This window comes from Heliorestis convoluta, from assembly GCF_009649955.1.
Classification (GTDB): domain Bacteria; phylum Bacillota; class Desulfitobacteriia; order Heliobacteriales; family Heliobacteriaceae; genus Heliorestis; species Heliorestis convoluta.
On record NZ_CP045875.1, the window covers coordinates 1 to 57,671 of the forward strand.

Here is a 57,671-nt window from a genome sequence, read left to right on the forward strand (position 1 = left end):
CGATGTCGGCTCATCGCATCCTGGGGCGTGAAGTAGGTCCCAAGGGTTGGGCGTGTTCGCCCATTAAAGCGGTACGTGAGCTGGGTTCAGAACGTCGTGAGACAGTTCGGTCCCTATCCATCGCAGGCGAAGGAAGTTTGACGGGAGCTGCCCCTAGTACGAGAGGACCGGGGTGGACCGACCGCTGGTGTACCAGTTGTGTTGCCAAATGCAGCGCTGGGTAGCCAAGTCGGGACCGGATAAGCGCTGAAAGCATCTAAGCGCGAAGCCGACCCAAAGATGAGACTTCCCACTACGTAAGTAGGTAAGACCCCAGGAAGATGACCTGGTTGATCGGCTCGAGATGGAAGCGCTGTGAGGCGTGTAGTTGACGAGTACGAATCGGTCGAGGACTTAACCTACTCTTTACATCGCGAATATTTCTCTGTGTAGTTTTCAAGGTACAACAAAAGTATAACAAAAAAAGCCTGTTACACTCTTTCAAGTGTAACAGGCTTTTTTACTTTTTTTTGCAGTCCGATCAAAAGAATTGTGATTTTTTCTTTGCTCTTAGGGGTCAATTGTGTCTAGCCTTGCAAGTAAAAAATCTACGGCACATTGACCTTTTACCCGGGAAGCCACCGCTCAAAGACAGGGATAAGTTGCTCCAGTTTAATTGGCTTACTGATATAATCATCCATTCCCGCACGAAGGCACCTATCTTTATCTCCTTGCATTGCCAATGCGGTCATAGCAACAATTGGTGTCCGTTGATTCTTTTTGGATTCCCATTTTCGGATCGCTTCGGTAGCCTGAAAACCATCCATTTCTGGCATATGGCAATCCATGAGAATAAGGTCATATTCCTTTTTCTGTAGCGAATGAATAGCTTCTAAACCGTTATTGGCAATATCCACAGTCAAACCCATTTTGCTTAAAAGGTTCAGAGCTACTTTTTGATTTACTTGATTATCTTCAACAAGTAAGACTGGCTTTTCCAGCTCCCAAACTGGATAGGTTTTTGCAGGACCGTTGTCAAACGAATCAACTTGATTTTGATGTACAGGTTCGGCTACGGTTTGATAAGGAATCGAGAACCAGAAGAGGGAGCCCTCACCGATCTTACTAGTAACACCAATTTCTCCGCCCATGAGTTCAACCAATTGTTTTGAAATGCTCAAACCAAGCCCGGTACCACCATAGAGACGCGTTGTTGAAGAATCTGCCTGAATAAAAGGGTTGAAAATATTATGAATAACTTCTTCCTTAATTCCTATACCCGTGTCTTTTACTTCGAACTTTACTTTCATGATGTCATTATCTTTTGACTCTATAGTAATTTGAATTAATACTTCACCCTGAATGGTAAATTTGATCGCATTCGATACCAAATTGATTAAAATTTGACGCAACCTGTTTCGATCTCCGATAACCCAATCATCTACTTCGCTTGGCATTGCTAAGGATAGATTTAGACCATTTTTCCCTACCTTTTTCTTAAAAAGATTAATCACACTTATAGCAATTTGACGTAAATTGAAAACAGTGTCCTCAAGACGCATTTTAGCAGCTTCGAGCTTCGAAAAATCTAGTATATCATTGAGAACATGGAGAAGCACTTCAGCTGAGTCTGAAATGGCTTCTGTAAATTCTCGTTGCTCCTCAGTGAGAGAAGTTTCTGACAGTAAATGATTCATGCCTAGAATTCCATTCAAGGGGGTGCGAATCTCATGGCTCATTATAGCAAGAAAATCACTCTTTGCTCGAGTGGCTTCTTCTGCTTTTTTATAAGCCTGATCGAGTTGAATCATCTTTTCCTTTATTGTCTTGAATTGCTTAACATTTTGCGCAAGAAGGGTCGTTATTTTGAGATGACCCTCAATCATATCTCTCATTTTTTCCATCAATTCGATGATACTATTGGAATATAAATTCTCTTTATCATCTAACAAACATATGGTACCAAATACGCTACCGTTTGGCTTTCGGATGGGGAAACCAAGGTACGCTATTAGACCGTATTTAAGGTCTGGATTATTGTTCCACTCATCAGATTTCAAGGCATTGGGCACCAGCAACTTACTCTGTGTTTTTATTACTCTTTCACAGTATAATCCAGAATCATAAAGGGCTTCTTTATCTTTGATTTTATAAGGGTTACCTTGGCTATTGCTGGCAACAAAGACCTCAATTTCGCCTGAACAGATACGCATGATTAGCCCTACACGTGTGCCAGATAATCTTGTTACAAGATCAATAATACTTTGCCACTCTGATATAATATCGCATGATACGTTTTCACAAGATATTTTTATGTTATTGTTAATATCTTCAAACATTCAAACATCTCCTGACAAATAAAAACAGCCCTGACTTTTAAAACTGGACTGTGATTTTATGAAGGCTTTTATCGATTTCATAGACATCAGTATGTTTGGTTACTGTGAGTATTTCTTTCAGAACTTCTTTAACGTTAGTTAGGACTTTATTTCAACCTTTTGATGAGTATACTTATAAAGATTAATTAATAGACCAATATCTACACTATCGATGAAGAGACTTGATTGATCTCGATATTTAGCATATTGACGTCATTGTTAATGAAAGGGAAAAATGTAATCTCGTACATAACGAGCATCTTTAATTGTTAAATTAGAAGAAAAAATTAGAAGAAAGAATGAGCCGCGCCTTGTCGGCCTCCTATCCTATATGCCATGTTGATCATCATCTTATTTTAGGAAATTGTATTTAGGTAAACATTATATAATTATTCAACAAATTATTAGTAAGCCCTTCTATTTTATGCAAAAATGTTTAATTAGTAACAACCGCCCACTTATGCTTCTCCTGGACAAGGACGATGGCAAGATTGTGAAAAGCCAAATTTAGAAATAATTACATTTGACACAATACTAAGATATTGGTAATATATAAATCTCGTCCATGGACATGGGTATACCAACACTTACAGCACTTAGAATGGACGATTTGGTATGCTTTGTTTTAACGGCGAAGTTGCCAAAAAGAACCAGTAGACAAAACGATGACAAACATGATACTATGTATTTCCGCCCAACGAGAGGGCAAAACAAACCGGTCCTTGAAAATCAAACAGTTGTAAACAAGTCAAGCGTGCGAAATTGTCGAAGCTTTCGGGCTTACGACAAACCAATCAATTCTGAGAACTTTTGCAGATTCGGTGATGGTTTTTCGGAACCTTCATTATAAATGCAAAAGTTATCAAAAAGAAGTCAATTAAGAGCTTTATCAGGCTCACCCATATATAAGGAATGCAAAGGAAGTTCACTGCTGACGCCATTTATGGCGCAGCGAACTCCAAAACATCCTTTTTTGGAGAGTTTGATCCTGGCTCAGGACGAACGCTGGCGGCATGCCTAACACATGCAAGTCGAACGGAGTTAAGGGATAGCTTGCTATTCCAAGACTTAGTGGCGAACGGGTGAGTAACAAAAACACAGGTCTCTGCCAAACCGAAAGGTGAAGTATAGAGCTGACGCCTGCCCGGTGCTGGAAGGTTAAGGGGAAAGGTGAGAGCTTTGAACCGAAGCCCCAGTAAACGGCGGCCGTAACTATAACGGTCCTAAGGTAGCGAAATTCCTTGTCGGGTAAGTTCCGACCCGCACGAAAGGCGTAACGATCTGGCACTGTCTCAACGGACTCGGCGAAATTGAAATACCCGTGAAGATGCGGGTTACCTGCGATAGGACAGAAAGACCCCGTGGAGCTTTACTGTAGCCTGACACTGGATTTTGGTGGATTTTGTACAGGATAGGTGGGAGACGTAGAAGCGAGGCCGCTAGGTTTCGTGGAGTCGCTGTTGGGATACCACTCTGAATGCACTGAAGTTCTAACTTGGCACCCTTACCGGGTGTAAGGACCCTGTCAGGTGGGCAGTTTGACTGGGGCGGTCGCCTCCTAAAAAGTAACGGAGGCGTCCAAAGGTTCCCTCAGACTGGTTGGAAATCAGTCGACGAGTGTAAAGGCAGAAGGGAGCTTGACTGCGAGACTAACAAGTCGAGCAGGGACGAAAGTCGGGCTTAGTGATCCGGCGGCATTGAGTGGAAAGCCGTCGCTCAACGGATAAAAGCTACCCCGGGGATAACAGGCTAATCTCCCCCAAGAGTCCACATCGACGGGGAGGTTTGGCACCTCGATGTCGGCTCATCGCATCGCACTCCTGGGGCTGAAGTAGGTCCCAAGGGTTGGGCTGTTCGCCCATTAAAGCGGTACGTGAGCTGGGTTCAGAACGTCGTGAGACAGTTCGGTCCCTATCCATCGCAGGCGAAGGAAGTTTGACGGGAGCTGCCCCTAGTACGAGAGGACCGGGGTGGACCGACCGCTGGTGTACCAGTTGTGTTGCCAAATGCAGCGCTGGGTAGCCAAGTCGGGACCGGATAAGCGCTGAAAGCATCTAAGCGCGAAGCCGACCCAAAGATGAGACTTCCCACTACGTAAGTAGGTAAGACCCCAGGAAGATGACCTGGTTGATCGGCTCGAGATGGAAGCGTCGTGAGGCGTGTAGTTGACGAGTACGAATCGGTCGAGGACTTAACCTACTCTTATTACATCGCGAATATTTCTCTGTGTAGCTTTCAAGGTACAACGCTAAAAGCCTACTACATCTCAAGAATGTAGCAGGCTTTTTTTCGTATTACCTCCTCTTGGTTCCTGATCCTTCATAAGATCAACACATCTATTCGATATAATTCAATTACAACAAGTGAAGCAAGTTACGTACCATCACTGTAATCGGGGTAAAAAGGAGGGCTTTCAAATGAAAAAACTGATTGCTGTTGGATTGATTGGTATGGCTCTTGGTGCTGGTTTCTTTCAGATATCAACAGCCAGCGCAGAAACAGAGCAAGCACCTAGAGGTGCCGGTGCCATGCATGGCATGATGAGTGAAAAAGCAGGGTGGATGTCCGATATGATGGGACCGATGCATAACAAGATGATGACGATGCACCAAAAGATGATGGGAGATAGAATGGACACACCAGAAGGGCAAGCTATGATTGAAGCTTGCAACGCCTTCTGGGCTCGTCAAAATACACAGCAAGATCTGTAGCATATAGGTACAAAGATTGACTATATTTTTATAAGAACGTGATAAAAACCCTCTTGTGCAATGATTGCACCAAGAGGGTTTTTCCTATTGAAAAGCCCGGTAGCTTAGACCTACAGCAAGGTGTGATATCACAATTCCTTCAAAAGGTATGAAACGCCGATGGTTAGCAAGCTTCAAAGGTAACTTTCATAGTTGTGCCTTCTGATGTAGACTTTTCCACTTCTACGGTTCCTCCATGGCCTTGGGCCACAGCTTTTACAATGGCCAGACCGATACCAGAACCGCCTGTGAGTCGACGACGAGATTTGTCACCGCGATAAAAGCGTTCGAATATATAAGGGATATCAGTCGTGGCAATGCCGGGGCCTGTATCGGATATGCGTAAGACAATAACTTTTTTGAGGTTTGTGGTGCCATTTGGTGCTACTTCTTTCACTTTTTCCTGTTGCAATGATAGGCAAAGGGAACCACCTGGGTCTGTGTATTTAACGGCATTATCCAAAAGATTGCTTATCAATTGCATCAATCGGTAGCGATCCCCTAGGAGTATATAATCACTCTTTTGTGCTTTTTCAATTTGCAGTTGCAACTCAATCTTTTTTTCTAAAGCTCTAGATTGGTAGAACTCTAGGGTTTCCGACGCAAGCAGAGCCAGATTGATAGGCTCTTTCTGATAGGAGAGTTTTACTTCTGAAGAAGCGAGAACCTCCAGATCGTGGGTCAGCTTCTTCAATCGCTCGCACTCATGAAGGCAGATTCGTAGCTTTTTATCATCAGGTTCCCATAATCCATCTAGAAAAGCTTCAATATGACTTTGTAAAGTTGTGAGAGGTGTGCGTAGTTCATGAGCCACATCGGCCGTTAAGGTTTTGCGCAATTTTTCTTGTTCTTCTAAAGATTGGGCCAAATGATTGATGGAGTGGGCCAGTTGCACAAGTTCATCAATCGCCTCAGCTTCTGCCAAGCTTCCTTCTGGTTTTTTCATCTTCTGATTACTATCTGACATATCGAGATTTTCTGCAGTCAGATTTACCCGTTGTGAAAGATCGCCTTGTTGTAGTTTTTGGGTCACTTCAGTCATTACGATTAAAGGTCTGGCAAAATGGCGACCCAATAAATAGCTTACCAAGAGCGAAAGAAGGATCGTGACCAGTCCGGCAATCAATAAGTTTTGATTCAAGTGCTTGACAAAAGCGATATCAGGGTCAGCCCAGAAAAATTTGGCCGCTCTATAATGGATGTAAAGATGGGCTGTTACTTGATCCTGATAATACAAAGGAAAAGACTGTTCTTGCCACTGCTCTTGCGGCGCACCATGCTCGTGCTTAGGAATGGGACTTTGCCATAATATGCGTTTTTGCCTGTCTGTAATAACAATATGGTAGCCGTCCATAACAGCCATGTGAGCCAACCAGGTTCGAGAGGGCGGTGACAAGGTGCCTTGTTCTCGAAATTCCCTGATGACGGATTCTTTGATTAAGCCGATGTCTTGATCTTGTCGATTGCTTACGTAGTCTTGAAAGCTTTTTTGGACTGTCAGATTGCTCAGCAAAAGCGTCAAAAAGATGGCCAAGGCGGCCACAGAAAGAAATGAAAAGACAAAACGTCGGGTCAGTTTCATGAAAATCGCTCACTGGAAAACTTATAGCCTGCTCCAAAAACGGTGAGGATCCAAGAGGGCTTTTTGGAGTCATCTTCAATTTTTTGGCGTAAGTTTTTTATGTGACCATCTATGGTTCTTTCGTAGACATCGGCTGTATCGCCAAGCACTCTGTCGAGAAGCTCTGAACGGCTGTAAGTTCGGCCTGGATAGCGCGCCAAAGTAAGCAAGAGCTTAAATTCTGCCGGTGTTAGATTGACGGCCTGCCCTTTTTTAGAAACTTCATGCTTGGAAATATCGATTACCAAAGCACCATCGTGAAAGTTCAACTTGTCAGCCAAGGGTACAGTTGCGCTCATAGATCGCCTTAAGAGTGCCTTAACTCGTGCAATTACTTCTTTGGGACTAAAAGGCTTGATGACATAATCATCAGCACCCAAGCTCAAGCCTTCGATTATATCTTCTTGTTGTGACTTTGCTGTAAGCATCAAAATAGGAACATCACTTTCTTTGCGAATCATTTGACAAAGTTCTTCTCCTGAATAATCAGGTAGCATCAAATCAAGTAGAACTAGATCCGGTTTGAGCCTTTGAAAAGTTGACCAGCCTGCTGAACCAGTCAGTGCTGTGACGACTTTAAAACCTTCTTTCACCAAATAGGCTTCTAGAACATCGACAATCGTTTTTTCATCTTCAATGACAAGAATGGTTTGCTTGTTTGTAGATTCTATCAGAAGAAGCACCTTCCTTTTTTATGTAATCCGCTATTTCTGTTAAAAACTTTATGCTTGCCAGACACAGTGAGAGATGGAAACTCTGAACACAAAAAAGAACACAAGAATAAACACAAGAGACCCCTTATGTTTCATATTTTTTTCTATAAAAAGCCCTCTATACCTCCCAAAGAAGTGTATAGAGGGCGAGGGGATGTTAAGAAAAGAGATAGATAGATAAAAAGTTATACACGATGAGCCATGGGCAAGTTAAAGATATAAACGTTAATCAACAAGAAGATGAGGAGAAAAACTAGATGGGGGATCAGTGCTTTCAATCTGCTAGATTTGCCTGGATAGTGATATCCAGCAATGCGGTAGGCACTGTAGGCTGATCCGATGAAGCCTAAAACCAGCATGCCCATTTGCATCCAGTAGATGGTAGGGCCACTGCTGACAATGGCCAAAGAACCTTCGGGCATGGTTCCTGTAAAGAGAGCAATGAGAGAGTACCAGACCGCTTTAATTTCTGTAAGCAGATGGAAGAGGTTATGCCCCATATGAGCAGCTAGATCAAGAGGAATGATGGCATAGCCGAAAATGGTCATATTATAAACAATGCTTTCTGAGCCCTGTCTAGAGATAAGACTGGTTAGCCAAAGCGCTGCAAAAGGCAGTGCCATAAAGGTAGCAAAAATGGCGGTGAAAGCAATGTTAAAGCTATCGGTATGAAGCAAAGACTGGGTAAAAGCGAGCATAGATGGCCAGATATCAAGCATGGTTACGTTTTGTACAAGTACAATACCCATAATGATAATCGCTAAGGCAGCTTCAGCAAAGCGAGGCTTGCGGATATACCAGAGTTCTTTCGTTGGAACGCGCGGTGTCAGACGGAGAGAGTCATTGGGGCAATTCTTAATACAGTGACCGCACAAATTACATTTTGTATTATCTTCCATGGTCCGCGGAAACTCAAAAACAGGACAACCGGGCGCTTTATCGCCACCTTTATAGCAAGCTTGCGTTGTACAAACTTTACATTTTTCTGGTGTTGCCCGTAGCTCCAAAATACCGGAGCGGGCGTAGTTGCCTGAGAGACCGCCAATAAAGCAAATATAGCGACAAAAAGTTCGACGCTGCCAGAAAGCGGCGGCAAAAACGACCATGGCCACGATGATTAAGAGTAAATAACCAGAGCCACGCGGTGACTCTACGATGCCCCAGATATGGTCAGCCCAGGTAATTAAAATAAAGAAAGCATCAATAATCCAGATACCGTACTTGCGTAAAAAAACGGGTACAGGTTTACCAGCGCCAAAATACTTCTGCACAATATCGTTTAGCCAGGCAAAAGGGCAAATGGCGCACCAGAAACGACCAAGCAAGAAGAAGAAAAGGGGAATAATCGGCCACCAGAGAACCCAGGTTGCAGCGATACCAAAGTTATTGTGAGGCAACGTTGAGCCGAAAAGTGCCGCATAGATGATAATTGCAAAGACGACAAAGCCAGCCCATTGAAAGATTTTAGGGTATAAGGAGCTGTCAAAAATAGCTCGGATCCACTTGTTTTGCAACAAATTAATAGGCTTCGCATTTGGAGAAGTAGTTTTATCTTCAACATGAATTGAATTTGCTTTTAGATCCTCTTGTTGACAAGCGGCGTTGGGTTCTTTTTGATTCGTTGATGGATCAAGGCTGTTCTTTTCCACCTACTATGCCCCTCCTTTCTTCTGTTCTTGTCTTCGCATGAGCGTTGAGACTATCAATGTACCGATAATAAAAACACTAAAGCTGGTCAAAAAAATCTTACTCGGTGGCGATGCTTCCACCTCAACGGGTATAATTACTACATCTTCCCCGTAGAGGCCTGGAACCGTTGCAATAAAAGCAGCCTGACCTTCTTTCCCAGGCCGCACCGTTACTTCGTAATATCCATCGCCTTTTTCCTCTGCTTGCCACAGTGACTGGGGTTTTGGCTTGGCACCATGTCCGGCACTTTCTAATGAATGAAATTTCACAGTAACCTCGCTGTTCGTGACAGGATCACCTGTTGCCGATGTTACACGAAAAGAAAAGGTTGTTGTGGCATTGACGATAAGCATAGGCATTTCTAGATCTTCTATAGAATAGAGATTTTTGCTTTCCGGAAGTGGCTCATGCTCATGATCACCGTGACCACCACCGCCGTGACCACCATCGCCATGACCATCATCACCATGGTCGTCTGAAAGCGCTTCTTCAGTAGAGAGATCTGCGGAAGCAAGAGATGTAGTTGAGCTGGTATCCTCAGAGCTCTCTGATTCATGAGACCTGTGATTCTCTCGAAGTTGGTTTAGGAAAGAACGGAAAAAACCACTTCGATGATCATCGTGAGACGGTGTCACAGCCCAGACAGGCGCAACTGTTGCAAAAAGTAGAAAAAAAGAAAGAACGACTGGATACAATAATTTTTGCATAGAACAAACCTCCCCAAGGCCAAGCATGGCCAAGCTTTCTTAAACGTCTTAGCTTGAAGTATTGAAACTTTGAAAATATGAAGCAAGTGAACCTAAAATCTTAAATAGTAACCACATAAGATCTTCAATAGATATAAAAGTAAACTATAAATGTGTTGAACTTATGAGGAAATAAAAAAAAGCCCTCGACCTATTCGATCAAGGGCTTTTGCTAACGCCTCTATAGTTTTTCCCAATAAAAAAAGCTCACCGATTAAGGTGAGCTTTTTGTTCTTTTTATTACCAGCGGTTGTTGCGAGGCTGGGGCTGGAAGCAGTCACGGCAGTAAACAGGCTTATCGCCACGAGGTTGGAAAGGAACAGTCGTTTCCACACCACAGCTGGAGCAAGTTACTGGGTACATTTGACGTTCTTCGCGGTAGCCGCCTCTGTTATTGTTGTTTTGTGCTTTACGAGCAGCACGGCATTGTGGGCAACGGCCAGGCTCGTTGGTAAATCCTTTTTCTGCGTAGAACTCCTGCTCGGAAGCAGTAAATTCGAATTCGGCTCCACAATCTTTACATGTTAACACTTTGTCTTGAAACATAAAAAAACCTCCTCATAATTTGCCCTTTATAGGGATATCCGTAAACCTCCCTAGCCATTGGCAAATGAGAAGAATAGCGTTTAACCATATCAGGACTTAAACATAGTATACAGGAACGTGAGCATTAACGCAAGAACTTTTTCTTAATTTTTTGGAATCAGAACCAAAAAATTTAAAAGACAAGGTCCCTCGACTTTACATTCGAGGGACCTTGTAGCTATTTATAGAAGATAGGCACTGATTAATGCACAATGACTTCCAAAGCTTTGTAACCGCGTATATAGTAAATGGTTACATTTTGATGATGCCTAATATCTTCAAAAGCACGACGAACACCCTTTTCCAAGACATAAGTATCTGGTTCTACGAGATAACCGATAATATTATTGCCTTGGAGATAGACTTCTTGTAGTGTACGATGAATGCCGTCTACTTGACCGCTAACCATGCGGGCCACAATTGCACGATGAACCCGTGCTTCATCATCAAGAACGAGACGGACGCGATCGCCTACCTCTACATTGCTGAGTCTATTAGAAGTGACACCTGCTTTATCAACTTGAAAATCACTGTCGATATTGTAGGTGCGGCTTGTACCGTCATAATGGCGCACAGTGAGGCGACTTCGGTTTGATTCAACAGAGAGTACTTCACCCACCACAGGAGGTTGAACGAAAATCTCTCCCGGTGTATCACCCCAGTAGTTGACCATGACCCACTGGAATCGTTCTACCTGAGAAACTCTTGGATTAGAGATACCATCGATTTTCAATGTAAGCTTATTAGAAACCGTATAGGTTCGGCTATAGTCATCCATATCTCTTACAAAGATACGGTTTCTTGTACTATCGATATCAGTAACTTCGCCAAATAAAGATGAAAAGACGTAAATGCGATCGATTTCTTCCTTGTCGTTTAATCTGTATCGAATCAAATCGTCTACTTCGACATCATCAAGTTTTGCTCGAGAGCGATGCATCAGTTCAACTTGAACATCTTTACTAACAATGTAGCTAGAAACAGAACCTTTTTCATCTTTTACGGACAAAATATTACGATCGCTATCAATTCGTGTCACAGTACCTTCTGCTAGACTCATCGTGATGTAACTAACTTCACCATTGTCTAGTTCAAACTCAATAGCCATATTCATTGCCAGATCGGAAAGTCGAGGATTCACAGTATCAAAATCGAGAACTACATTATTTTTGATATCATACGATCGCAAGTTACCTTCTCGATCCGTAACAATTAGCATATCACGATCAATTGTACTTCCATTATCTTTGTTAGCGAAGACAATGGAGACAACTTTTCCCCAGATTCCTTTTGTTTCAGAAGTTTTATGCACGACAACTTTTTCTACAGTACTATTTTGCATCGTAACAGTCACCGTATCATTTCCATGGATATCATCGAAGGAGGCAATCGTGCCGTCATTAAATTGAATTGGAACGTTTCGTGGCATCTCAAAAGCATGAAGTTGTCCATCTGTTGATCGAACAGTAACAATCCGATTGTCTCTAGAGACGAGAGTTACGGTTCCTTGAATAAGCCCTTGATTTTGCACTTGCAACAAAGTTATAGAGTTTGCTCTTTGCTGGCTATCAACATCAACGGACACCAGATCGCCTTTTCTTAGATCGTCCAGTGTGGCAAAGCGACGACCGGCGTAGTGAAGATCGGTCTTCTCATCAATCGTAAAAGTGAGAAAACGACCGGTTGCATCCGATAGAATAAGCAGTTGCTTTGTTAAATCTAGTTCAACGATGGTGCCTTCAGAGCCTTGAAAACTCTGCGCTTCTACTAAGATAGATGCAATTCTATTGTCAGGATTCAAGCCAATCTGTACTTTACTGCCGATGGCGAGTTGACTGACTGCTAAATCTTGTCCCTGTAAATTGATAATAGAGACGTTTGAGGCGAGGGGGTAGGTTTGCATGCCTTTGCCATCTTCAAAACGAATCGAGAGCAAACCGTTCTCTGTGTTATGATGCACGATTTCTCCTCGATGGGGTATTGTCGAGGTGTTGCCTTCTTGCGTCACTTCAATATAGACCACTTTATTATCAGACTGTATGTAGCGAATCTGATCTTGTGCTTTTAAGTCTGTCGCACTAACCTGACGATCGCCTACAAAGATACGGGCTCGGTTATCAAGAGCCAGCGCAGTGAGTCCTCCTTGCTCATTCAGTACAGAAAGGCTATTATTTTGCGCTTGAATCACTGTCGCGACTGAGATACCTGGTGGTAGTGAAGCCATTTTCTTCTCAGCTCGATCAAGGAAAATCGCCATCTCAGCACGAGAAACAATGCGGTTCGGCTGGAAAGAACCATCTGTATAGCCTCGAATCAGACCCAGATCAGTGGCCAAAGCAATATAGCCGCGATCGGCTGCTCTCACTTGATTGGCATCGGTAAAAGAAAGGCTGCGATTGGACATCAACTGGGCTTCATAATCTTGCCCGAGCATGCGGACAAGCAGTTTGGCCACCCAGGCTCTAGAGGCGCCTTGTTCCCAGTTAAAGCGCTCTTGGGCCGCTAAGAAATTGTAGTCAGCAGCCGTAACGAGAAACCCTTTGCCCCAGTCAGGGACATTGCCGCCAAAAGAAGCTTCCATCGTCGGTGTCAAACGATGACTTGCTCCTGCGGCTGTTGATTCCAAGTCAAAAAAGCGCATCACCATAACGAGTGCTTCGAGATGTTTTACGGGATCACGAGAACCAAAAGTGCCATCGCCTCGCCCTTTGATTACACCCAAAGATGAAAGTTTCGAGATGTGCCTATATTCCATGGAGTTGGTAGTAACATCTTGGAATTGAATCGGTGCAGCCAGAGCGCTTAAGGGTGTTGCGATGAGAGAAAGTGCCAGAACAGTACTTATAATCCTTTTACGCACAAAGGAGCCTCCTTACTCTTAGATTTGGATTCATTACTAGCATTTTCTATTCAACGAAAGTTCGAGAAAATCCTTGTATGATCTCTGAGGAACAGGGAAAAAAGAACAAGGTACGATAAAAGCATTCAGAAAGTCATAAGTAAAAGAGAGAATCAACTGCAAAAAGGATTTTGAGTAAGATTGCCTACAGAAAACAAAACATCTATCTGGACGAAAAGCTTTATTTATATCTGTCTCGTCAATTTTCTTATCTTCGGCGCCTTACAGGTTATACTACCAACTTTACCGGTATATGTAAAAGAATTGGGTGGCGATGCAAGTCAAGTAGGGCTGATTATTGGCCTTTTTACCGTTACAGCCATGCTTTCACGCCCTTTTTCCGGCTTTATCATAGATAAGTGGGGTCGCAGAAGCCTTTTGGTGATAGGCTTAGTTCTCTATGCCTTCTTATCCTATAGTTACATCCTAGCCTACTCGGTCCTTATGCTTCTGTTGATCCGATTGCTCCATGGTGTTGTTTGGGGTGCTACAACGACAGCAACTGGGACCGTCGCGACAGACTTACTACCATCAGTTCGTTTGGGAGAAGGCATGGGTTACTTTGGGCTGACATCGGCTTTGTCTATGGCGACCTTCCCTGCACTAGGACTTTTTATCATAGAGCAATACGACTTTTTCACTTTATTTATACTTGCTATGGCTTTGGGAATCGTTGGTGCTTTTATTGCTTTACTTATTGAATACAAGGAGCCAACAAGCAATGAACTTTTATTGAAGCAGAAAGCACCAACCCAAGAGAAAGAGATTGGGCAAAAGAAAAAAGTTGAAAGAAAAGAAATTAAGAAAAAGCTTCAAAATTTATTTGAACCGCAAGCCTACAAGCCTTCTATTGTTATGTTTTTTATCACTACAACTTTTGGAGCGATTATTTCCTTTATTGCACTCTATGCAGACGAACTGGCAATTGGACAAGTGGGACTTTTTTTCAGCTTCTATGCATTGACTCTGATTGCAGGGCGACCTTTTGCAGGTCGTCAAATCGATCAGGGTCGAATCCATGGGATTGTCGGAGCAGGACTGGTTGCACTACTTGTCAGCTTGATTTTGCTAGCCCAAGCAAATAGCATTACGACTTTCATGCTGTCAGGCTCCATCTATGGTGTTGGCATGGCTTTTACCATGCCAGCTTTACAAACACTGTCTGTTCAAGGTGTGCCTTATCACAGAAGGGGCGCTGCTAACGGCACTTTTTTTACCTTTTTTGATCTTGGTTTAGGTTTAGGCGCCATTGGCTGGGGTTTTGTTGCCCTTTTTATTGGATATCGCTGGATGTATGCTCTTTCATCCCTTCCAGTAATCTTGGCGGGGTTGGTCTACTTTATAAAAAAAGAAAAAGAAGTAAGCCCTGTTGATAGATAGTTCAACGGGGCTTACTTCGTGTAAGAACAACAATTGCACTAAAGGGTTTTTTCACGATAGAGATAACGCAATTGTCGTGGTGTTAGACCAAGAAGTCGCGCTGCGAGTTGGTGATCGCCTTTCGTTTTCTCCAACGTCTTATCAATTAAATGTTTCGAGAAACGATCGAAAGAGGTGTGGAGGTTTTCTAGCAAAGCTTGCAAAGCTATGGGCTCACCAGCAGGATAGGTAGCAAGGGATTGGTTCAGAGATGCATTTACCGACGCAGCAACACTTTCCATCCAGTAAGGCTGGCTAAGCGCTCCTGCTGTAGAAACAAAGGAGTCACGCTCCATCCTTTTGCCACTTTCTTTGTTGGTCAAAGCGCTACCTATTGTTTCTGGTAAATGCTCTAGATTCACGATGGAGTTGCGACAAGCTCCGCTAAGCCAAGAGAGAAGTTGCTTTAATTGAGCTATGTTACCGGGCCAAGAATATGTTTGCAAAACAGCCATCGCTTCGGCTGAAAAGAACAGACGATTGCTCTCCTCTTCTTGTGTAAAGTTTTTTATTAACAGAGGAATATCCTCTAGCCGTTTTCGCAAGGGAGGCATTGTTAGACGTACCATGTCAAGACGATAAAAAAGATCTTGTCGAAAGAGGCCTTCTTGTACCTGTCCTTCTAAGTTTACCTTTGTAGACGCTAAAATTCGAGTATTACTTTGCCAAGAAGACATGCCATTGGCAAAAGAAAACTCTTTCTTTTCCAAGATACGCAATAGCAGAGCTTGGGTCTCAGGAGAAGCTTCAGCGACTTCTTGAAGCAATATGGTTCCTTGATCAGCCAAGTCAAAAATAGTCGGATTGAGAGAATGGAATTCAAAGCGATGGGATACTACATTCTCCTTTATATGATGACAGGGACTTTTATTGTCAGGAAGGCTTTTGGCTAACAAAGAGCCGGTAAAGGTACTACAATTGATCGTGATAAAAGGCTTGTTTTTACGATGGCTATTCTGATGAATATAATGAGCAAGCACTTCCTTACCGCTACCTGCTTCCCCGTAAATGAGTATAGTAAGATCCTTCGATGCCAGTTGATTGGCCAAACGCAATAGCTCCAACATAGCTTGGTTTTTTGTTGTAAGAGAAGGAAAGTGCGACTGCAACAACCTATACCTCCCTTGTAAATCTTTGTACTGGTTATAAGTTCTCACTTGCACAGAAGATTGTCAAGAGGAAGGGGATAGGAAAGCCAAAAAAATGTGCCAATAGCTTTGTAGGATTTTTTTGTTTTTTTAGTTGGAGAATTCCTAATTCGACAAGATTCGCAAGCAGAAAGAGTTACAATGTCTCTTAGAAATCGACAGCAACAGCAACAGAGCTGTCTAGATGGTGGAGGATGAGCAGTACCATGAAGGGGAAAAACCTTGTCTTTATACTTTTATTATCAGGGATTTTCTTTATGCCGCTTCTAATTATTGATGGTGTTTATAGTTATATATTGTTGAAAAATTACGATGTAACCAATCGTGATAACATACTTTTCCTTTTATTTTCAACACAAGGAATCATTTATATAGCTATGATTCTCATGCTACTTGGTTTGTTCCACTACTATCCTGTCTTGCCTGACCATATAAAAAACTTGAAAAAAAGAAGAAGCGTCAAGTACGCTTCCCAACCATTATCTATAATGGCTAAAGAACAAAGTGAGTTCTTTACACGAACCTTACAATCCATTCCGTCAACAGTCCTAGTGCTGGATCGAGATGGACGAATCTTGCAAAGCAATCAAAGTAAGATTTTTGGTCATCCTTGTAAGCAAGGTGTCCATTACCTCGAATTTGTCAATGTTCTAGGAGTCTGTCCAGAAAAAAGTGTCGTATGGAAAAGTTTTCAGCAACAAAAAGCAGTCAGTGAGATTTCAAAGATATGGACAAATATTTCCCAAGAAGATATTCGCAATATTTATGTAATAACAGAGCCTATGTTTGATGAAGAAGGAGAGTTTGATGCTCTTGTAGCCATTTTTCTTGATATTACAGAACATACACCTTTGGCAGAGCAACTAAAGGCTTTGAACAACCCTGAATTTGTGGCCAACGTTGCTGCAACGATTGGTCATGAAGTTGGCAATCCCTTAACGACAGTGCGAGGATTTGCCCAACTATTACAACGGGACAAAAATATGACGACAGAACAAAAAATAGCTCTACAGTGGGTTATAAAAGAAACAGATCGCGCCATCTCTGTCATTGATGATCTAGTTCGACTGGCCCGAACACATAGTTATTACAATTATCAGTCTGTGAATATGAGAGGTCTTTTACAATCCATTTCCATTCTTTTTGAGAAGCAAATCAAACAATGTAATGGACAGCTCCACTTCGAGGTACCGATGCATCTTAACGTCTATGGTGATCTCAAACGCTTGCGTCAAGTCATCTTACAGCTTCTGCAAAACGCTGTACAAGCCCTTCCAGAAAAAGGTGGTCAGATCTGGATAGCGGTAAAGCAAGAAGATCAACAAAGAATACAAATTGATATTCGAGACAATGGAAAAGGCATATCTCCACAGCAACTAGAGCAAATTCGAAGACCTTTCTTCACAACAAAAGAGATGGCCACGGGGTTAGGACTTCCTTTGGCTTACCAGATCATAGAAGAACACCAAGGATATATTGAAATTTTTTCTGAAGAAGGACAAGGTACACTGGTGAGAATTAACTTGCCCGATGAAAAGGCAAGCGTCATGATGGCTACAAGCGCTTGAACAGTCACTCTACTACTGTCCTCCCCTTACTTGCTCGAACTTTCAGCCGATGACTGCGCTGTTGTTTTTTCGAAAAAGCCAAATCTGTCAGCCACTTTTCCATACCAGGCTGCTGCTTGTACTTGCAAGATAAAGGCAAGCGTAACAACCAGAGCGGCCTGGGGTCCAAAGGCTGTAATGGCCAACCCAAGAGCAATCGATAAATTGCGCATAACAGTGCCATAAACGAGTGCAATCCCATCAGCGCGATTTAGCGTAAATCGTGCGATAAGGGTGCTTAATGTAAAGTTCAATAGATAAAAAAGAGCCAGCGTGAGTAAAATTGTTACGATGACAGCAGGACTTTGCAAGAGATCTTGGGCTTTCATAGAAATGGAAGAAAAAACAACAACAAGCATAGCCCAAAAACTAAAAGCCGGCAAAGTTGGCTTTATTTTTTTCTGAAATTGTTCGGGTCCATGCTTTTTCAAAAGATATTGAAACGTAAAGTGTCCTGCAACAAGAGGAAGAAAGACAATCGTCACAATGGTAAGAATCGTCTTAGCCAGATCAATCGCTACATATTGTCCAATCATAAAAAGTAGATAAAAAGGAGCAATCAAGGATCCAATGACCAGGCTTAAAGTTGTCATTTTTACAGCAGCAGGCACATTGCCTTTGTGTAACATAGTCCAGGAAATCGTCATCCCGCTTGTCGGCAACAAACCAGCAATGGCCAATCCAGCAATCATCATAGGGTCATGAGATAAGAAGGTGACACCAAGGCCCCAGGCCAGAAAAGGAATCATAAAGAAATTGATTAACAAAGAAAGGCCAACCACTTTTCCGTGCTTTAGATTTACTGCTTCTTGGAGCTTCACGCCAATCATGGTAGGATAAATCATCAAAATCGTAAAAATCAGAATCCAAGTACTCAAAAAGGCTGTGTCTACATAAAGCCCTATAAAAAAGCCTAGAAAAAGCGCCAAAGGAATACTTAGGGCAGGACTTTTAGAAGGCCAATAAAAAATTTTTTGAGTCATACCAAAACCTCCCTGCTGTAATGAATTAAAGATCTGGGGCTTCAACCTTATTATAGGAAAGGAAGTTGCTTTTTACATTACTATAGACAAAAAAAGGTACAACTATTATTAAGAAAAAATTATAAAAAAAGAAAGCCGCAGTGAGGCTTTCAGTTACAAAGGTGAGTTGTAGCAAGATTCATAGCATTAAATTTGAAAATCATCTTCTTCCTTATCCTTTTCTAATTCTGTTTGCAAAGCAAAATCACCCCAGGACTCCATTTCACCACCGCCACTTACAACAGTGTTTTCATCATGGTCCAACTGGGTAGGTTCTTTACGCCCTCTATCTTCCGCGGAACGATCAAAGCGCTGAGGGTGATTTCCCGTAGGAAAGACAAGATCATGCACAGCCATACGTCCTTTCGTTTTCATTTGCAGCGAAATCACTAATAGTATGAACCAAAGGCAAAGCAAAATATCGTCGAAATAAAGACTCTATAAAATTACGCAAAAACCTATTGTCAGCATAGCCCATAGAATGATAAAATATCAACCAATCGAATATTTGTGACGTCAAAAACGATGAAAAGGTAAAGTACCCTTGTCGAAGCAGCCCAGAGAGCCGGGCGCAGGTGAAAGCCCGGTCTGAAGCGGTAAGGAGAAGTTCGCCTTGGAGTTGCCAGCTGAAGGTTGTTTTGTTACTATAATCGTTGGCAAAGCAATTGGTAGGTGCGGTCGGAACTTCTACCGTTATTAAGAAGGGAGTATCGGTAATGCAAAAAAAGCTTGCCCGTACTCTACGAGGTGGACTTGTGGCGTTTTGAACAAAGACGACAGGAGTCAACAAGGGTGGTACCGCGGGTAAAAAGGATCCCGTCCCTTGCCGTAGTGGCAAAGGACGGGTTTTTTGTTGTTTATAATGAGGATCTAAAGCAGAAAGAACTCAAAACCATCCTGCATAAACAGTAGAGGAGAGGAAGCAAATGCTGGGATTGCATGACCCCTGGATTGCAGCGGCTTATCTGCTAAGCCTAATTTCAACCATACTTTGCATCGTCTTTGCAGCCTGGGGCTGGCAACGGGAAGATTAACCCATATTTCATCAAGGAGGCCACATAAAGATGGATTCAACCCTGCTCTATGCAATGGCGATTTTGTACTTAGGAGCTACCGTTTATTTAGGTTATCTCGGTTATCGTCATACTCGCTCGGCTAAAGATTATATGATTGCAGGGGGGAACATACACCCCTTTCTTATGGCCATGGCTTATGGCTCCACTTTTATTTCTACCTCTGCCATCGTTGGCTTTGGTGGCGCTGCTGGTGTATACGGTTTGAGTCTACTCTGGTTAACGGTCTGTACCATTTTAGTCGGTGTTTTTATCGCCTTTATGTTTTACGGTGTCAAGACTCGTAAAATGGCTCACAGTCTCGGTGTACACTCTTTTCCAGAATTTCTAGGTGCTCGTTTTCAGTCGCCTTTTATACGACGTTTTTCTGCCGTAGTGATTTCTATATCCATGCCTCTTTATGCAGCCGCTGTTATGATTGGCGGTGCTCGCTATATGGAGCAAGCTCTAGCAATGAATTATCAGACGGCTTTGCTGATTTTTGCTGTTATTGTGATGGCCTATGTATTTTTTGGTGGTTTGCGTGGCGTTATTTACAACGATGCTTTGCAAAGTTCGATTATGTTTTTTGGTATGGTAACTTTGCTCATTCTCACCTACAAGCAACTTGGGGGCATTACTGTGGCCCACGAAAAGCTGCACAGCATGGTCGATCTGGTGCCGGCAGCCTTAGCAGAAAAAGGGCATATGGGCTGGGCATCTATGCCCCAATTTGGTTCTGAGATCTGGTGGTTTGTCATGTCTACCCTTGTCCTTGGCGTAGGTATTGGAGTACTTGCTCAGCCACAGCTGGCAGTTCGCTATATGACTGTGTCAAGTTCAAAAGAAATCTATCGAGCCATGGGAGTCGGTGGCGTTTTTATTCTTTTTATGACAGGAACGGCTTTCACCGTAGGGGCTCTATCAAACGTCTACTTCTACGAAACGACTTCCCAAATTGCACTCTCAGCTACAGCCGCTGGTGGAGCGGCCCCCAACGTGGATCGTATTATTCCTCTTTTTATCACAGAAGCCATGCCACCTTGGGTCATGATCGTTTTCTTACTTTCTTTGCTAGCCGCAGCCATGTCCACCTTAAGTGGTCAATTCCACTTAATTGCCACATCGTTAGCCTATGATCTCATTGCGTCACGTCGTGGTCGTGGTGAAAAGACTTTGCAATGGGCAAGAATGGGAACTATCATGGCTTTTGTCGTAACCTTGCTGTTGGCGCTTCAACTCCCCACAAGCATCATCGCCATTGCAACGGCGCTTTTCTTCGGCCTCTGTGCTTCCGCCTTTTTACCCATGTACACGGCAGCCCTTTATTGGTCCGGTGTCACTCGGATTGGAGCTGCTTCTAGTATGGTGGCGGCCACTATAACCTACCTGTTCTTAGTCTTATTCATTCATGAAAAAGAAGCCGCTATCTTCGGGCTTTCCGAACTGCTTTTTGGTGTGACCACGTTGGCTTCTGAACCATGGACCTATATTGATCCCCTTGTAATTAGCTTGCCTGTTAGTACTTTCATTTTAATTCTTGTTAGTTTGCTAACGAAAGAGACAGACTCAACGATACAGACGGGGCCTGCCGTAATCCGAGCGTTTCAACAAGAAAGTATGATCCATAAAAAAGAGTAGAGATCCTTGGAAGGATCTCTACTCTTTCAGAAAAATGTTAAACTCTTTATAAAGCTCTTGAAACCTAAGAGCGGCGCAAACTCAAAGCAAAACCATCACCGACAGAAAGAAGCTGGCTATCCCAGTGCGGGCTCTCCATGATGGTCTGTCGATACTCTTTCAAGCGCCGTGCCATGGTTGTATAGCGTATGGGCTTGCGATTGCCGACAGCGAGGCCCTTTAAGTAGAGATTATCAGCCACGAGAAGAGAACCAGGTACGGTCAATCTTTCAATACTTTCTAGATAACGAGGGTATTGTCCTTTCGGTCCATCTAGAAAAACAAAGTCGAAAGGACCTTCCGCTTGCTCAAGAAATTCTCCGGCATCTCCCGTGAGCAAAGTAACCCGATCGAGAAGTCCCGCTTTTTCTAAGTAAAGACGAGCTCGCTCTACACGACGCTCGTCTTTTTCTATGGTTACAATGGAACCGTCGGGAGGAAGAGACTGACAAAGCCAGTAGGTGGAGTAGCCAATGGCCGTTCCGATCTCTAAAAGGCGACGAGGTTGTAGCAATGAGACCAGCCAACGAAGAAAGTGGCCGCCTTCTCTTGATAGAATAGGGACGTATTGCTCTTGCGCTTCCTTTTCCATTTCAGCAAGCAATTGTTCATGGAATTGGTTGGGTTGATGCATTGTAAAAACCGCCTTTGTTTGTTAATTCATTGGCGGCAGCAAGCTGCCGATGGCTGAGCTCTGAAGTCCTCTCTCCAGGAATGAATAAGGCCTGACCTAGGTACATCTTCTTGGTTGTGCCCGACCTCGGGTAGGGATAGGTTCGTCAAAAATCTATTGAGAAAAGAGTAACAATCTAGTATCATGGTAGTTGTAACCAGATTTTACGATTACCAAGAAAGGGGCGAGATTGATGAGAAAAGTACTGTTAGCTTCTGCGCTAGCATTGGCATTGCTTTTCGCGCCGGCTGCGATGGCGCAGGAAGGCCTATCTCAGACCATATCTGTCTACGTCGATGACCAACTCTTGCAAACAGAAACAGCACCGGTTCTGCAAGAAGGTCGTGTCTTACTTCCCTATCGAGCTATCGGTGAAAAGCTCGGCGCTACCCTGGAGTACATAGCAGAAGATAAAACCGTTGTAGCCACAAAAGGGGATACCATCGTCTCTTTGGTGCTAGGAGAGAAGAGCATTTGCATTAACGGAGATGCCCAAGAAATTGATGTACCTGCTCAAATCATAGATGACCGGACCATGGTTCCAGTGCGAGCCTTAGCGCAAGCCTTTCATGCCCATATAGAATGGGAAAATGGCGTTGTTCGCATTGAAACAGCAACGCATCGAGCGATGGACTTATTGGTCAAATCTACAGCGGCCAGTGCGGCTCTAGATAGTTATACTTTTGAAGGCCAGATTGTCATCAACACAGCAATGACAGGCTTGCCAGAAGAAGCAATGTCTGAAGAGGGCACCATGAACATGGATATGAACATGACGATGGTAGGCTACTATGAAAAACCAGATCGTATCTACGTAAAAAATAAGATTATCATGCCAGAACTAGAGGGACTTACAGAAGAAACGTTAGAAAGCATTTCCACAGAAACCTACTCCGATGGCAATTATCTCTACATGAGAATGACTTTTGAAGGCACTATGCCGGGCATGGACGAGGCCGATCAATGGATGCGTTATGCCACTTTCAGCGATGCTTATAAAGAATTGGCTAAAAGCGCCCAAGATCCTCTCGTCGCAGTGGAGCAGATGATGGATATAGGTATAGAGCCAATCTACGTAGGAGATAGCATCATCAGTGGGCAAAAATATTATGTCATTCAATTTGAGATTACGGAAGAAGAATATAGTAACATCATGGAGTTCAGCCATCCATTTACCAATCATACACCACAAAGCATGGAAGAGATAGAAAAGCTTTTTGAGAACCTTGAACTTCGCATGGCATATACCTACTATATCAACAGCGAAACCTATCTGGCCGAATCCTTTACCTTTGAAGGGATGCAGAAGCTTACGGTAGATCCTGGTATTACCATGATCCAAGCCTTTACCGGAACAGCATCCATCAAAAACCTGAACGAACCAGTAACATTCCCCATCATAACAGATGCCATTGATATGGCTGAATTGATGGATCTGCAAGCAGAGTATCTGCTACCCCTTGAAGAAGAGTCGATGTAGCGATATAGGATTGTAAGACTTTTGCTACGGCAGGTCAGCTTTTTATGGCTGACCTTTTTCTTTTTCTTTTTTTTACTTGGACCCTTGGTGTAAGCAAAAAGTCTTCTTAGATTTTATTTTCATGATCTAGACAGTGTAAAGTTCTGCAAAAGGATCACTTTGTGGTATAATCTAAATAGGAATCATTTCTGTATAGCGGGCGAGGCCCGCTTGCTTCATTACTAGGAGGTGGACCATGGAAGAGAAAAATGAAATTCCCTTTCAACTGAAAACAGAATTTACGCCAAAAGGCGATCAACCGCAGGCGATAGAAAAGCTAAGCCAAAATATTATGGCTGGCATGAATCATCAGACCTTGCTCGGTGCAACAGGCACCGGTAAAACTTTTACCATGGCCGCCATCATTGAGAAAGTACAACGTCCCACGCTCGTTCTTGCTCATAACAAGACCTTAGCTGCTCAGCTATGCGCAGAGTTTAAAGAATTTTTTCCTGACAATGCTGTTGAGTATTTTGTCAGTTACTATGATTACTATCAGCCAGAAGCTTACGTACCGCAATCCGATACCTATATTGAAAAAGACGCTTCCATTAACGATGAAATCGATAAGCTGCGCCACTCTGCCACAGCAGCTTTGATAGAACGTCGTGATGTTATTATTGTCGCTTCCGTATCTTGCATCTACGGCCTCGGTTCGCCTGCTGAATATCTTGATCAAATGATCTCTCTATGGAAAGGACGCACTTATGATCGCGATAGCCTATTGCGTCGTCTCGTAGAAATTCAATACAGTCGTAACAATGTCAACTTTACACGAGGCACCTTTCGCGTACGCGGTGATGTAGTCGAGGTCTATCCGGCTTCCTACACAGAAAAAGCAGTGCGCCTTGAGTTTTTTGGCGATGAGTTAGAGCGGATTCGTGAAATTGACACCTTAACCGGTGAAATTCTAGCAGATCGTTATCATATATCTATTTTCCCCAAATCACACTACGTCACAGCTCGAGACAAGCTAGAAATCGCCATTGCCAACATTGAAGCAGAACTGGAAGAACGACTTGCAGAGTTTAAAAAGCAAGATAAGCTACTAGAAGCGCAGCGCCTAGCCCAGCGCACTCGCTATGATATTGAAATGTTGCGGGAGATGGGTTTTTGCACAGGTATTGAAAACTACTCTCGTCACCTGACATTCCGGCAACCGGGCGAAGCACCTTATACATTGCTTCACTTTTTTCCGAAAGATTTTCTATTGCTCATCGATGAGTCCCATGTAACGGTGCCGCAAGTAGGCGCCATGTATGCAGGAGACCGCTCACGGAAAGGCACTTTGATTGAACACGGTTTCCGCTTGCCTTCTGCCGCCGACAATCGCCCTTTGAAGTTTGATGAGTTTGAAGAAATGGTCAATCAAGCCATTTATGTCTCAGCCACACCTGGTAACTATGAAATGGAAAAGAGCAAACAAGTGGTGGAGCAGATCATTCGCCCCACCGGCCTTATCGATCCTGTCATTCATATCAAGCCTGTCCAAGGGCAAATCGATGATCTTTTACATGAGATTCGAGAAAGAGTGAAAAGGGATCAACGCGTTCTCGTTACCACACTGACCAAAAAAATGGCAGAAGATCTAACGGCCTATCTTCGTCAAGTCGGCGTCCGCGTACGCTGGATGCATTCCGATGTAGATGCCATTGAACGCATGGAGATCATCCGAGACCTTCGTTTGGGAGAATTTGACGTACTCGTTGGCATCAACTTATTGCGCGAAGGTCTCGATCTTCCCGAAGTAGGTCTTGTTGCCATTTTAGATGCCGATAAAGAAGGTTTTCTCCGCTCCGATCGCTCCCTGATTCAAACGATTGGCCGCGCTGCTCGTAACGTAGATGGCACTGTCATTATGTACGCCGACAGTATCACCAAATCAATGCAAAAAGCCATCGACGAAACGAATCGTCGCCGAGAAATACAACTGGCTTACAATGAAAAGCACGGTATTATTCCCATGACGGTGAAAAAAGCAGTACGCAACATCTTAGAAGCGACAAGAGCAGCGGAAGATCATGCACCATACCAAGCCGGTCCTTCTGGCAGCGCCTTAGCTCGAGCTGCATCACTGCTTCGTCAAAAAGAAAAAGTCAAAGACGATCCAACTGTTGTCGTCAAAGAACTAGAAAAAGAAATGATCGAAGCTTCCAAAGCCCTTGAGTTCGAAAGAGCCGCTCTTTTACGAGATCTTATCATTGAGCTCAAAGGCGGCACGCCAGTTGCAGGTAAAAATACAAAAGGTTCAACAAAAAGCGCAGGAAAAAGTACAGCAAAAGGCTCAAGAAAAAGCAATTCCAAAGAAGCGGAAGAAGCTTCTGCAAAACCAAAAAGACGGAGCAAGAAAAAAGTAGAGTAAACTGATGAGACAGAGCAGTAAAAATTGAAGGAGTTAACCATGTCAGATTCTATATGCGTCCGAGGGGCTCGAGCTCATAACTTAAAAAACATCGATGTCGATATACCAAGAGACAAACTCGTTGTCTTGACGGGCTTGTCCGGTTCGGGAAAATCCTCTCTCGCTTTCGATACCATTTATGCAGAAGGGCAGCGCCGATATGTAGAATCCTTGTCTGCCTATGCCCGTCAGTTTCTAGGGCAAATGGACAAACCAGATGTTGATTATATAGAAGGACTTTCACCAGCCATTTCTATTGATCAAAAAACAACATCCAAAAACCCACGTTCTACCGTTGGAACGGTGACTGAAATTTACGACTACTTGCGCCTACTGTACGCTCGAGTCGGCCGAGCCCATTGCCCAAAATGTGGCGAGCCCATCCAGCAGCAGACGATCGAACAAATGGTTGATCAGATTGTTGCTCACCCCGAAGGCACAAAGTTGCAAATCTTAGCGCCTCTCATTCGTGGCAAAAAAGGCGAACATGTAAAAGTAATCGAAGAGATTCGTAAAAAAGGCTATGTTCGTATGCGCATTGATGGCGAAGTGATGGATGCCACCGAAGAAGTAGCGTTAGAAAAAAATAAAAAGCATACCATTGAAGTCGTTATCGATCGCATTATTTTACGGCCCGATATTGAACGACGCCTTGCCGACTCTTTGGAAATTGCCCTGGCTTTGGCGGAAGGCATTGTCATCGTTGACTTAATCGATCAAGAAGAATTGCTTTTTTCACAGAACTTTGCCTGTACCGACTGTGGCATTTCCATTGGAGAAATTGAACCACGCATGTTTTCTTTTAACGCGCCTTATGGCGCTTGTCCTGACTGTACCGGTCTCGGTGTTCATCTCGTTGTAGACCCTGATCTGGTCATTCCAGACAAAAAGAAAAGCTTAGAAGAAGGCGCCATCGCGCCTTGGGCACGGATGAACTCGGCCTATTTGCCAGAAATGTTGCGCGCCCTGGCCCAGAAATATAGCTTTTCAACGACTGTGCCTGTGCAAGAGCTTCCCGATGAAGTTCTTCAGATTCTACTCTACGGGACAGGCAAAGAAAAAATCAAAGTTCAATTTCAGAACTTTGATGGAGAACAGCGTGCTTTTGAATCGCCCTTTGAAGGCGTTATTCGGAACTTAGAGCGGCGCTATCGAGAAACCCAATCGGATTGGTCTCGTGAAGAAATTGAAGAATATATGGTTCAAAAGCCTTGCCCCCAATGTGGTGGCGCTCGCTTAAAGCCAGAAAGCTTGGCTGTTTTAATAGGTGGTAAAAACATTCATCAGATCACCGAGATGTCTGTAGAAGAAAGTTATCATTTTTTTGAACAAATTGAGCTAACAGAGCGAGAAAGCTTGATTGCGCGGCAAATTCTTAAAGAAATTCGTGAGCGACTCGGCTTTCTGAATAACGTAGGTTTAACCTACTTGACCCTTTCCCGTGGTGCCGGTACTTTAAGCGGTGGCGAAGCCCAGCGCATTCGACTGGCCACCCAGATTGGTTCCGGTCTGATGGGGGTTCTTTATGTACTCGACGAACCGTCTATTGGCCTGCATCAACGAGACAACGAGCGACTTTTGCAAACGCTAGAGCGACTGCGCAATCTTGGCAACACCTTACTTGTGGTAGAACACGATGAAGATACCATGATAGCAGCCGATCATATTATCGATATCGGCCCCGGCGCCGGTGCCCATGGCGGCACCATTGTTGCCCAGGGGACATTGGCAGAAATTATGCAAGTAGAAGATTCTATTACAGGTCAATACCTTTCAGGGCGCAAATTCATTCCCCTACCGGAAGAGCGTAGAATGCCAAAGGGCAAATGGATTGAAGTAATTGGCGCAGAAGAAAACAACTTAAAAAATCTTGATGTAGCCTTTCCTCTGGGCCTTTTTATCTGCGTAACAGGCGTTTCAGGTTCTGGAAAATCAACACTGGTCAACGAAATTGTGCACAAAGCTTTGGCCATGGAACTGCATCATGCCAAAACGCCTCCCGGTGCCCACAAAGCCCTTCGTGGCATTGAGCACTTAGAAAAGGTCATTGACATTGATCAATCGCCCATCGGACGCACCCCCCGTTCTAACCCGGCCACCTACACCGGCGTCTTTGACAGTATTCGAGAATTATTCTCCCAGGTACCAGAGTCAAAAATGCGAGGTTATCGACCGGGCCGATTTTCCTTTAATGTTCGAGGAGGCCGTTGCGAAGCTTGTAAAGGCGACGGCATTATCAAAATCGAGATGCACTTTCTCCCCGATGTTTACGTACCTTGTGAAGTCTGCAAAGGCAAGCGATACAATCGAGAAACTTTAGAAGTCACCTACAAAGGAAAAACAATTGCCGATATCTTGGCTATGACAGTCGATGAAGCACTCCAATTCTTCCAAGCCATCCCCAAAATAGCCCGCAAACTACAGACCTTACAAGATGTTGGACTCGGCTACATTCGCCTGGGTCAACCGGCGACCACTTTATCAGGTGGGGAAGCACAACGAGTGAAGCTAGCCACAGAACTCTCGCGGCGCTCCAATGGAAAGACCTTGTATATTCTCGATGAACCGACGACAGGGCTCCATATTGCTGATATTCATAAACTCCTTGGTGTCTTACAACGACTCGTCGAAGCAGGCGATACAGTACTCGTGATTGAACACAACCTCGACGTCATTAAAACAGCCGACTATATCGTGGACCTAGGACCAGAAGGTGGCGATAAAGGGGGCACCATCGTAGCGTCAGGAACGCCGGAAGAGATTTGTACCGTAGAAGCATCTTATACAGGTCATTTTCTGCAAAAAGTGTTGGCTCGTAAGGCCGGTACTTCGGTGCTGGCGTAGTAAAAAAAGAGGCCTGTTTTAAAAAACAGCCTCTTCCTTAAAAATCAAGCGCTATCCCAGTATTTTGACTCTACAGCATGACTGCACCAGCCCTCCAAGCCTGAACGGACACAACCATAGATGAGAATCATTTTTCCTGGTTTCGTTGACGACGTTGGGGGTACTTCATAGAGGGGCCAGGTCATCACGCTTTCCTCCGCTCTGGACTGGTCCCACGCTGTTACCGCCAGCAAGCTGGCGACAGCTGAGGTCCCAAGTCCCGCTGCGGAAAGCGTGATGCCCAGGCCCAGAAGGTTTTTGCTGATTGTTAATCCCATTGGCATTGCTTTGCCTAACTTTTTGCTATGTATACGCAACTGCCTATTGTATTGTATTTGCAATAGGCCAAAACCCAGTCACAACCAGCAAGATGTACCTGGGGCAGGCGTTATGACTTCCTGGAGAGAGGACTTCAGACCTCAGCCATCGGCAGCTTGCTGCCGCTCATGGCGTGGGATGAGTCCGTTCGGAAGGAAGTCATAACGCCTGACCCCACCACAAAGTAGCTATTTTCGAACTAACCAGTCATGCCCAGTCGGGCACAACCAAAGATGAAAATGCTATTTTCGTGTTAACCCTGCCCACTTTTCACCAAGCCCTTCTTCTCATAAGTGGCCAAATAATAAGCACTACCAAGGCCACCACCAAAAGCAAGCAAGCTTAAAAGCAAGGTGAAAAGATCCGTAGCCAGCCCAGGATAGACAACAGCAATCGAACCGACTACAAAACCGATCATAACAGCATAAGTACCAACTTTATAATGCAGGAATAAGTAACGAATAATCTTACTTGTAAGAATCAAGCCAATGCCAATTCCCATAATCACTACTATAATAATAGGAATGTGAAAAGCAGAAAGCGCTGCAATAACAGTAGGGTAAACACCTAACATCAGAAAAACAAAAGAACCGCTAACGCCAGGGAGAATCATGGCAGAGCTGGCCAGCCATCCCGAAAAAAAGAGAAGGGCATAATCAAGCCAGCCGAGATCTGTCATAATGGCACTAAGGCTATCATCTCGAACAAGGGTGGTAGCAGCCACGGCGATGGCAGCCAGGCCGAGAAGGCCATAGTGCAGAGGCTTAAAAGATTCCTTATAATTGACTTCCTTTAATAAGGAAGGGATGATTCCAAGCAGTAAGCCTAGGAAAAAGAAAAAAGTAGGCTTAGGGTACGCTTCTAAAAGCCAATTCATCAGATGACTCACTGTAAGTAAAGCCAAACCAATGCCGAGGCCGAGAGGAATTAAAAAAAGGAAATGCTTTTTCCATTCTCTCGTAAAGATACCATTAATCGCATGAATCAAAGATTGATAAATGCCCAGAACCAAGGCAATCGTGCCACCGCTAACGCCAGGTATAAGGTCACAAATCCCCATAACAAATCCTTTGGGGATATTACGCCATTCCAACAACTTGTCAAATCCTTCCATGGTTTGATCACAACAAAAAAATCCTAACCCTACTATACAGCAGGATCGATTGTACCATACTTTTTTCTTAAAAAAAATCACTTCTTAAAATTAGTACTTTGAAGCAAGCCTTACTTACTTGTCTCGATAAGCAAGATAAAACTGCCCCATCATAAAGTCCATTAAAAACCGTACCAACTCAAGAAAGAAGGAGACAGTATGCTCAAACTACGAGGCCATCACCTAGTATGTCTTCATTTTTTCCGCGGGGAAGGATACAACCAAGAATTTATTGATAATCTTTTCAACGTCATGGGTCGAGCTGAACGGGGTGAAGAAATAGAGGTAATCGCTGAGGCCGATGATATTTGTAAAGCCTGCCCTTCACGAAAAGGTGCAATATGCGCCAGCAAAGAAGGGGCAGAAAGTGAAATACAAGCTTTAGACGCACAAGCCCTCGCTTTGCTAAAAATGAAAAAAGGCGATAAGACAACATGGATGCAGGTTAAAGAACCTATTCAAGAAGCAACGGAAGAATGGTTTCAAAGCTTTTGTACCGACTGCGGTTGGTCAAAAGTATGTAATAAATGAAAAGAACCGCCTCTTTACAAGTACGGAGTAGACTCGGTCTTGCAAAGAGGCGGTTGTTCTAGGTATGGAATAACCAGGCAATGATAAAGCCTAATAGAGCGCCCGCTAAGACTTCCGTTGGAGAGTGACCCAACTGCTCTTTCAAAGGTCCATCGTCAGGATGACGACGAAAGCCCATAATGTTAAGCAGTTGATTTAGCGTTCGGGCATGGTCACCGGCCGAGCGGCGCACACCCATCGCATCAAAAATGACAACGCTAGAAAAAACAACAGCAATGGCAAAAAGATCGGAAGCGATACCGTGACGATAGGCAATGGCTGTAACCAAAGAAACGACAAGGGCTGTATGTGAACTGGGCATGCCACCAGGTTCAAAGAAGCGAAACCAGAGAATCTCACCTTGCTGGATTGATTCTAGAATGAACTTAATAGCCTGTGCTAGAACGACAGCGAGTAAGGGTGTGATGATCAGCGTTAGCAAATTGTTCTAGTCGCTCCTTTTTGGTACTGAGTAAGGGGAGGAAACTAGGACAATCTTTTTTCGAGGGCCTCTTTCTGCTCTTCAAAGCCCGGTTTGCCGAGAAGAGCAAACATATTTTTCTTATAAGACTCTACACCAGGTTGATCAAAGGGATTGACACCTAATAAGTAACCGCTAATGGCGCAAGCCTTTTCGAAAAAGTAAAAAAGTTGTCCCAATTGATAAGGGCTTTGCTCAGGAACTGTTAAAACAAGATTGGGCACTTGTCCATCCACATGGGCCAACAGGGTGCCGGCAAAAGCTTTTTTGTTCACGAAGTCGACGGTTTTACCAGACAAGAAATTTAAACCATCGCCGTCATCTTCTTCCGCTTCTAATTGTAAATCAAGGGCTGGTTGCTCAAACTGTATGACCGTTTCTACTAGGATACGCAATCCCTCTTGAATGTATTGCCCCATAGAATGTAAATCAGTAGAAAAGTTAACGGAAGCAGGGAAAATACCCTTGCCCTCTTTGCCTTCACTTTCGCCATACAATTGTTTCCACCATTCGGCAAAGTATTGCATGGAAGGCTCGTAGTTCACGAGCAACTCAATCTTTTTGCCTTCTTCGTAAAGTAAGTTGCGAGCTGCAGCATATTGATAGCAAGGATTGGCAAGCAAAGAAGGCTCGGCAAAGTCCTTCATGGCTTGATGAGCACCTGCCAGTAAGGCTTTGATATCAATGCCAGCGGCGGCAATGGGTAACAGGCCAACGGCTGTTAAAACAGAATAGCGCCCACCCACATCATCAGGCACAACAAAGCACTCATAACCTTTCGCATCGGCAAAAGTTTTCAAAGCACCTTTTCTACTATCGGTTGTCGCATAAATACGCTTTCTCGCTTCTTCGGGCCCATACTTTTTTTCCATCCAACGTCGTAAAAAGCGAAAAGCGATAGCAGGCTCTGTAGTCGTACCGGATTTGGAGATGACGTTCAGGGAAACTTCCTTACCTTCTAGATGTTGAAGCAGTTGGGAGAGATAGGTAGAACTTAAGTGATGACCGGCAAAATAAATTTCAACGCCTTTTCGCTGTGTCGATGGAAGCTGGTTATGAAAAGGGTGCGTTAACATCTCAATGGTGGCTTTAGCACCGAGGTAAGAACCGCCAATGCCGATGACGACAAGAGCATCGGAAGAGCTTTGGATTCTTTTCGCTGCTTCTTCAATCCGAAGAAACTCAGCGCGATCATATTGCTCTGGCAAAGTAAGCCAGCCTGTAAATTCACTGCCAGCCCCCGTTCTTTCATGGAGAGAACGATGGGCTTGCAATACCTTTTTTTCCAAACTTTCCAATTTTCCTTGTACTGTGGAATGGGTTAAATCAAGTTGTAATGAAGAATTCATTATAATTGCCTCCTTAACACGCAAATAGTTAATTGCCCCAGGTACATTTTGCTGATTGTGCACAACGGGCATGACTGGTTAGTAGTAAAATCATAATGTAAGGAAAAAACAAAAGGGTTGTAAAAACAAGCACATAAAAAGGCAAAAATCGCTATTGTACTTTATGTTCTATGAACAAAACTGCCTTCTTATTCCATTTTCTATGGAAGGAGTTGGATTCCTGCTCGGTTTTTTTAATTAATTTGTTAACAAGTTATGAAGAAAGTCAGGTCTTGCAGCCTTTTGTTACAAATGTGCTATTATAAAGAGTGAGGTGAAAAGGTTGCATCAATTGCTGCAGGAAAAACTGAATCAGCTTCCCGGCAAGCCAGGCGTTTATTTGATGAAAGATGAACAAGGCCAGGTAATTTACGTAGGCAAAGCGATTAACCTGAAAAACCGTGTTCGCTCGTACTTTCAAGGGCCTAAAAATATGGCTGCCAAAACGCAAGCGCTGGTTGCTCGAATTCGTGATCTCGATACAATTGTGACCGATTCAGAGCTAGAAGCTTTAATTCTAGAATGTAATTTGATTAAAGAACATAAACCTCGCTATAACATCATGCTGCGAGACGATAAAAGCTATCCCTATCTGAAAGTGTCCTTGCAAGAGACTTTTCCCCGTCTTCTCGTAACAAGGCGATTGGTTAAAGATGGGGCTAAATATTTCGGTCCTTATAGTTCGGCGGGCTCTGTCCGAGAGACTGTCAATCTACTGCGCACGCTCTTCCCCTTGCGCACTTGTACGGGTTCTGACTGTAAGCAAAGAAAAAGGCCCTGCCTCAACCATCATATCGGAAGATGTCTCGCACCTTGCACAGGCAATGTGAAGCGGGAAGAGTACAACAAAGTCATCAAAGATGTGATTGCTTTTTTAGAAGGCAAAGAAGGTCAGATCATAGAACGATTACAAGCAGAAATGATGGCAGCCGCTGAAGAACTGCACTTTGAAAGAGCGGCTGAACTGCGCAACCAACTACAAGCGTTAGAGCGCGTGATGGAAAAACAAAAAGTTGTCTCCACGACCATGGAAGATCAAGATGTCATTGCTATGGCTCGAGGGCTGACACAAGTCTGTGTGCAAATCTTCTTTATTCGAGGCGGCAAGCTTATCGGTCGGGAGCACTTTTTCTTAGAAGGTACCAACGAAATGGATCGGTCTCAAGTGATTACCGCTTTTGTGAAGCAATACTACAGTCGATCTGAATATATTCCACCAGAGATTCTTTTGCAGGAACCTATCGAGTCATCAGAAGAAGAAAACGTAATCAGCCAATTCCTGAAAGAAAAGAGAGGAAAGCGGGTCGCCTTGGTTGTTCCGAAGCGAGGAAAAAAGCTTCAACTGGTAGAAATGGTGGCCAAAAATGCCTTACTAACAGTGGAGCAGCAGGAACGAGAAGAACAGCATAAGAAATCTAGAACCGAAGAAGCTGTCGTAGAATTGCAAAGTCATTTGCATCTTGAAGAACTGCCCTGGCGCATTGAGTGCTTTGATATTTCCAATACCATGGGGCAAGAATCGGTTGCTTCTATGGTTGTTTTCGAAGGAGGGGCACCAAAGCGATCGGACTACCGACGTTTTCGCATGCGTACTGTAGAAGGGCCCAATGATTTTGCTTCGATGGCTGAAGTCATTGAGCGACGCTTTTCGCGAGCTCGTGAAGAAAGCCAAGCGATTGAAAAAGGTGAGCTCGATCCTATGAGCGCTAAGTTTGCGCTCTTGCCAGATTTGGTCATCGTCGATGGCGGCAAAGGCCAATTAAGTTCCGCTCGTGAAGTCATGAAGAAACTGGGTTATGCCATAATTCCAACCTTTGGACTCGCCAAAGAAAATGAATGGCTCTTTCATGAAAACTCTTCTGAACCGGTCATTTTGCCACGCCACTCCAAGGCACTGTATCTATTGCAGCGCCTGCGCGATGAAGCCCACCGTTTTGCTATTACCTATCACCGCCAATTGCGCTCTCAAGCACAGTTGACGTCCATTCTAGATGGGATTGCCGGCATCGGTCCGAAAAGAAAGACCGCTCTGCTGCAACACTTTGGATCCGTAAAAAAAATGAGTGAAGCGACGGTAGAAGAAATGGCCGTCGTGGAAGGCATGAACAAGGAGCTGGCTCATAAAGTTTTGCAGGCACTTTCGTCTACCGAAAAAGGGTAAAAAGTGAGTGCTACAAAGAAAGATTGACAGAGGGAGGGCAGGACATGAATTCCATTGTTTTGCGCTGGCTTTTTAATACGCTGGCGCTAACGGTAGCCGCTTGGATTATTCCGGGCATTCAAGTCGTTGGCTTGGCCGAAGCGCTTATCGCCGCTTTTTTACTAGGCGTGGTCAACGCTTTTATAAGACCCATGATTCTCCTGCTGACCTTACCGATTACCCTCTTGTCGCTGGGGCTCTTCGCCTTGGTGATCAATGGGTTGATGCTCTGGATGGTCGCAGCCATTGTACCGGGCTTAGACATTGCCGGTTTCTGGTCTGCCTTTTTTGGCGCCATTCTACTCTCGCTAATTAGCACTTTTATGAGCTGGTTTGTGAAAGACTGATAATAACAGGACCAACGATGGCGTACTTTCTTTGGAGTATTGAAAAAATATAGTGATTCATAGGGGTGAACAGGTATCGTGATAGGGAGCTTGAACAAAATCATTGACAAGGAAGAGGAAATAGCTTCTACAGAGGTAAGGTCAAAAGGTATTTCTCTGGTCGCCATCGATGTAGATGATACGTTGTTAACGGAAGAGCTTACCATTTTACCTGCTGTGAAAGAAGCCATTCAGCGTGCTCAGCAACAAGGTGTAACTATCACCTTAGCAACAGGCCGTATGTATCGCTCTACCTTGCCTTATGCCAAAGAGCTGGGATTGGCACTGCCCTTGATTGTCTATCAAGGTGCTTTGATTCAAGACTCTCAGACTGGGGAAGTTCTTTGGCATCGCCCTGTTGAAAAAAAGTTGGCTACAGAAGTTCTTGCTTTTCTGCAAGCCAAAGAGTTGCATGTAAACCTCTATGTAAAGGATCATCTTTATATGGAGAAACTAGGTCAAGAAGGCAGCGATTATATCAAATTGGCTCGAGTCCCTGTTACGTTGATTCCCGATCACAGAGCTCTTTTAGCAGAAGAAGAGACGACGAAGATCTTAGCCATAGGAGATCCAGAGAAGTTAGAAAAGCTAGAGGCAGAAGGTCGTCAACTTTGGGGTGATCAGCTATTTGTAACGCGATCAAAGCCTTTTTACTTGGAGTTTATGGATCGACGGGCTGGTAAAGGTGAGGCTTTAGGTTTTTTAGCAGAACAGTTGCAAATCGATCAACAGAATGTGATGGCCATTGGAGATTCCTATAATGATATCGATATGCTAGAGTATGCCGGTGTGGCTGTAGCTATGGGCAATGGGCCCCGAGAGGTGCAGAAAAGTGCTGATTATGTAGCGCCGACAAATCGAGAAGGTGGCGTAGCGACTGCTTTGGAGCGCTTTGTGTTAAAGAACTTCTAAGTTTCTAGTAACAGGTTTTGTTTCCCCCATTCAAAAAGGGTTTCTTCCATCGCTTCAAGAATAGGTACTATCCATGAGAAGTTCGGATGGCCAGAGGCCACCGAGCTTTCTTTATAAGTTCCCATGGGACAAAGGTAGCAAAAGCAGAATCTATATATCAATGGTCGCTAGAAGTAGAAGGGAGAATGATCCGTGGACGTAAAAACGATTCGAGAATCAGCTCGTGAGAAAATGAAAGGTTTTTGCCGCCTCTGTAATACCTGTGATGGCCGAGCCTGTGCCGGTGAAGTGCCAGGCATGGGCGGTGCCGGTACCGGTGCTGCTTTTATGGAAAATTTGCGTGCTTTGGCTTCTGTCAAGCTTCATATGCGCACCCTTCATGATGCGAAGAATCCTGACTTGACGGTAGAGCTTTTTGGGCAAACTTTGCAAGCGCCTATTATGGGAGCGCCTATAACAGGTGCTTCTTATAATGGTGGTGGTGCGATTTCGGAATTAGAGATGGTAACTGCCATTGTCCAAGGATCTGCCGAAGCAGGTCTGATCGGATGGGGTGGCGATGGCGCCGATCCTACCATGTATCATTCGGGATTAGAGGCCATCCAAAAGACGGGAAAAGGCCTCACTTGCATCAAGCCTCGTTCCCAAGCAGCCATTATCGAACGGATAGAAGAAGCAGAAAAAGCAGGTGTTACGGCCATTTCCGTTGATGTAGATGGCGCTGGGCTGGTCACCATGGCCTTAAAAGGTCAACCTGTAGGGCCAAAGACCAAAGAGGAGTTGGCGGAGCTTGTCAAAGCAACAAAGCTACCTTTTATTGTGAAAGGCATCATGACCGTCGATGAAGCGATTATGGCAGCAGAAGCCGGCGCCCAGGCTATCGTCGTCTCCAACCATGGCGGCCGTATTCTCGATCACACGCCCGGTGCTGCCACCGTTCTACCAGAAATTGCCCACGAACTGCAAGGCAAGATCAAAATCTTCGCCGACGGCGGCGTCCGCAACGGCACAGATGTCTTAAAATACCTAGCCTTAGGCGCTGACGCTGTCCTTGTAGGTCGCCCCATTATGCAAGCCGCTTTCGGAGGAGGCACAGAAGCCGTCAAAACAGTCATGGAAAAGTACAAAGCAGAACTTCACCAGGCCATGATCGTAACCGGCTGCAGAACTATCAAAGACATTACACCAGAGATTCTATACTGATAACACACAGCACAGGAGGGCGGCCTCCTGTGCCTTTTTTTTCATGCGAAACCCTCATGCTCGGCTGGGCATAGCCAGAGATAGAAATAGCTGCCAAACGAAACATTCCTGCGACACAGGTTTATCATACTGATGATAGAGTAACCTTGTAGAGGGGCCAGGTCATCACGCTTTCCTCCGCTCTGGACTGGTCCCACGCTGTTACCGCCAGCAAGCTGGCGACAGCTGAGGTCCCAAGTCCCGCTGCGGAAAGCGTGATGCCCTGGCCCAGAGGGTTTTTTGCTGATTGTTACTCCCTTTGGAATAGGTTGGAACAACTTCCTTCTATACGCAACTACCTATTGTATTTGCATTTGCAATAGGCCAAAACGCAGTCACAACCAGCAAGATGTACCTGGGTCAGGCGTTATGACTTCCTGGAGAGAGGACTTCAGACCTCAGCCATCGGCAGCTTGCTGCCGCTCATGGCGTGGGATGAGTCCGTTCGGAAGGAAATCATAACGCCAGACCCCACCACAAGGTAGCTATTTTCGTGTCAACCAGTCATGCCCGGCCGGTTACAGCCAAAGATGAAAAAAGCTGCCAAATGAAAGGACCCGTGCCACCGCGTGCCATCTTGTATCCATCCTAAAAAAGGAAACAGGCACCATAACGTAGAATAAACTCTATATAGAAAAGTGAACACAATTGCAGAAAACAACAAAGCTTTGCATAGATAGAACAGACGCTGGCGAAGATGGTAATAAAAAGACTGGTGAAAAGTGAGGCGATTCCATGGCTTCTGTCCCACAATGGTTTCAGTCAGCCATTCTATACCAGATCTATCCTCGTGTGCATGGATTTCGGGAAGGCCGCTTTGGAACTTTTGTAGATATTGAGCATGATCTCGAGCGCATCCAAAAGCTTGGCGCCAACACAATTTGGTTGATGCCCATTCAACCTTTGGGAGAGGTAAACCGCAAAGGCCTTTCAGGTTCGCCCTACGCCATTCGCGATTATAAAGGCATTAGCCCTGACTTGGTTGCTTGTGACAGAAAAGAAGATAAGACGGCAGAAGAAGTAGAGGCGCTGGGGAAAGAACAATTTCGATCCCTTGTTCAAGCAGCGCACCAACGAGGAATCCGTGTCCTCATGGACTTTGTTGGCAATCATTGCGCCCCTGACAATGTGCTACTTGATCCTGCCAACCCACCAGAGCGAGGGGGCTATCATCCTGAATGGTTTCTCTGGGAACCCGATCGAGACATCCCGCTAGCGCCGGAGCCAGAGTGGTGGGATACCGTAGACCTCAACTATGGCATTGCTGTTCCCGGTAAGCCCAACTATCATCGACTTTATCATCAGGTAGATAAAGACAAGACAGCGCTGTGGACTTATATGATTTCTGTGTTAACGTATTGGGTTGAAGAGTTTGATATTGATGGTTACCGATGCGATTTTGCCCACTGGGTTCCTCTAGAATTCTGGCGAGATGCCATTGGGCAAGTCAAGGCTATCAAGAAAGATGTTGTTTTTTTCGCAGAAGCTTATGATCGCCTGAAAGAGCTTTTAGAAAGTGGCTTTGATGCAACCTACGCTTTTGATATATACAATCAACTCAAAAGCCTTCATCATGAAGTGCGAAGCAATGATCCCTACTTTGAAGTGCCTTTTATCAAAGATAAGATCTACTGGGAAGCCAATTACTACGGTGAGCGCTACATGATGGTGCGATACACAGAAAACCACGATGAAATCCGCAGTGTTGTCATGTACGGTGGAGAAGAGCGGAGTAAACCACCTTTTTTACTGGCCCTCACCTTGCCAGGTGTTCCGTTGCTTTATGCGGGACAAGAAGCAGGTGCTGTGATCCGACCTCCTCTTTTTGAAGGCAATTTTGGTGAAGAAGCCTTTCAAAGCATTGATTTTCAAGGCAACGAGGCTCTAACAGCTTGGTATGAGAAAGTATTGGCTCTCCGTCAAAGCAAAGGGTGCTTCCACGGGGGAGAGACTTCTTTTCTCATTCCTAACAACCGCAAAATGGTTAGCTATCTCCGTCGCAAAGGCGAGGATATGATCATTGTGCTTATTAACTTTGCTTTTGATAGCCCTTCAGAAGAAGTGGAATTCGATCTGCCTGGGATTGTTCTTCAATCTTGCTGGGACAGAGGCGGTCAGCTCGTGGATATACTAGAAGGGCAAGTGAAAGTTCAAATTGGTTCCCATACGGTAGCCCAACGGGTGGCTTTTTCGCTAAAGCCTCTTCAATCTTTGTTACTGGAAGTGAGGAAAGGCTGATGAACAAACTGTGGAAAGACCGTCGAAGCGGTATCTTGCTTCATCCCACATCCTTGCCAGGCAAAAACTATGTAGGCGATCTAGGCCCAGAAGCCTATCGCTTTATTGATTTTTTACGAGCTTGCGGACAGTCTTTGTGGCAGATCCTTCCTTTTGGACCTACCGGTTACGGTGACTCTCCCTACTCCGCCTTTTCCGCTTTTGCAGGCAACCCCCTGCTGATTAGTCCTGAAATCCTCTTTCGGCAAGGTTTACTTACCTATGATGAACTGCCTCCTGTACAGACTACAACGATCGAAAAAGTTCACTTTGGTAAAGCCAAAGAGTACAACGAAAAAATGCTACAGAAAGCCTATGAGCGCTTCAAAAGAAAGAAAGAGCTCCAACAGCCTTTTGAAACTTTTTGTGCCCAACAGAGCCGGTGGCTAGAAAACTACGTTCTCTACCAAGCAATCAAAGAAAGACAAGGAAACGTAGACTGGACTCGTTGGGAAGAAAAGTATGCCAAAGCCGATCCTCAGGCTTTAGAAGAAGCCAGAGTACATCTGTCTGAGGCCATGGCCTTTCATCGTTTTGTTCAATACCTTTTCTTTGATCAATGGAAGGCCTTAAAAGCCTACGGCAATCGCAAAGGCGTCCAATTTATCGGCGATATGCCCATCTATGTAGCTTGGGATAGCGCTGATACCTGGGGGAATCGAGAGTTATTTTCTCTCAATGAATTTGGTATTCCAAATGAAGTTGGTGGCGTACCACCTGACTACTTTAGTGAGACAGGACAGCTCTGGGGCAATCCTGTCTATGACTGGGAATATCAGAAGTCAACAGGATTTTCCTGGTGGATCCATCGTTTTCAACACACTTTAGCAATGGTAGACTATGTACGAGTGGACCACTTTCGTGGATTTGAAGCTTATTGGGCTGTTCCTTATGGAGAAGAAACAGCCATTCGTGGTCAGTGGAAAAAAGCGCCCGGCGAAGAGCTTTTTACAGCGTTAGCGAAGGCTCTTGGACCGGAGCCATTGCCTATCATCGCCGAAGACTTAGGCGTTATTACGCCAGAAGTGATCGCATTGCGCGATAAGTTTTCTTTTCCAGGCTTGAAAATATTGCAATTTGCCTTTGATTCCAAAGAAGAAAATGATTTTCTGCCTTTCCGGTATGCTCAGAATTACGTGGTCTACACAGGGACACACGACAATGACACGAACATGGGTTGGTTTGAGAAAGCTTCCCCGGAAGATCAAGAATATTCTCTGCGTTATATGAACAGCAATCATGCGCAGATAAGCTGGGACTTTATTCGTCTAGCCCTCTCCACAGTGGCGCATAGCGCCATTATTCCCATGCAAGATATTTTGTCTCTCGGTAGTGAAGCTCGCATGAACTACCCTGGTACGGCAGAAGGCAATTGGAGTTGGCGATTTCAATGGCATCAACTGACAGAAGATGCCCTTTTAGAACTTGGAATGTTGACCAAACTCTATGGTCGCTGGTATAAGGAAGAAGGGAGTGATCAGGCTGTCAGGCAGGAAGAGGACAGCGATCGCCATTGATCTTGGTGGCACATCTATCAAAGGTGCTCTCATTGACGAAAAAGGTGCCATTTTAGTCAAAAAAAGCCTTCCAACAGAAGCAGATAAAGGCTATGAAGTCGTACGGCAAAATGTTCTTACACTTATAGAATTTTTTCAAGACAAGAAAAGTGAAGAAAAGGCTTCATTAGAAGGCATCGGCCTGGGTGTCCCTGGTACCATTGACCCCAGGTCTCCTCACGTTGTCACTTTTGCCCCCAATTTGCATTGGCGCAATGTCCCCATTGGCAGCGATTTGGCTGAACAAACGAAGCTACCCGTTTTCATGGAAAATGACGCCAATCTTGCTGCTTGTGGAGAATACTGGAAAGGTTCGGGCCAAGGTGCCGCTTCCATGGCCTTAATCACCCTTGGCACAGGCGTTGGCTGTGGCCTCATCTTAGATCACCAATTGTACCGAGGTAGCAAAGGTGCAGCTGGTGAAATCGGTCATCTTGTACTCGTTCCTGACGGTCCTCTTTGCAACTGCGGCCGCAAAGGATGCTTAGAAGCGCTGGTCGGAGCACCTGCGATCGTAGCGATGGCTCAAAAGCACCTTGCCTTGGAACGGAGTGGATTTTTAGCAACTGTAGAAGGACCCTTGGAGGCACGTCATGTTTTTGACGGAGCTCGTCAAAAAGATCCCATGGCGCTGTCTATGGTACAGCAAGTGGCAGGCTATCTCGGATGGGGTCTTGCCCTTTTGCTGAATTTACTTAATTTAGAACGTATTCTCATTGGTGGAGGTATGGCCCAAGCTGGGGATGTACTTTTCAATCCCTTGCGTGATATGGTAAAGCAAAGAGCTTTGCCGGCAGCAATAGAGAGCTGCGAAATACAAGGAGCCATCCTGGGCAATGATGCCGGTATCATGGGTGCCGCAGCCCAAGTCTTCCAAAGCGTTGAGAAAGTGGGCGATCAATAGTGGGAGGGAATCACTTTCGCAGTGTAAATAAAGTTCTTTTGCTGGTCATTGATGGCATGGATTGCGTCAACTTAACAATGGCCCATACGCCGATTATGGATGGAATTCACGGCAAAACAGCCGTCGGCGTAGCCCATACAGAAGTGCTGGGAGCGGGCGCTGCTATCACCCCAATCGCCCATGCTATGATGGGCACAGGCTATAACGTCATAGCCCATCGACCCGGTAAGGTGGCTACGGGCAGGCCTTATGACTATCACGGTGCACCTGTAGAAACTGTTGGTGAAGTGGCTCGAGAAGCAGGCTTGCTTACAGCGGCTGTCGGGAAAAATGAAGCGGCCATTGTTCTTGGTGGTTCTGACCAAGTTGATTTACGTCGTCTAGAGATGGATGGTGTCGATGGCAGTGATGATCAGGTGCTATCCCGCGAAATTTTGCATATCCTAGATCAAATGGATAGCGGCATACTTGTTGCCAACTATGCTGCTGTTGATATGATGGGACACAGAAAGAATGTCAGCTTGCTGATTGAATCAGTAGAAAAAGCCGATGCCCTCGTCGGAAAATTACTAGAATCTGTTGATCTGGAAAAAACGCTTCTAATCATAACAGCTGATCATGGTACCAATCCTTACACTGGCAACCACAATACGGCACCAACACCGATATGTTTAATCACAGGGCAAATCAAAGGCCGTCAAAACCTAGGTGTTGTTCATAATTTAGAGATTGCACCAACCATCACGTCAGCTCTTGGACTCCGCAGGCCCAAGCAGGCTTTTGGACGCAATCTCTTACCTCTAGCATTCGGTGAAAAAACAGAGTATTCTTATCACATACAACTGGAAGAACAATTGGAAGAACTATATCGACTCGATCAACCGAGACATCTACAGCAACATACTTAAAATATCCGAGCTGTTAGAAAGGAGGTGCCGGTTTTGGAAAAAAGGCTCGACAACACCATTGATGTCGTTATAATTACCGGCCTCTCCGGGGCGGGAAAAAGTCAAGCCATCCGAGTGATGGAAGACTTGGGCTTTTTTTGTGTTGACAATCTTCCGCCCAATTTGCTTCCGAAATTTGGAGAACTGATCGTACAGTCTACTGGAAAGATCAAAAAAATTGCCCTTGTCATCGATATTCGTGGCAGGGAATTTTTCAGCTCTTTAAACGAAGGTCTCGATGAACTGAAACAGCAAGGATTGCGCATAGAAATTTTCTTTTTAGAAGCTTCCGATGAGACGTTAATTCGACGATTTAAAGAATCAAGGCGTCGCCATCCCCTTTCAGAAAGCGGTCGTATTCTTGATGGAATTCAACTAGAGCGGAGAATCTTGTCAGACTTACGCGGTCGAGCCAATCGCATTATTGATACAACGGATTTGTCTGTACAGAACTTGCGCAATCAAATTGTAGAACTTTTTGCGCAAGAAGAAAAAAAAGGTACGATGAAGATTACTTTTATGTCTTTTGGCTTCAAGTATGGCGTTCCTCGCGATGTCGATTTGCTCATGGATGTACGCTTCTTACCCAATCCCCACTATATTCCTGAATTACGACCTCTCACAGGCAACGATGAGCCTGTTCAGACCTATGTTATGCAGTCTCAAGCAACACGCCTTTTTTTGCGCAAATTCTACTCTCTTTTGCGTTTTCTGATCCCTCATTACGTCAAAGAAGGGAAAAGTCATCTTGCCATCGCCATCGGCTGTACAGGTGGCAAACATCGCTCCGTCACGCTGACCAATCGCCTCGCCAAAGTTCTTGCCAAACACAACTACTCGCTAACGATAAAGCATAGAGATATCGAAAAAGATCGCGAGCGAGGAGGCGATGAGAGATCGTAAAATGGGCAATGTGGCTCTATCCAGGCTTGAAAGTAAAACGTTGGATGGCCCTTTCTTTTATCGGGATCTTTCTAGCTGGTGCTAGCGCCTCCTTGTTTTTTGAAGGCCCTTTTTTTGGCTATATAGAGAGCTTAATTCTTCAACTGACCCAGCATCTCGGCCCAAATGCATTAACGCTGGTCAGCCTGCTTCTATTTGGAAGTGGACTTTTTCTGCATATTTTTGGCTTTATTCGGATGGTTCGATCGATTTACCAGGCTTTGGCGCCCGAAAAAGAGCGAAAGTTGGTGGAAGTGCTTTACCGGCGACGATCTTTAGAGCGGGGCCCGAAGCTTGTCGTCATCGGTGGTGGCACAGGCTTGTCTGTCCTGCTTCGAGGCTTGAAGGAATACACCTCCAACATTACGGCCATCGTTACCGTTTCCGATGATGGTGGAAGCTCCGGCCGCCTGCGCGATGATTTGGGTATCGTAGCGCCTGGTGACATTCGCAACTGCCTCGTTGCTTTGGCTGACACTGAATCAGAGATGGATCAGGTCCTTAACTATCGTTTTACCCAGGGAGAAACGCTAGCCGGCCACAACCTGGGCAACCTGCTTTTAGCAGGCGCTGCTCATTCAGCCGGTAGTTTTGAAAAAGCAGTTGCTTTGATCAGCAACGTTTTGGCTGTTCGAGGTCAGGTCTTACCTTCCACTTTATCGAATGTAACCCTTTGTGCGCTTTTGCAAGATGGGCGCTATATTCGAGGAGAAACAGCCATTACGTCTGTTGACGGTGCCATTCGATCTGTTTTTTTAGATCCAGAAGACTGTCAACCCCTGCCCCAGACATTGGCAGCCATCGAGGAAGCCGATGCTATCATCATTGGGCCAGGCAGTTTGTATACAAGCTTATTGCCGAACTTGCTCGTACAAGGCATCGCTGAAAGCTTAGGCGCCGCAGAAGCTCCTAAAATCTATGTATGTAATGTCATGACCCAACCAGGAGAAACGGATGGGTACCGAGCCTCTCAACATCTACAAGCCATCAATCAGCATTGCCGCAGCAATATTATCGATCATATCATTGTAAACAGAGAGAAAATCCCCCATCAACTCTTGCGCAAGTATGAAAAAAAGGGGCAGAAGCCTGTTGCCGTTGATTATAAAAACCTAGAAAGGCAGGGATGTCAAGTTGTACAAGCCAAACTGATTAACATAGAAAACCTCGTTCGTCATGATCCCGTGAGGCTTTCACAAACGATTATGGACCTGGTGATGAAAGAAAAAGAGCAACAAAAAGGAATCCACTGGATCGATCTTTTACTATTTAAACGCAAACGCTCTCGCTCCTATACAACCTAATAGAGCATATACTCAGGGCAAAGGCTGCGCGAAGGAGTGAGGCCCTCTGTCTTTTTCAGTACAAACCAAAGAAGAACTGGCACGCGTTGATGTACGTCGTCGCTGTTGCCAATTGGCCGAACTGGCTGCTCTCTTTCGAATGGATGGCTCATTGCAAATCAGCGGTGAACATGGCTTGTCTTTAACCGTTTCCACGGAAAGTGCCAGTGTAGCGCGAAAAATATTTCGCTTGATTAAGAATGTCTTTTCTCTCCAGACTCAAATCATGGTGCGGCGCAAAAGAAGGCTGAAGAAAAGCAACGTCTATGTCATTTCCATGCCGGCACGAATTGAAAAACAAGATATTCTACAAGCTTTGGGGATTATTGATCAAAAAGGAAATTTTAATTTTGAGCCTCGAGAAGACTTGTTAAAACGGCAGTGCTGCCGTCGAGCTTACCTACGAGGTGCTTTCTTAGGTGGTGGTTCCGTCAACAGTCCGGAAGGCACCTATCATCTTGAAATCATCACCAATGATGAAAGCCATGCAGAAAGAATTCAGGAACTGCTACAACGTTTTCAGTTATCGGCCAAAGTAAGTTGCCGCAAAGGCTGGTATATCGTTTATCTCAAAGAAAGCGATCAAATCGTAGAAATGCTCAGCATCATCGGAGCACACAGCGCATTGCTCAACTTCGAAAATGTACGCATTGTCAAAGGCATGCGCAATCAAGTTAATCGTCTCGTCAACTGTGAAACAGCCAATCTTAACAAAACAGTTAACGCTGCCTTACGCCAAGTTGAAGCCATTCAATTTCTGAGTCGCCATGTGGGCTTAGACAAATTGTCAGCGCCCTTAAAAGAAATTGCAGAAGTTCGCTTGCAATATCCCGATGTAAGCTTGAAAGAGCTTGGAGAAATGCTTTCTCCGCCTGTGGGCAAATCAGGTGTCAACCATAGACTGCGTAAGTTAGAAAAAATGGTTGAAACTATGAAAGAAGGCAAAGTCTAGCCTATAAAATAAAAAAGCTTGTTATGAAAGTGGATCGGGTGGAATATAATAATAGAGTCTTTACCATGAAAAAAATTTTTTTACGCCTTTCACGATTAAAGATCTGTTATAAGTCCATAAATCCCCACGCATTGGAAGGATTTATGTGAGCCATGTGGAATAGACTAAACAAGTGAAAAATATGTAAAGAATGCGAAGAAAACTTCGCATTCCCGTAATGTTAAGAGGAGGATTTTGCAACATGACTGTCCGTGTGGGGATTAATGGATTCGGCCGTATAGGTCGTCTTGTGGCAAGAATAGCTTTGGAGCGCGATGATATTCAGGTTGTGGCCATCAATGACTTGACGGATGCGAAAACGAATGCCCATCTTCTAAAATACGACTCTGTCCATGGAACTGTACCAGGGAACGTTACGATTACTGAGCAAGGTTTTGAGATTAACGGACAAGTCATTCAAGTCTTCGCAGAAAAAGACCCTGCTTCGATACCCTGGGGCAAAGTGGGCGCAGACATTGTTATTGAGTGTACGGGTGTATTCACCGATGCCAATAAAGCGAAAGCGCACCTCGAAGGAGGCGCCAAAAAAGTTATTATCTCTGCACCTGGCAAAAACGAAGACAAGACTATCGTCCTCGGTGTGAACGAAAATGAATACAATCCCGCTACCGATCACATTGTCTCCAATGCTTCTTGCACGACCAATTGCTTGGCACCCGTCGTGAAAGTACTTGATGATCACTTTGACGTTGTCAAAGGCTTAATGACAACGGTTCATGCCTATACGAATGATCAAAAAATTCTCGATCAGACTCATAAAGATTTGCGCAGAGCTCGAGCTGCAGGCATGTCAATCATTCCTACCTCGACCGGTGCTGCCAAAGCCATCGGCAAAGTGATTCCCAAGCTTGATGGCAAGCTCAACGGCTTCGCGATGCGTGTACCAACACCAAACGTTTCTGTCATTGACCTTGTTGTTAACGTGAAGAAACCAACTACCGCCGAAGAAGTGAACGGAATTCTCAAAGCAGCCGCAGAGGGTCCTTTGAAAGGAACTCTATCTTACACAGAATTGCCGCTCGTATCTCGCGACTTTAATGGTATGGTAGAGTCATCGGCTATTGATGGACTCTCTACCTTGGTTATGGATGGCGATATGATCAAAGTGTTGGCTTGGTATGACAATGAGTATGGCTACTCTTGCCGACTCGTTGATCTGGCTGCATATATGGTGCAAAAAGGACTGTAATATCAAAATGTACCCACTAGACTCCCTCTCACCTTGAGCGGGAGTCTTCTTGGGTGCACGGAATTAATAAATAAGATAGAGATATAGGAGGGACCAGGGGCGTGCAGAAAAAAAGTGTTCGCGATATGGATGTAAAAGACAAAGCGGTTCTTGTACGCGTAGACTTTAACGTACCTTTGGATGAAAAGGGTGTCATTACAGACGATACTCGTATTCGTGCTTCCCTTCCGACCATTCAATATTTACTTGCAGAAAAGGCGAAGGTTATCCTCGTCTCTCATTTTGGTCGACCAAAAGGGAAAGTAAATGAAAGAGAAAGGCTGACACCAGCAGCAGAACACCTAGCAAAGCTAATAGGTCAGCCTGTAAAAAAACTTGACGATTGCATAGGCCCAGAAGTTGAAGCAACTGTTCAAGCAATGACATCGGGCGACGTTATCCTCTTAGAAAACGTACGCTTTCACGCAGAAGAAGAAAAAAATGACCAAGAGTTTGCGCAAAAGCTGGCTTCTTTAGCAGATATTTATGTCAATGATGCTTTTGGCACAGCCCATAGAGCCCATGCATCTACAGCGGGCGTGGCTCAGTTTATTCCTGCTGCTGCAGGCTTTTTAATGGACCGTGAAATTAGCACCTTAAGCCGCGTCTTAGCAGCTCCGGAGCGCCCTTTTGTAGCCATCATGGGCGGCGCCAAAGTGGCCGATAAAATTGGTGTTATTGAGAATTTAATGGAAAAAGTAGATTGCTTAATTATTGGCGGGGGTATGGCCAATACATTTTTCTATGCCCAGGGCCATGAAGTGGGCAAGTCTTTATGTGAAAAAGACAAAGCCGATCTAGCTCTTTCGATCTTAGAAAAAGCAAAAAAAGCAGGCGTCCAGATGCTTTTGCCCGTCGATGTTGTTGTTGCAGAAAAGCTAGACAGCCAGGCAGAGACGAGCGTTTGCGCCATCTCAGACATTCCGGAGAACAAAGCTGCTCTTGACATTGGACCGGAAAGCATCGATGTTTTTGCTCGCACACTGGCAGAGGCGAAAACAGTGCTCTGGAATGGTCCCATGGGCGCTTTTGAAGTTGAGCCTTTTGACCAGGGAACCATTGGTGTAGCCCACGCCGTGGCCAAAGTGCAAGGAGAAAAGATCATTGGTGGAGGCGACTCTGTGGCCGCTGTAGAAAAAGCCGGTCTAAGTGATCAAATGACCCATATCTCTACAGGCGGCGGCGCTTCCTTAAAATTCTTAGAGGGAAAAGCCTTGCCCGGCGTAGTCTCTCTTCATGACAAAGCATAAGCCTTGGCAGTCGAAAGCATTCTATAGTGAAATCCTTCCGGTAAAGTAATCTATAAGAGGTGATCTTTTCATGCGCATTCCCATTCTAGCTGGCAACTGGAAAATGTACATGACGCCCCGTGAAAGCCAAGACATGCTTGCTCAGTTTTTACCTCTTGTAGAAGCTGTAGCCAGTCGAGAAATTGTTCTTTGTCCACCTTACACCGCACTAAGTGCTGTCGGAGAACTCCTTCAAGGCAGCCCTGTGAAGCTAGGCGCTCAGAACATGTACCCGGCTCAAGAAGGTGCCTATACTGGTGAAATTTCACCGAAGATGTTGCAAGCACTGCAATGCAACTATGTAATTATAGGTCACTCGGAAAGAAGACAATATTTTGGCGAAAGCGATACATCGGTCGCCGAAAAAACAAAAGCAGCCTTAGAGAATGGCTTAACACCCATTGTCTGCGTTGGTGAAACCTTAGAGCAACGAGAAGAAGGGCTCACAGAGCCCGTTATTGAGATCCAGATACGAAGAGGACTTGCCTCTATTACTGCAACTCAGTATGAAGCCATCGTTATCGCCTATGAGCCTGTCTGGGCGATTGGGACAGGAAGAACAGCTTCACCGGAAGATGCCCAGCACGTATGTGCTTTTATTCGAACCATCTTAGCATCGTTAGCACCTGCAGAAGCGCAAAAAGTCCGCATTCTTTACGGAGGCAGCGTTAAGCCAGAGAACATCAAAGAGCTGATGAATCAGCCCGATATTGATGGCGCTCTGGTCGGTGGAGCGAGCTTACAAGCAGAATCTTTTTCTCGCATCGTTCGTTTTGAGGAACAATAAGGAAGTGAAACTTCGTTGACAACAGGGCAAAAACCAGTGATGCTCCTCCTTTTAGACGGATGGGGACTGCGTGATGAAGAAGAAGGCAATGCCATCAAAATCGCCTCTCCAGCCACGTACAATCATCTATGGAATCAATATCCCCATACTTCCATTCAAGCCTCAGGAGAGTATGTCGGTCTTCCTGCGGGGCAGATTGGCAACTCTGAAGTGGGACACTTGAACATCGGAGCCGGCCGTGTCGTTTATCAGGAACTAACGCGGATCTTTAAGTCCATTGAAACCAAAGAGATGCAACAAAACGCAGTGCTTTTACAGGCCTTAGATCGTGTGAAAGAGAAAGAATGCACCTTGCATTTTATGGGTCTGCTCTCTGATGGTGGTGTGCACAGTCACATTGATCATCTCTTTGCCATGCTTGATATGGCTGTAGAACGTGGTGTGAAAAAGATAGTTGTTCACGCTTTCTTAGATGGTCGTGATGTACCACCTGCCAATGCTTCTATTTACATTGAAGCTTTGGAGAAAAAACTCCAACAAATCGGCTGCGGTCATATAGGCACAATCAGCGGACGCTACTACGCCATGGATCGAGACAATCGCTGGGAACGAGTGGAAAAAGCGTGGAATGCCCTGGTTCATGGTCAAGGAGAGAAAGCTTTATCTGGCCAGGAAGCTTTGCAAAAAGCTTATGACGAAGGTACAACCGATGAGTTTGCTCTACCGACGGTTCTCGTCGATAAAGATGGTCGAGCCAAAGGCAAGATAGAAAAAGATGACTCGGTGATCTTTTTCAACTTCCGAGCTGATCGAGCGCGGCAATTGACTCGAGCCTTTATCGAAGAATCATTTACGGGCTTTGACAGAGGAACAGAAGATCTAAAAACGCACTTTGTCTGCTTAACACAGTATGATGTAACTTTCGAAGCACCTGTTGCATATATGCCTCAGAATTTGCAGCGCACTTTTGGGGAGATCATTGATCAATCTGGTCTTAGACAGTTGCGAATTGCCGAGACCGAAAAATACGCCCATGTCACCTTCTTCTTTAACGGTGGAGTGGAAGCAGCCAATCGTCTCGAAAAGCGACAGTTGATAGCCTCACCGAAAGTGCCAACCTATGACTTGCAACCATCAATGAGTGCCGAAGAAGTTACGGAACAAGTCCTATCGCATATTCAATCAGGTGACTATGATGTCATTATCATGAACCTGGCCAATCCAGATATGGTAGGGCACACAGGCTTTCTAGAGGCGGCTGTCGAAGCCGTAAAAGCGGTAGACAAAAGCCTAGAAAAGATTTCAAAAGCCATTTTAGAGCAAGATGGTATTCTCATCGTTACATCAGACCATGGCAACGTGGAAATGATGATCGATCCCAATGATGGAGGTCCTCACACCGCTCACACAACCAACCCTGTTCCTGTCATTCTGGTAAGTCAGCAACATAAAGGTAGAAAGCTTCGCGCTACAGGTGCTTTAGAAGATATAGCACCTACGATGCTAGAGTTACTGGGACTCCCGATTCCACGTGAAATGACGGGACGATCGCTTCTAGAATCATAATCAACGCCCTGTTAAAAGACAGGCCCCATAATCATTATAGTAAAAGCAAGTAACCAGGAGGAATGACAATCATGTCTATTATTACAGAAGTCTATGCACGAGAAATTCTCGACTCACGAGGCAATCCCACCGTCGAAGTGGATGTCTATCTAGAAGATGGTACCATGGGTCGCGCTGCCGTTCCTTCAGGCGCTTCCACAGGTGCTTACGAAGCTGTTGAATTGCGTGATGGCGATAAAGATCGCTACCTCGGCAAAGGTGTAAAAAGTGCCGTCGATAATGTCAACACAGCGATTGCACCAGAGCTAATCGGTTTTGATGTAACAACACAAATGGAAATTGACGCCATGCTTATTGAATTAGACGGCAGCCCCAACAAAAGTCGCCTTGGCGCCAATGCATTGCTCGGCGTATCCATGGCTTGCGCCAAAGCAGCAGCCCAGTACGTAGGGCTACCCCTGTATCAATACCTCGGTGGCGTCTTTGCCCGTGAACTACCTGTTCCTATGATGAACATCTTAAATGGTGGTCAACATGCTGATAACAACGTAGACATTCAAGAATTTATGGTGATGCCTGTTGGTGCAAGCAGCTTCTCTGAAGGTTTGCGGATGGGAACCGAAGTATTCCATGCTCTGAAAAAAGTCTTAAAGAGCAAAGGATTAAACACAGCCGTCGGCGACGAAGGTGGCTTTGCACCGAACCTCGCTTCCAACGAAGAAGCCTTACAAGTGATTATGGAAGCCATTGAAGCAGCCGGATACAAGCCTGGTACAGACATTCTCCTAGCCCTGGATGCAGCCGCATCAGAATTCTACAAAGAAGGCCAGTATCATCTAGAAGGCGAAGGCAAAGTAAAAAGCGCAGCCGAGATGGTTGATTTCTACGAAGATCTAGTCAATCGTTACCCCATCATTTCGATTGAAGACGGTCTCAACGAAGATGATTGGGATGGATGGCGCTTGCTTACAGAGCGCATTGGCCAGCGCGTCCAGCTCGTTGGAGACGATCTTTTCGTTACCAACACAGAAAAACTGAGCCAGGGCATTGAAAATGGTATTGCCAACTCCATCTTGATTAAAGTCAATCAGATTGGAACGATTACAGAAACATTAGCAGCCATTGAAATGGCTCGTCGCGCCGGTTACAGTGCCGTCATCTCACACCGCTCCGGTGAAACAGAAGACGCTACCATTGCTGATCTAGCCGTTGCCGTCAATGCAGGTCAGATTAAGACGGGTGCACCTTCAAGAACAGATCGTGTTGCCAAATACAATCAACTGCTGCGCATCGAAGAAGAGCTAGACGAAACAGCGACCTATCGCGGCAAAGGCACTTTCTTTAACCTACGCTAAGGCAAGAAATTTCTAAGGCGGAAAACCTCTATCAGAATGCCAGAAAAAGCGAGAGGTACCCCAATGTACCGATACTATTGCAAGCTCTTAACAGTAAACGATTAAAGATCCGGTTCAGGCCGGATCTTTTTTTGTATGATTATATTGTCTTGGGGATAGCATAATAAGATAAGAGGAATTGGTGAAATATTGCCAGTGGAAGGAAATAATTGCCCTTCACGTCTTAATTATGTTGTCTTTGTCACATCAATATGCTAAAATTCTTTTGTTATCAAGGTGATTATCACCAAGGAGGTGTAAATATATGGCAACCTTTATTATTGCGTTACATGTCATTTCCAGCATTGGTCTTGTTGGCTCCATCGTTGCTCAATCTGGTAAAAGTGCTGGTTTATCAGGCGCCATTGCAGGTGGTGCAGAAACATTTATGGGTGGCAAGAAAAAAGGCTTAGATGACCTACTGGGCAAAGCAACTGTTGTTTTTGCCGTTCTATTTTTGCTCAGTGCATTGGGACTATCCTTGATCTAGGCTTATACAAGATGAACCTAATTCTTTTATAACCAAGAAAGACAACACCGGCTTAGCGTTAAAGACCGGTGTTTTTTCTATAGCTTGAAAAACTATGTTATAATAAGTAGGGGAGAAAGAAAGGGGTAACGATGATGGTAACAGTAGGATTTTTGAATATTGGATTTCCTGAGTTAATGCTTATACTGGTACTTGCTTTAATCGTTTTTGGCCCGAGCAAGCTACCAGAGATAGGCCGAAGCATTGGAAAAGGGCTTACAGAATTTCGCAAAGTAACAGAAGGCGTAAAATCTCAAATGGACGACGCCATGAAACCAGTTAACGATATAAAATCTAGTGTTGACGAAGTGACCAAGCCGATTCAAGAAGTGAAAAAAGCAGCTACCAATCCCGTCAGTTATGCGACAGAAAAGCTCTTAGAAGACAAAGAGGAAGAGAAACAAGAAGGCAAGAAGGTAGACCTAAAGAAAGAATAAATGGCTTAAAGAACAAGAACCTGTAAAGGGTATCAAGGAGACAATGAAATGGCGGAAGGACGAAAAGTCATTTGTGAAAATCGACGAGCTCGTCATGATTACCATATCGAAGAAACTTATGAAGCCGGTATGGTCTTAAAAGGAACAGAAATCAAATCTCTTCGCAGTGGCAAAGGGAATTTGAAAGACTCCTTTGCACGTGTCGTCGATGGAGAAGTCATACTTTATAATATGCATATCAGCCCCTTTGAACAGGGCAATCGCTATAATCACGAACCCTTGCGCAACCGCAAGCTTTTGCTACACAAAAGCGAGATACGGAAGCTTCAAGCAGCGGTCCAACAAAAGGGACTCACCTTAGTCCCACTACGCATCTATTTAAAGCGAGGCATGGCCAAGCTCGAATTGGCCATTGGACGAGGTAAAAAACAATACGACAAACGTCAAGATATTGCCAAAAAAGACGCCCAGCGTGAAATGGCCCGAGCTGTGCGAGAGCGGCAAAAGGGTCTATAAAGAAGGTGCCTGTGTAAGAAGCAGGTACCTTCTTTTTTTTGTGTAGCCAGTACACCGGTACTCTAGAATTCACACTTTCGTGTTCCTAGATTCCAACGTTCCATAGATTGCCTCGCATGCAATGCAAGCATTCTAGAAACTCTATCATTGGATAATATCTATAACCATCTTAAATATTTTTTTTCAAGGGGGCTTTCAGATGACAGTTGGATCTCAGTTAAAAACAACAGTAGCAGGCTTGAAAAGTGCTGTTGGAAGTTTAGAACAATTTGCCTTACAGACGCAAAACAAAAAAGCAAAAGACCTCTTCACCACCTCAGCACAACAGACTCAAACGATTGTCACTCAACTAGAAAGTAGAGTCAAAGAAATTGAACAAGAAGAGCCTCAGTACAAAGGATTCTAGGAAAAAGGACAGGTACACAACACGAAGACCGGATCATAAGTAACGATCCGGTCTACATAGATAGAAAAAAGTGAGGTGCTCTTCTGTGACTGTTAGCAGTCAGGTAAAGCAAACCTTAGCCAGCCTCAAAGGCTCTCGAGCCACTCTGGAAAGTTTTGCCGCCATAGAAGAAAACGAAGTAGCCAAAGCGACATTGACTCGCAATCAAGAAAGACTAGACCAAGTTATCGCTTCTTTTGAAAAACGATTATCAGAACTTGAATTTGAAGAGCCCCAATACAAGGGCTTTTAATATAGATGTTGTCATAAGGAGTATAACTATGCCAGAATGGTTGTTATTTTTTCTACGTAGCGTAGGCGTATTTTTTCTCATTCTATTGCTTCTTCGAATTGTAGGCAAAAAAATGACAGCACAAATGACTTTTTTTGATTTTGTCGTCGCCATTGCCATTGGCGTTATTGCAGCTTCTATTGTCTTAAATATAGGTCAAAATATCACCGGTGCCATCATTGCTTTGTTGGTCTGGACAGGTCTACCCTTGGCCATCTACTTTTTATCAATCAAATACAAAGCTGTACACGATATTGTCTACGGAAAAGAAACAGTCTTAATCAACCATGGCAAAGTGTTAGAAGACAAACTTATGGAAGCGCGCATGACACCGGAAGATCTATTGCGACAGCTTCGACGTAAAAATATTTACAATCTCGCTGATGTAGAGTTTGCTGTTTTAGAACCGACCGGCGACGTCAATGCTTTTTTGACAAAAGCACAGCGACCTTTAACACCCAAAGCGATGGGCATGATCGTGGGACAAGAAAGCGTCCCTCAAACCGTAATCTTAGACGGCATTATTATGGACGAGCCTCTAACCGCGATGGGTCTCAATCGCCACTGGCTCCATGAAGAACTGGAAAAAATCGGTGTAGCACCTGAAAATGTTTTTATTGCCCAAGTAGACTCGTTAGGACAAGTATATATCGATCTATTTGATGATGTTGTGCAAGTACCAAAGCCAAAAACCAAAGAATTGCTCCATGCTATCTTAAGAAAATGTCAAGCTGACTGCGAGCTTTACGCACTATCGACGAACAACCAAGAAGCAAAAAAAATGTATACCCGTTCAGCCGCCATCATGGACACTGTTGTTTCGGAACTAGAGCCGCTTCTAAAAAGGTGAGGTGCTAGCATGTCGAACAAGAAAAAGAAAAAACTAACACCAACACAACAAGAGTATCATGACTTGGCCAAGCTACGAGAGCCGAAACGACCCATTTTGCGCAACTGTCTCTGGGCTTTTTTTGTAGGTGGCACTATATGCCTCATTGGACAATTTGTTTCCAATTTCTTTCTTTGGAACTTTGATTTTAACGAACGAACGGCTGGCGATCCTACTGTTGCTGTCATGATTCTTATCTCAGTCATTCTTACATCGGTGGGTGTTTATGATCATATAGCCCAAAAAGCAGGCGCAGGGACAGCGGTGCCGGTAACTGGCTTTGCCAACTCCATTGCCTCAGCAGCCATCGAACATCGCTCGGAGGGTTATGTGCTCGGATCGGGGAGCAAAATGTTTAAGCTAGCCGGTTCAGTCATTTCCTTTGGTGTTGTAGCTGCCTTTATTATTGCCTTAATTAAAACAACCCTTGCCCTGTTGGAGGATCGTAAAATGTTACAAGGACATCAAACTTGGGTTTTTGACAAAAAGCCAGCTATCCTCTCCACGGGCGTCGTTGGAGGTCCTTTCGAAGCCCGGGGACCGCTGGCAGAAGACTTTTCTTTACTTCATGGCGATATTTACGTAGGGCAAGATAGCTTTGAAAAAGCAGAAAAGAAAATGCTTGAAGAAGCTTGTGAGATTGCCATTCGAGATGCAGGCTTACAAAAAACAGACATTCAGTTTTTCTTTAGTGGAGACTTAATGAACCAGGATATCTCGAGCAGCTTTACAGCTCGCACCTTATCCATTCCCTATCTTGGGATTTTCGGTGCCTGCTCTTCTTCCATGGAAGGATTGGCCATGAGTGCTTTGCTGGTAAATAGCGGTGCGGCCAAATATGTTCTATCTGGCACATCCAGTCATAATGCAGCCGCGGAAAAGCAATTTCGCTACCCAACGGAATACGGTTCTCAAAAGCCACCAACGGCACAATGGACGGTTACAGGTGCTGCCGCCTGTTTACTTGGATCAGAAGGCACAGGACCCAAAGTGACATCCGCTACCATCGGTCGTGTCGTCGATATGGGAATTAGTGATCCCTTTAATATGGGAGCAGCCATGGCACCAGCGGCGGCCGACACCATTACGGCCCATTTTCGTGATCGAAGAATTAAACCGGAAGAGTATGACCTAATTGCAACAGGTGATTTGGCCATTGTAGGTCATACCATTTTACGCGATCTTTTGAAAAAACACCGTATAGACATTCCAGATGAAATTTTTACAGATTGTGGTCTCCTCATTTACGATCGCGAAAAAGATCGTCAAGTCATGGCTGGTGCTAGCGGCTGCGCTTGCTCGGCCACTGTCACCTATGGTCATATCTTAAACAGAATGAAAAAAGGAGAACTGCGAAAAGTTCTTATCGTTGCTACAGGGGCCCTCCTTTCTCCCATCAGTTATCAACAAAAAGAATCGATTCCTTGCATTGCTCATGCTGTCTCAATTGAGTATGAACCATAAAAGGAGAGGTGAGGATGGAGACTTTTTTCTGGGCTTTTGTAGTGGGAGGGCTCATTTGTGTCATTGGTCAATTGATGTTTGATGTAGCCAAGCTCACACCAGCTCATACCATGACCACCCTTGTCGTTGTTGGTGCTGTACTTGGAGGGCTTGGCCTTTATGAACCGCTGATTGACTTTGCAGGCGCTGGTGCTACTGTACCCATTACCAGCTTTGGCAACGCTCTCGTGAAAGGAGCGTTGCAAGAAGCCGAAAGGACAGGCCTAATCGGAATTATTACAGGTATTTTTGAAGTTACCAGCGCCGGTATATCGGCAGCTATCATTTTCGGATTCTTTGCAGCCCTACTTGCCAAGCCAAAAGGGTAGGGAAAACATAGAAGCAGGTGATGGGCATGTCTAGCGATTCAAGAATAGAGAAACGATACAATCTGCAGAAAG

49 protein-coding genes, 1 pseudogene and 4 other annotated features (1 of these 54 running past the window's edge) are annotated in these 57,671 nt (G+C 44.7%); of the genes and pseudogenes, 35 read left to right on the forward strand and 15 right to left on the reverse strand.

The window, feature by feature from the left end; all coding sequences use genetic code 11:
* Positions 1-401 (forward strand) — a sequence feature (23S ribosomal RNA rRNA prediction is too short).
* Between the two features lie 204 nt (positions 402-605).
* Complete coding sequence (locus FTV88_RS00005; protein WP_153723799.1) at positions 606-2,318, reverse strand: GAF domain-containing hybrid sensor histidine kinase/response regulator; 1,713 nt, start codon at positions 2,316-2,318, stop codon at positions 606-608.
* Between the two features lie 1,108 nt (positions 2,319-3,426).
* Positions 3,427-3,644: a sequence feature (23S ribosomal RNA rRNA prediction is too short), on the forward strand.
* 26 nt (positions 3,645-3,670) lie between these two features.
* Positions 3,671-4,544, forward strand: a sequence feature (23S ribosomal RNA rRNA prediction is too short).
* Between the two features lie 230 nt (positions 4,545-4,774).
* On the opposite strand from FTV88_RS00005, the gene FTV88_RS00010 reads away from it, so the two are divergent.
* The gene (locus tag FTV88_RS00010) at positions 4,775-5,068 is read left to right on the forward strand and encodes a hypothetical protein (protein WP_153723800.1); all 294 of its coding nucleotides are present in this window, start codon (positions 4,775-4,777) and stop codon (positions 5,066-5,068) included.
* A 163-nt stretch (positions 5,069-5,231) separates the two neighbouring features.
* On the opposite strand, the gene FTV88_RS00015 is transcribed toward FTV88_RS00010, so the two are convergent.
* The 6 genes from FTV88_RS00015 to FTV88_RS00040 form a co-directional block, all read right to left on the reverse strand.
* A complete protein-coding gene (locus FTV88_RS00015) occupies positions 5,232-6,689 on the reverse strand; it encodes a sensor histidine kinase (RefSeq protein ID WP_153723801.1) in 1,458 nt (485 codons plus the stop codon).
* Positions 6,686-7,411: a response regulator gene (locus FTV88_RS00020; RefSeq protein ID WP_243137206.1), complete on the reverse strand. Its 726-nt coding sequence runs from the start codon at positions 7,409-7,411 to the stop codon at positions 6,686-6,688. Before FTV88_RS00020 ends, FTV88_RS00015 begins: the two co-directional genes overlap by 4 nt.
* 215 nt (positions 7,412-7,626) lie before the next feature.
* Entirely contained in the window at positions 7,627-9,090 is a 1,464-nt protein-coding gene (locus FTV88_RS00025; protein WP_368277408.1) for a 4Fe-4S binding protein, read from the reverse strand.
* 3 nt (positions 9,091-9,093) lie between these two features.
* Complete coding sequence (locus FTV88_RS00030; RefSeq protein ID WP_153723802.1) at positions 9,094-9,837, reverse strand: Ig-like domain-containing protein; 744 nt, start codon at positions 9,835-9,837, stop codon at positions 9,094-9,096.
* A 279-nt stretch (positions 9,838-10,116) separates the two neighbouring features.
* The gene (locus tag FTV88_RS00035; protein WP_153723803.1) at positions 10,117-10,422 is read right to left on the reverse strand and encodes a zinc-ribbon domain containing protein; all 306 of its coding nucleotides are present in this window, start codon (positions 10,420-10,422) and stop codon (positions 10,117-10,119) included.
* Between the two features lie 241 nt (positions 10,423-10,663).
* Positions 10,664-13,321 (reverse strand): S-layer homology domain-containing protein, encoded by a 2,658-nt coding sequence (locus FTV88_RS00040; RefSeq protein ID WP_153723804.1) that lies wholly within the window; start codon positions 13,319-13,321, stop codon positions 10,664-10,666.
* 180 nt (positions 13,322-13,501) lie between these two features.
* Between FTV88_RS00040 and FTV88_RS00045 the strand changes: the two genes are divergently transcribed.
* On the forward strand, positions 13,502-14,740 hold the full coding sequence (locus tag FTV88_RS00045; protein WP_153723805.1) for an MFS transporter: 1,239 nt from the start codon (positions 13,502-13,504) through the stop codon (positions 14,738-14,740).
* A 38-nt stretch (positions 14,741-14,778) separates the two neighbouring features.
* Here the strand turns inward: FTV88_RS00045 and FTV88_RS00050 are convergent, their stop codons facing one another.
* A complete protein-coding gene (locus FTV88_RS00050; RefSeq protein ID WP_153723806.1) occupies positions 14,779-15,888 on the reverse strand; it encodes a sigma 54-interacting transcriptional regulator in 1,110 nt (369 codons plus the stop codon).
* A gap of 245 nt (positions 15,889-16,133) precedes the next feature.
* Between FTV88_RS00050 and FTV88_RS00055 the strand changes: the two genes are divergently transcribed.
* Complete coding sequence (locus FTV88_RS00055) at positions 16,134-17,495, forward strand: two-component system sensor histidine kinase NtrB (protein ID WP_162007812.1); 1,362 nt, start codon at positions 16,134-16,136, stop codon at positions 17,493-17,495.
* A 26-nt stretch (positions 17,496-17,521) separates the two neighbouring features.
* Here the strand turns inward: FTV88_RS00055 and FTV88_RS00060 are convergent, their stop codons facing one another.
* On the reverse strand, positions 17,522-18,517 hold the full coding sequence (locus FTV88_RS00060; RefSeq protein ID WP_153723808.1) for an arsenic resistance protein: 996 nt from the start codon (positions 18,515-18,517) through the stop codon (positions 17,522-17,524).
* A gap of 186 nt (positions 18,518-18,703) precedes the next feature.
* Entirely contained in the window at positions 18,704-18,931 is a 228-nt protein-coding gene (locus tag FTV88_RS00065) for a hypothetical protein (RefSeq protein WP_162007813.1), read from the reverse strand.
* Positions 18,932-19,072: 141 nt separating this feature from the next.
* Positions 19,073-19,383 (forward strand) — a binding site (T-box leader).
* 99 nt (positions 19,384-19,482) lie between these two features.
* Here FTV88_RS00065 and FTV88_RS16095 point away from each other — a divergent pair.
* Positions 19,483-19,590, forward strand: coding sequence for a symporter small accessory protein (locus tag FTV88_RS16095; protein WP_368277410.1), 108 nt, complete (start codon positions 19,483-19,485; stop codon positions 19,588-19,590).
* Positions 19,591-19,620: 30 nt separating this feature from the next.
* Positions 19,621-21,249, forward strand: coding sequence for a sodium:solute symporter family protein (locus FTV88_RS00070; RefSeq protein WP_153723810.1), 1,629 nt, complete (start codon positions 19,621-19,623; stop codon positions 21,247-21,249).
* 64 nt (positions 21,250-21,313) lie between these two features.
* Here FTV88_RS00070 and FTV88_RS00075 read toward each other — a convergent pair whose 3' ends face one another.
* Positions 21,314-21,922 carry an O-methyltransferase gene (locus tag FTV88_RS00075; RefSeq protein WP_153723811.1) on the reverse strand — a complete coding sequence of 203 codons (609 nt, stop codon included), beginning with the start codon at positions 21,920-21,922 and terminating at the stop codon, positions 21,314-21,316.
* A 232-nt stretch (positions 21,923-22,154) separates the two neighbouring features.
* On the opposite strand from FTV88_RS00075, the gene FTV88_RS00080 reads away from it, so the two are divergent.
* From FTV88_RS00080 to uvrA, 3 genes are all read left to right on the forward strand, one after another.
* Entirely contained in the window at positions 22,155-23,441 is a 1,287-nt protein-coding gene (locus tag FTV88_RS00080) for a copper amine oxidase N-terminal domain-containing protein (protein WP_153723812.1), read from the forward strand.
* Between the two features lie 235 nt (positions 23,442-23,676).
* Positions 23,677-25,842, forward strand: a complete 2,166-nt coding sequence (gene uvrB / locus FTV88_RS00085; RefSeq protein WP_153723813.1) for an excinuclease ABC subunit UvrB — start codon at positions 23,677-23,679, stop codon at positions 25,840-25,842.
* A 39-nt stretch (positions 25,843-25,881) separates the two neighbouring features.
* Positions 25,882-28,725 (forward strand): excinuclease ABC subunit UvrA, encoded by a 2,844-nt coding sequence (uvrA, locus tag FTV88_RS00090; RefSeq protein ID WP_153723814.1) that lies wholly within the window; start codon positions 25,882-25,884, stop codon positions 28,723-28,725.
* Between the two features lie 44 nt (positions 28,726-28,769).
* Here the strand turns inward: uvrA and FTV88_RS15480 are convergent, their stop codons facing one another.
* Positions 28,770-28,910 carry a hypothetical protein gene (locus tag FTV88_RS15480; protein ID WP_162007814.1) on the reverse strand — a complete coding sequence of 47 codons (141 nt, stop codon included), beginning with the start codon at positions 28,908-28,910 and terminating at the stop codon, positions 28,770-28,772.
* 425 nt (positions 28,911-29,335) lie between these two features.
* Positions 29,336-30,178 (reverse strand): DUF368 domain-containing protein, encoded by an 843-nt coding sequence (locus FTV88_RS00100; protein ID WP_153723816.1) that lies wholly within the window; start codon positions 30,176-30,178, stop codon positions 29,336-29,338.
* Positions 30,179-30,394: 216 nt separating this feature from the next.
* Here FTV88_RS00100 and FTV88_RS00105 point away from each other — a divergent pair, with 216 nt between their 5' ends.
* Positions 30,395-30,766 carry a DUF1284 domain-containing protein gene (locus FTV88_RS00105; RefSeq protein ID WP_153723817.1) on the forward strand — a complete coding sequence of 124 codons (372 nt, stop codon included), beginning with the start codon at positions 30,395-30,397 and terminating at the stop codon, positions 30,764-30,766.
* A gap of 58 nt (positions 30,767-30,824) precedes the next feature.
* Here FTV88_RS00105 and FTV88_RS00110 read toward each other — a convergent pair whose 3' ends face one another.
* Entirely contained in the window at positions 30,825-31,247 is a 423-nt protein-coding gene (locus FTV88_RS00110; protein ID WP_153723818.1) for a divergent PAP2 family protein, read from the reverse strand.
* A 44-nt stretch (positions 31,248-31,291) separates the two neighbouring features.
* Positions 31,292-32,635 carry a glucose-6-phosphate isomerase gene (locus tag FTV88_RS00115; protein WP_153723819.1) on the reverse strand — a complete coding sequence of 448 codons (1,344 nt, stop codon included), beginning with the start codon at positions 32,633-32,635 and terminating at the stop codon, positions 31,292-31,294.
* A 322-nt stretch (positions 32,636-32,957) separates the two neighbouring features.
* On the opposite strand from FTV88_RS00115, the gene uvrC reads away from it, so the two are divergent.
* From uvrC to FTV88_RS00240, 26 genes and pseudogenes are all read left to right on the forward strand, one after another.
* Positions 32,958-34,835, forward strand: coding sequence for an excinuclease ABC subunit UvrC (gene uvrC, locus FTV88_RS00120; RefSeq protein ID WP_153723820.1), 1,878 nt, complete (start codon positions 32,958-32,960; stop codon positions 34,833-34,835).
* 44 nt (positions 34,836-34,879) lie between these two features.
* On the forward strand, positions 34,880-35,221 hold the full coding sequence (locus FTV88_RS00125) for a phage holin family protein (protein WP_153723821.1): 342 nt from the start codon (positions 34,880-34,882) through the stop codon (positions 35,219-35,221).
* A gap of 78 nt (positions 35,222-35,299) precedes the next feature.
* Positions 35,300-36,172 (forward strand): Cof-type HAD-IIB family hydrolase, encoded by an 873-nt coding sequence (locus FTV88_RS00130; protein ID WP_162007815.1) that lies wholly within the window; start codon positions 35,300-35,302, stop codon positions 36,170-36,172.
* Between the two features lie 192 nt (positions 36,173-36,364).
* Complete coding sequence (locus tag FTV88_RS00135; RefSeq protein WP_153723823.1) at positions 36,365-37,375, forward strand: alpha-hydroxy-acid oxidizing protein; 1,011 nt, start codon at positions 36,365-36,367, stop codon at positions 37,373-37,375.
* 774 nt (positions 37,376-38,149) lie between these two features.
* On the forward strand, positions 38,150-39,652 hold the full coding sequence (locus FTV88_RS00140) for an alpha-amylase family glycosyl hydrolase (RefSeq protein WP_153723824.1): 1,503 nt from the start codon (positions 38,150-38,152) through the stop codon (positions 39,650-39,652).
* Positions 39,652-41,208 carry a 4-alpha-glucanotransferase gene (gene malQ / locus FTV88_RS00145; RefSeq protein WP_153723825.1) on the forward strand — a complete coding sequence of 519 codons (1,557 nt, stop codon included), beginning with the start codon at positions 39,652-39,654 and terminating at the stop codon, positions 41,206-41,208. The genes FTV88_RS00140 and malQ overlap by 1 nt, the downstream gene beginning before the upstream one ends.
* Positions 41,165-42,151 (forward strand): ROK family protein, encoded by a 987-nt coding sequence (locus tag FTV88_RS00150; protein ID WP_162007816.1) that lies wholly within the window; start codon positions 41,165-41,167, stop codon positions 42,149-42,151. The genes malQ and FTV88_RS00150 overlap by 44 nt, the downstream gene beginning before the upstream one ends.
* Positions 42,151-43,059 carry an alkaline phosphatase family protein gene (locus FTV88_RS00155; protein ID WP_153723827.1) on the forward strand — a complete coding sequence of 303 codons (909 nt, stop codon included), beginning with the start codon at positions 42,151-42,153 and terminating at the stop codon, positions 43,057-43,059. The genes FTV88_RS00150 and FTV88_RS00155 overlap by 1 nt, the downstream gene beginning before the upstream one ends.
* A gap of 33 nt (positions 43,060-43,092) precedes the next feature.
* Positions 43,093-44,001, forward strand: coding sequence for an RNase adapter RapZ (gene rapZ / locus FTV88_RS00160; protein ID WP_153723828.1), 909 nt, complete (start codon positions 43,093-43,095; stop codon positions 43,999-44,001).
* Between the two features lie 26 nt (positions 44,002-44,027).
* Positions 44,028-45,344, forward strand: coding sequence for a gluconeogenesis factor YvcK family protein (locus FTV88_RS00165; RefSeq protein WP_243137209.1), 1,317 nt, complete (start codon positions 44,028-44,030; stop codon positions 45,342-45,344).
* Between the two features lie 46 nt (positions 45,345-45,390).
* Positions 45,391-46,335, forward strand: a complete 945-nt coding sequence (gene whiA / locus FTV88_RS00170) for a DNA-binding protein WhiA (protein ID WP_153723829.1) — start codon at positions 45,391-45,393, stop codon at positions 46,333-46,335.
* 241 nt (positions 46,336-46,576) lie between these two features.
* Positions 46,577-47,584, forward strand: coding sequence for a type I glyceraldehyde-3-phosphate dehydrogenase (gene gap, locus FTV88_RS00175; RefSeq protein ID WP_153723830.1), 1,008 nt, complete (start codon positions 46,577-46,579; stop codon positions 47,582-47,584).
* 101 nt (positions 47,585-47,685) lie between these two features.
* Positions 47,686-48,873 (forward strand): phosphoglycerate kinase, encoded by a 1,188-nt coding sequence (locus FTV88_RS00180; RefSeq protein ID WP_153723831.1) that lies wholly within the window; start codon positions 47,686-47,688, stop codon positions 48,871-48,873.
* Positions 48,874-48,943: 70 nt separating this feature from the next.
* Entirely contained in the window at positions 48,944-49,699 is a 756-nt protein-coding gene (gene tpiA, locus FTV88_RS00185) for a triose-phosphate isomerase (protein ID WP_153723832.1), read from the forward strand.
* A 39-nt stretch (positions 49,700-49,738) separates the two neighbouring features.
* Positions 49,739-51,265, forward strand: a complete 1,527-nt coding sequence (gene gpmI, locus FTV88_RS00190) for a 2,3-bisphosphoglycerate-independent phosphoglycerate mutase (protein WP_243137417.1) — start codon at positions 49,739-49,741, stop codon at positions 51,263-51,265.
* Positions 51,266-51,336: 71 nt separating this feature from the next.
* Positions 51,337-52,620: a phosphopyruvate hydratase gene (gene eno, locus FTV88_RS00195; RefSeq protein WP_153723834.1), complete on the forward strand. Its 1,284-nt coding sequence runs from the start codon at positions 51,337-51,339 to the stop codon at positions 52,618-52,620.
* 304 nt (positions 52,621-52,924) lie between these two features.
* Entirely contained in the window at positions 52,925-53,149 is a 225-nt protein-coding gene (gene secG, locus FTV88_RS00200) for a preprotein translocase subunit SecG (RefSeq protein ID WP_153723835.1), read from the forward strand.
* A gap of 131 nt (positions 53,150-53,280) precedes the next feature.
* Positions 53,281-53,625, forward strand: coding sequence for a Sec-independent protein translocase protein TatB (gene tatB / locus FTV88_RS00205; RefSeq protein ID WP_243137211.1), 345 nt, complete (start codon positions 53,281-53,283; stop codon positions 53,623-53,625).
* 48 nt (positions 53,626-53,673) lie between these two features.
* Positions 53,674-54,141 carry an SsrA-binding protein SmpB gene (gene smpB, locus FTV88_RS00210; protein WP_153723836.1) on the forward strand — a complete coding sequence of 156 codons (468 nt, stop codon included), beginning with the start codon at positions 53,674-53,676 and terminating at the stop codon, positions 54,139-54,141.
* Positions 54,142-54,340: 199 nt separating this feature from the next.
* The gene (locus tag FTV88_RS00215; RefSeq protein ID WP_153723837.1) at positions 54,341-54,547 is read left to right on the forward strand and encodes a DUF1657 domain-containing protein; all 207 of its coding nucleotides are present in this window, start codon (positions 54,341-54,343) and stop codon (positions 54,545-54,547) included.
* 85 nt (positions 54,548-54,632) lie between these two features.
* On the forward strand, positions 54,633-54,839 hold the full coding sequence (locus FTV88_RS00220) for a DUF1657 domain-containing protein (protein ID WP_153723838.1): 207 nt from the start codon (positions 54,633-54,635) through the stop codon (positions 54,837-54,839).
* 28 nt (positions 54,840-54,867) lie between these two features.
* The gene (locus FTV88_RS00225; protein ID WP_153723839.1) at positions 54,868-55,728 is read left to right on the forward strand and encodes a DUF421 domain-containing protein; all 861 of its coding nucleotides are present in this window, start codon (positions 54,868-54,870) and stop codon (positions 55,726-55,728) included.
* 9 nt (positions 55,729-55,737) lie between these two features.
* A pseudogene (spoVAC, locus tag FTV88_RS15725) lies at positions 55,738-56,184 on the forward strand (stage V sporulation protein AC); the annotation flags it as partial.
* 33 nt (positions 56,185-56,217) lie between these two features.
* Positions 56,218-57,231 carry a stage V sporulation protein AD gene (gene spoVAD, locus FTV88_RS00230; RefSeq protein ID WP_170285776.1) on the forward strand — a complete coding sequence of 338 codons (1,014 nt, stop codon included), beginning with the start codon at positions 56,218-56,220 and terminating at the stop codon, positions 57,229-57,231.
* Between the two features lie 14 nt (positions 57,232-57,245).
* The gene (gene spoVAE, locus FTV88_RS00235; RefSeq protein ID WP_153723841.1) at positions 57,246-57,599 is read left to right on the forward strand and encodes a stage V sporulation protein AE; all 354 of its coding nucleotides are present in this window, start codon (positions 57,246-57,248) and stop codon (positions 57,597-57,599) included.
* Positions 57,600-57,625: 26 nt separating this feature from the next.
* On the forward strand, positions 57,626-57,671 hold the beginning of the coding sequence (locus FTV88_RS00240; protein WP_162007817.1) for a YhcN/YlaJ family sporulation lipoprotein. The gene runs 455 nt beyond the window's last position; 46 of the gene's 501 nt are visible here — the first part of the coding sequence; it begins with the start codon at positions 57,626-57,628; its stop codon lies beyond the right edge, outside the window.

What these genes read in the sequence shown, in the direction of transcription:
- FTV88_RS00070 (WP_153723810.1), top strand. Translation starts at nt 19,621, where the DNA reads ATGGATTCAACCCTGCTCTATGCAATGGCGATTTTGTACTTAGGAGCT.
- tpiA (WP_153723832.1), top strand. Translation starts at nt 48,944, where the DNA reads ATGCGCATTCCCATTCTAGCTGGCAACTGGAAAATGTACATGACGCCC.
- FTV88_RS00055 (WP_162007812.1), top strand. Translation starts at nt 16,134, where the DNA reads ATGAAGGGGAAAAACCTTGTCTTTATACTTTTATTATCAGGGATTTTC.
- FTV88_RS00035 (WP_153723803.1), bottom strand. Translation starts at nt 10,422, where the DNA reads ATGTTTCAAGACAAAGTGTTAACATGTAAAGATTGTGGAGCCGAATTC.
- FTV88_RS00030 (WP_153723802.1), bottom strand. Translation starts at nt 9,837, where the DNA reads ATGCAAAAATTATTGTATCCAGTCGTTCTTTCTTTTTTTCTACTTTTT.
- FTV88_RS00075 (WP_153723811.1), bottom strand. Translation starts at nt 21,922, where the DNA reads ATGCATCAACCCAACCAATTCCATGAACAATTGCTTGCTGAAATGGAA.
- smpB (WP_153723836.1), top strand. Translation starts at nt 53,674, where the DNA reads ATGGCGGAAGGACGAAAAGTCATTTGTGAAAATCGACGAGCTCGTCAT.
- FTV88_RS00010 (WP_153723800.1), top strand. Translation starts at nt 4,775, where the DNA reads ATGAAAAAACTGATTGCTGTTGGATTGATTGGTATGGCTCTTGGTGCT.
- uvrA (WP_153723814.1), top strand. Translation starts at nt 25,882, where the DNA reads ATGTCAGATTCTATATGCGTCCGAGGGGCTCGAGCTCATAACTTAAAA.
- gap (WP_153723830.1), top strand. Translation starts at nt 46,577, where the DNA reads ATGACTGTCCGTGTGGGGATTAATGGATTCGGCCGTATAGGTCGTCTT.
- eno (WP_153723834.1), top strand. Translation starts at nt 51,337, where the DNA reads ATGTCTATTATTACAGAAGTCTATGCACGAGAAATTCTCGACTCACGA.
- FTV88_RS00140 (WP_153723824.1), top strand. Translation starts at nt 38,150, where the DNA reads ATGGCTTCTGTCCCACAATGGTTTCAGTCAGCCATTCTATACCAGATC.
- FTV88_RS00060 (WP_153723808.1), bottom strand. Translation starts at nt 18,517, where the DNA reads ATGACTCAAAAAATTTTTTATTGGCCTTCTAAAAGTCCTGCCCTAAGT.
- malQ (WP_153723825.1), top strand. Translation starts at nt 39,652, where the DNA reads ATGAACAAACTGTGGAAAGACCGTCGAAGCGGTATCTTGCTTCATCCC.
- secG (WP_153723835.1), top strand. Translation starts at nt 52,925, where the DNA reads ATGGCAACCTTTATTATTGCGTTACATGTCATTTCCAGCATTGGTCTT.
- FTV88_RS00065 (WP_162007813.1), bottom strand. Translation starts at nt 18,931, where the DNA reads ATGAAAACGAAAGGACGTATGGCTGTGCATGATCTTGTCTTTCCTACG.
- FTV88_RS00215 (WP_153723837.1), top strand. Translation starts at nt 54,341, where the DNA reads ATGACAGTTGGATCTCAGTTAAAAACAACAGTAGCAGGCTTGAAAAGT.
- FTV88_RS00115 (WP_153723819.1), bottom strand. Translation starts at nt 32,635, where the DNA reads ATGAATTCTTCATTACAACTTGATTTAACCCATTCCACAGTACAAGGA.
- uvrB (WP_153723813.1), top strand. Translation starts at nt 23,677, where the DNA reads ATGGAAGAGAAAAATGAAATTCCCTTTCAACTGAAAACAGAATTTACG.
- FTV88_RS16095 (WP_368277410.1), top strand. Translation starts at nt 19,483, where the DNA reads ATGCTGGGATTGCATGACCCCTGGATTGCAGCGGCTTATCTGCTAAGC.
- FTV88_RS00105 (WP_153723817.1), top strand. Translation starts at nt 30,395, where the DNA reads ATGCTCAAACTACGAGGCCATCACCTAGTATGTCTTCATTTTTTCCGC.
- gpmI (WP_243137417.1), top strand. Translation starts at nt 49,739, where the DNA reads ATGCTCCTCCTTTTAGACGGATGGGGACTGCGTGATGAAGAAGAAGGC.
- FTV88_RS00125 (WP_153723821.1), top strand. Translation starts at nt 34,880, where the DNA reads ATGAATTCCATTGTTTTGCGCTGGCTTTTTAATACGCTGGCGCTAACG.
- FTV88_RS00015 (WP_153723801.1), bottom strand. Translation starts at nt 6,689, where the DNA reads ATGAAACTGACCCGACGTTTTGTCTTTTCATTTCTTTCTGTGGCCGCC.
- FTV88_RS15480 (WP_162007814.1), bottom strand. Translation starts at nt 28,910, where the DNA reads ATGACCTGGCCCCTCTATGAAGTACCCCCAACGTCGTCAACGAAACCA.
- tatB (WP_243137211.1), top strand. Translation starts at nt 53,281, where the DNA reads ATGATGGTAACAGTAGGATTTTTGAATATTGGATTTCCTGAGTTAATG.
- spoVAE (WP_153723841.1), top strand. Translation starts at nt 57,246, where the DNA reads ATGGAGACTTTTTTCTGGGCTTTTGTAGTGGGAGGGCTCATTTGTGTC.
- spoVAD (WP_170285776.1), top strand. Translation starts at nt 56,218, where the DNA reads ATGTTACAAGGACATCAAACTTGGGTTTTTGACAAAAAGCCAGCTATC.
- FTV88_RS00225 (WP_153723839.1), top strand. Translation starts at nt 54,868, where the DNA reads ATGCCAGAATGGTTGTTATTTTTTCTACGTAGCGTAGGCGTATTTTTT.
- FTV88_RS00080 (WP_153723812.1), top strand. Translation starts at nt 22,155, where the DNA reads ATGAGAAAAGTACTGTTAGCTTCTGCGCTAGCATTGGCATTGCTTTTC.
- FTV88_RS00005 (WP_153723799.1), bottom strand. Translation starts at nt 2,318, where the DNA reads ATGTTTGAAGATATTAACAATAACATAAAAATATCTTGTGAAAACGTA.